At 69.1% G+C, this 57671-nt stretch carries 52 protein-coding genes (1 of these 52 running past the window's edge); 26 read left to right on the top strand and 26 right to left on the bottom strand.

The window, feature by feature from the left end:
* Positions 1-233, bottom strand: partial view of a mycofactocin-coupled SDR family oxidoreductase gene (locus AC2A1K_RS04630; RefSeq protein ID WP_483895154.1) — the 5' portion only. 580 nt of this gene lie to the left of the window's left edge; 233 of the gene's 813 nt are visible here — the first part of the coding sequence; its start codon is at positions 231-233; the stop codon falls past the left edge of the window.
* A 227-nt stretch (positions 234-460) separates the two neighbouring features.
* A complete protein-coding gene (locus AC2A1K_RS04625; protein ID WP_483895153.1) occupies positions 461-1240 on the bottom strand; it encodes an enoyl-CoA hydratase/isomerase family protein in 780 nt (259 codons plus the stop codon).
* Positions 1241-1412: 172 nt separating this feature from the next.
* On the opposite strand from AC2A1K_RS04625, the gene AC2A1K_RS04620 reads away from it, so the two are divergent.
* The 8 genes from AC2A1K_RS04620 (at position 1413) to AC2A1K_RS04585 (ending at position 9659) form a co-directional block, all read left to right on the top strand.
* Positions 1413-2258, top strand: a complete 846-nt coding sequence (locus AC2A1K_RS04620) for an alpha/beta fold hydrolase (protein ID WP_483895152.1) — start codon at positions 1413-1415, stop codon at positions 2256-2258.
* 2 nt (positions 2259-2260) lie between these two features.
* On the top strand, positions 2261-3187 hold the full coding sequence (locus AC2A1K_RS04615; RefSeq protein ID WP_483895151.1) for an HpcH/HpaI aldolase/citrate lyase family protein: 927 nt from the start codon (positions 2261-2263) through the stop codon (positions 3185-3187).
* Between the two features lie 32 nt (positions 3188-3219).
* Complete coding sequence (locus tag AC2A1K_RS04610) at positions 3220-4554, top strand: MmgE/PrpD family protein (protein WP_483895150.1); 1335 nt, start codon at positions 3220-3222, stop codon at positions 4552-4554.
* Between the two features lie 69 nt (positions 4555-4623).
* On the top strand, positions 4624-5856 hold the full coding sequence (locus AC2A1K_RS04605; RefSeq protein WP_483895149.1) for an NAD(P)/FAD-dependent oxidoreductase: 1233 nt from the start codon (positions 4624-4626) through the stop codon (positions 5854-5856).
* Positions 5856-6611, top strand: coding sequence for an SDR family NAD(P)-dependent oxidoreductase (locus AC2A1K_RS04600; RefSeq protein ID WP_483895148.1), 756 nt, complete (start codon positions 5856-5858; stop codon positions 6609-6611). The genes AC2A1K_RS04605 and AC2A1K_RS04600 overlap by 1 nt, the downstream gene beginning before the upstream one ends.
* 83 nt (positions 6612-6694) lie before the next feature.
* Positions 6695-7900, top strand: a complete 1206-nt coding sequence (locus AC2A1K_RS04595) for a cytochrome P450 (protein ID WP_483895147.1) — start codon at positions 6695-6697, stop codon at positions 7898-7900.
* Between the two features lie 206 nt (positions 7901-8106).
* Positions 8107-9390 carry an MFS transporter gene (locus AC2A1K_RS04590; protein WP_483895146.1) on the top strand — a complete coding sequence of 428 codons (1284 nt, stop codon included), beginning with the start codon at positions 8107-8109 and terminating at the stop codon, positions 9388-9390.
* 59 nt (positions 9391-9449) lie between these two features.
* On the top strand, positions 9450-9659 hold the full coding sequence (locus AC2A1K_RS04585; RefSeq protein ID WP_483895145.1) for a ferredoxin: 210 nt from the start codon (positions 9450-9452) through the stop codon (positions 9657-9659).
* 92 nt (positions 9660-9751) lie between these two features.
* Here the strand turns inward: AC2A1K_RS04585 and AC2A1K_RS04580 are convergent, their stop codons facing one another.
* The 4 genes from AC2A1K_RS04580 to AC2A1K_RS04565 all read right to left on the bottom strand — a co-directional run bounded on the left by AC2A1K_RS04580 (position 9752) and on the right by AC2A1K_RS04565 (position 14550).
* Entirely contained in the window at positions 9752-10942 is a 1191-nt protein-coding gene (locus tag AC2A1K_RS04580) for a CaiB/BaiF CoA transferase family protein (protein ID WP_483895144.1), read from the bottom strand.
* On the bottom strand, positions 10939-11919 hold the full coding sequence (locus AC2A1K_RS04575; protein WP_483895143.1) for an MBL fold metallo-hydrolase: 981 nt from the start codon (positions 11917-11919) through the stop codon (positions 10939-10941). The genes AC2A1K_RS04580 and AC2A1K_RS04575 overlap by 4 nt, the downstream gene beginning before the upstream one ends.
* A 58-nt stretch (positions 11920-11977) precedes the next feature.
* Positions 11978-13264: a M24 family metallopeptidase gene (locus AC2A1K_RS04570; RefSeq protein WP_483895142.1), complete on the bottom strand. Its 1287-nt coding sequence runs from the start codon at positions 13262-13264 to the stop codon at positions 11978-11980.
* An 80-nt stretch (positions 13265-13344) separates the two neighbouring features.
* Positions 13345-14550 carry an aromatic ring-hydroxylating oxygenase subunit alpha gene (locus AC2A1K_RS04565; protein ID WP_483895141.1) on the bottom strand — a complete coding sequence of 402 codons (1206 nt, stop codon included), beginning with the start codon at positions 14548-14550 and terminating at the stop codon, positions 13345-13347.
* A 254-nt stretch (positions 14551-14804) separates the two neighbouring features.
* On the opposite strand from AC2A1K_RS04565, the gene AC2A1K_RS04560 reads away from it, so the two are divergent.
* Together AC2A1K_RS04560 and AC2A1K_RS04555 are read left to right on the top strand one after the other, a co-directional pair.
* On the top strand, positions 14805-15005 hold the full coding sequence (locus AC2A1K_RS04560) for a ferredoxin (RefSeq protein ID WP_483895140.1): 201 nt from the start codon (positions 14805-14807) through the stop codon (positions 15003-15005).
* Between the two features lie 167 nt (positions 15006-15172).
* A complete protein-coding gene (locus tag AC2A1K_RS04555) occupies positions 15173-15766 on the top strand; it encodes a helix-turn-helix domain-containing protein (protein WP_483895139.1) in 594 nt (197 codons plus the stop codon).
* On the opposite strand, the gene AC2A1K_RS04550 is transcribed toward AC2A1K_RS04555, so the two are convergent.
* The 14 genes from AC2A1K_RS04550 to AC2A1K_RS04485 form a co-directional block, all read right to left on the bottom strand.
* Positions 15747-16922, bottom strand: coding sequence for an AlbA family DNA-binding domain-containing protein (locus AC2A1K_RS04550; protein WP_483895138.1), 1176 nt, complete (start codon positions 16920-16922; stop codon positions 15747-15749). The two genes, AC2A1K_RS04555 and AC2A1K_RS04550, sit on opposite strands and share 20 nt — an antisense overlap.
* Positions 16923-16935: 13 nt before the next feature.
* Entirely contained in the window at positions 16936-17973 is a 1038-nt protein-coding gene (locus tag AC2A1K_RS04545; protein ID WP_483895137.1) for an alcohol dehydrogenase catalytic domain-containing protein, read from the bottom strand.
* Positions 17970-19115 carry an FAS1-like dehydratase domain-containing protein gene (locus tag AC2A1K_RS04540; protein ID WP_483895136.1) on the bottom strand — a complete coding sequence of 382 codons (1146 nt, stop codon included), beginning with the start codon at positions 19113-19115 and terminating at the stop codon, positions 17970-17972. Before AC2A1K_RS04540 ends, AC2A1K_RS04545 begins: the two co-directional genes overlap by 4 nt.
* Complete coding sequence (locus AC2A1K_RS04535; RefSeq protein ID WP_483895135.1) at positions 19112-21175, bottom strand: acetate--CoA ligase family protein; 2064 nt, start codon at positions 21173-21175, stop codon at positions 19112-19114. Before AC2A1K_RS04535 ends, AC2A1K_RS04540 begins: the two co-directional genes overlap by 4 nt.
* 116 nt (positions 21176-21291) lie before the next feature.
* Entirely contained in the window at positions 21292-23268 is a 1977-nt protein-coding gene (locus tag AC2A1K_RS04530; protein ID WP_483895134.1) for an acetoacetate--CoA ligase, read from the bottom strand.
* A gap of 44 nt (positions 23269-23312) precedes the next feature.
* On the bottom strand, positions 23313-23945 hold the full coding sequence (locus AC2A1K_RS04525) for a PaaI family thioesterase (protein WP_483895133.1): 633 nt from the start codon (positions 23943-23945) through the stop codon (positions 23313-23315).
* Positions 23942-25147, bottom strand: a complete 1206-nt coding sequence (locus AC2A1K_RS04520; RefSeq protein ID WP_483895132.1) for a cytochrome P450 — start codon at positions 25145-25147, stop codon at positions 23942-23944. Before AC2A1K_RS04520 ends, AC2A1K_RS04525 begins: the two co-directional genes overlap by 4 nt.
* Complete coding sequence (locus tag AC2A1K_RS04515) at positions 25144-26295, bottom strand: CaiB/BaiF CoA transferase family protein (RefSeq protein ID WP_483895472.1); 1152 nt, start codon at positions 26293-26295, stop codon at positions 25144-25146. The genes AC2A1K_RS04520 and AC2A1K_RS04515 overlap by 4 nt, the downstream gene beginning before the upstream one ends.
* Before the next feature lie 23 nt (positions 26296-26318).
* Complete coding sequence (locus AC2A1K_RS04510; protein WP_483895131.1) at positions 26319-27953, bottom strand: AMP-binding protein; 1635 nt, start codon at positions 27951-27953, stop codon at positions 26319-26321.
* Between the two features lie 49 nt (positions 27954-28002).
* A complete protein-coding gene (locus AC2A1K_RS04505; RefSeq protein WP_483895130.1) occupies positions 28003-29127 on the bottom strand; it encodes an NDMA-dependent alcohol dehydrogenase in 1125 nt (374 codons plus the stop codon).
* A 431-nt stretch (positions 29128-29558) separates the two neighbouring features.
* A protein-coding gene (locus AC2A1K_RS04500) for an IS5 family transposase (RefSeq protein WP_483895129.1) occupies positions 29559-30366 on the bottom strand; the annotation gives its coding sequence in 2 pieces (ribosomal slippage) (positions 29559-30027 and positions 30026-30366; 810 coding nt in all).
* A gap of 76 nt (positions 30367-30442) precedes the next feature.
* Entirely contained in the window at positions 30443-31771 is a 1329-nt protein-coding gene (locus AC2A1K_RS04495) for an MFS transporter (RefSeq protein WP_483895128.1), read from the bottom strand.
* A gap of 919 nt (positions 31772-32690) precedes the next feature.
* Positions 32691-33386, bottom strand: coding sequence for a carboxymuconolactone decarboxylase family protein (locus AC2A1K_RS04490; RefSeq protein ID WP_483895127.1), 696 nt, complete (start codon positions 33384-33386; stop codon positions 32691-32693).
* On the bottom strand, positions 33383-35056 hold the full coding sequence (locus tag AC2A1K_RS04485; protein WP_483895126.1) for a class I adenylate-forming enzyme family protein: 1674 nt from the start codon (positions 35054-35056) through the stop codon (positions 33383-33385). The genes AC2A1K_RS04490 and AC2A1K_RS04485 overlap by 4 nt, the downstream gene beginning before the upstream one ends.
* A gap of 123 nt (positions 35057-35179) precedes the next feature.
* Here AC2A1K_RS04485 and AC2A1K_RS04480 point away from each other — a divergent pair, with 123 nt between their 5' ends.
* Positions 35180-35872, top strand: a complete 693-nt coding sequence (locus tag AC2A1K_RS04480; RefSeq protein ID WP_483895125.1) for a TetR/AcrR family transcriptional regulator — start codon at positions 35180-35182, stop codon at positions 35870-35872.
* Positions 35873-35994: 122 nt separating this feature from the next.
* On the opposite strand, the gene AC2A1K_RS04475 is transcribed toward AC2A1K_RS04480, so the two are convergent.
* Genes AC2A1K_RS04475 through AC2A1K_RS04465 form a run of 3 tightly spaced genes read right to left on the bottom strand, consistent with a single transcriptional unit; the run spans position 35995 to position 38101 of the window.
* Positions 35995-36768, bottom strand: coding sequence for an enoyl-CoA hydratase-related protein (locus tag AC2A1K_RS04475; RefSeq protein ID WP_483895124.1), 774 nt, complete (start codon positions 36766-36768; stop codon positions 35995-35997).
* Positions 36765-37625, bottom strand: a complete 861-nt coding sequence (locus AC2A1K_RS04470; protein WP_483895123.1) for an enoyl-CoA hydratase-related protein — start codon at positions 37623-37625, stop codon at positions 36765-36767. The genes AC2A1K_RS04475 and AC2A1K_RS04470 overlap by 4 nt, the downstream gene beginning before the upstream one ends.
* Complete coding sequence (locus AC2A1K_RS04465) at positions 37622-38101, bottom strand: nuclear transport factor 2 family protein (RefSeq protein WP_483895122.1); 480 nt, start codon at positions 38099-38101, stop codon at positions 37622-37624. Before AC2A1K_RS04465 ends, AC2A1K_RS04470 begins: the two co-directional genes overlap by 4 nt.
* 269 nt (positions 38102-38370) lie before the next feature.
* On the opposite strand from AC2A1K_RS04465, the gene AC2A1K_RS04460 reads away from it, so the two are divergent.
* The 11 genes from AC2A1K_RS04460 to AC2A1K_RS04410 all read left to right on the top strand — a co-directional run bounded on the left by AC2A1K_RS04460 (position 38371) and on the right by AC2A1K_RS04410 (position 47725).
* On the top strand, positions 38371-38868 hold the full coding sequence (locus tag AC2A1K_RS04460; RefSeq protein WP_483895121.1) for a flavin reductase family protein: 498 nt from the start codon (positions 38371-38373) through the stop codon (positions 38866-38868).
* Between the two features lie 2 nt (positions 38869-38870).
* Positions 38871-40007 carry a 3,4-dihydroxy-2-butanone-4-phosphate synthase gene (ribB, locus tag AC2A1K_RS04455; protein ID WP_483895120.1) on the top strand — a complete coding sequence of 379 codons (1137 nt, stop codon included), beginning with the start codon at positions 38871-38873 and terminating at the stop codon, positions 40005-40007.
* Between the two features lie 48 nt (positions 40008-40055).
* A complete protein-coding gene (locus AC2A1K_RS04450; RefSeq protein WP_483895119.1) occupies positions 40056-41210 on the top strand; it encodes an LLM class flavin-dependent oxidoreductase in 1155 nt (384 codons plus the stop codon).
* Between the two features lie 24 nt (positions 41211-41234).
* A complete protein-coding gene (locus AC2A1K_RS04445) occupies positions 41235-41639 on the top strand; it encodes a nuclear transport factor 2 family protein (protein ID WP_483895118.1) in 405 nt (134 codons plus the stop codon).
* A 44-nt stretch (positions 41640-41683) separates the two neighbouring features.
* Entirely contained in the window at positions 41684-42796 is a 1113-nt protein-coding gene (locus AC2A1K_RS04440; RefSeq protein WP_483895117.1) for an LLM class flavin-dependent oxidoreductase, read from the top strand.
* 67 nt (positions 42797-42863) lie between these two features.
* A complete protein-coding gene (locus AC2A1K_RS04435) occupies positions 42864-44108 on the top strand; it encodes a cytochrome P450 (RefSeq protein ID WP_483895116.1) in 1245 nt (414 codons plus the stop codon).
* A gap of 32 nt (positions 44109-44140) precedes the next feature.
* A complete protein-coding gene (locus AC2A1K_RS04430; protein WP_483895115.1) occupies positions 44141-44350 on the top strand; it encodes a ferredoxin in 210 nt (69 codons plus the stop codon).
* The gene (locus AC2A1K_RS04425) at positions 44347-45087 is read left to right on the top strand and encodes an SDR family oxidoreductase (protein ID WP_483895471.1); all 741 of its coding nucleotides are present in this window, start codon (positions 44347-44349) and stop codon (positions 45085-45087) included. Before AC2A1K_RS04430 ends, AC2A1K_RS04425 begins: the two co-directional genes overlap by 4 nt.
* Positions 45088-45167: 80 nt before the next feature.
* Positions 45168-45998: a mycofactocin-coupled SDR family oxidoreductase gene (locus tag AC2A1K_RS04420; protein ID WP_483895114.1), complete on the top strand. Its 831-nt coding sequence runs from the start codon at positions 45168-45170 to the stop codon at positions 45996-45998.
* Between the two features lie 22 nt (positions 45999-46020).
* A complete protein-coding gene (locus AC2A1K_RS04415) occupies positions 46021-46269 on the top strand; it encodes a hypothetical protein (protein WP_483895113.1) in 249 nt (82 codons plus the stop codon).
* 157 nt (positions 46270-46426) lie between these two features.
* Positions 46427-47725: an MFS transporter gene (locus tag AC2A1K_RS04410; RefSeq protein ID WP_483895112.1), complete on the top strand. Its 1299-nt coding sequence runs from the start codon at positions 46427-46429 to the stop codon at positions 47723-47725.
* 115 nt (positions 47726-47840) lie between these two features.
* Here AC2A1K_RS04410 and AC2A1K_RS04405 read toward each other — a convergent pair whose 3' ends face one another.
* Positions 47841-48275: an SIS domain-containing protein gene (locus AC2A1K_RS04405; protein WP_483895111.1), complete on the bottom strand. Its 435-nt coding sequence runs from the start codon at positions 48273-48275 to the stop codon at positions 47841-47843.
* Between AC2A1K_RS04405 and AC2A1K_RS04400 the strand changes: the two genes are divergently transcribed.
* Both AC2A1K_RS04400 and AC2A1K_RS04395 read left to right on the top strand, forming a co-directional pair.
* Positions 48268-48792: a uroporphyrinogen decarboxylase/cobalamine-independent methonine synthase family protein gene (locus AC2A1K_RS04400; protein ID WP_483895110.1), complete on the top strand. Its 525-nt coding sequence runs from the start codon at positions 48268-48270 to the stop codon at positions 48790-48792. The genes AC2A1K_RS04405 and AC2A1K_RS04400 overlap by 8 nt on opposite strands.
* A 637-nt stretch (positions 48793-49429) precedes the next feature.
* Positions 49430-49816, top strand: a complete 387-nt coding sequence (locus AC2A1K_RS04395) for a MerR family transcriptional regulator (protein WP_483895109.1) — start codon at positions 49430-49432, stop codon at positions 49814-49816.
* Positions 49817-49982: 166 nt separating this feature from the next.
* On the opposite strand, the gene AC2A1K_RS04390 is transcribed toward AC2A1K_RS04395, so the two are convergent.
* Both AC2A1K_RS04390 and AC2A1K_RS04385 read right to left on the bottom strand, forming a co-directional pair.
* A complete protein-coding gene (locus tag AC2A1K_RS04390; RefSeq protein WP_483895108.1) occupies positions 49983-51716 on the bottom strand; it encodes an ABC transporter ATP-binding protein in 1734 nt (577 codons plus the stop codon).
* Positions 51713-53572 (bottom strand): ABC transporter ATP-binding protein, encoded by a 1860-nt coding sequence (locus AC2A1K_RS04385; RefSeq protein WP_483895107.1) that lies wholly within the window; start codon positions 53570-53572, stop codon positions 51713-51715. The genes AC2A1K_RS04390 and AC2A1K_RS04385 overlap by 4 nt, the downstream gene beginning before the upstream one ends.
* 187 nt (positions 53573-53759) lie before the next feature.
* Here AC2A1K_RS04385 and AC2A1K_RS04380 point away from each other — a divergent pair, with 187 nt between their 5' ends.
* Complete coding sequence (locus AC2A1K_RS04380) at positions 53760-55112, top strand: salicylate synthase (RefSeq protein WP_483895106.1); 1353 nt, start codon at positions 53760-53762, stop codon at positions 55110-55112.
* 51 nt (positions 55113-55163) lie between these two features.
* On the top strand, positions 55164-57671 hold a 2508-nt coding region (locus AC2A1K_RS04375), incomplete at its 3' end, for an AMP-binding protein (protein WP_483895105.1).

Below are 57671 nucleotides of genomic sequence, written 5' to 3'. Positions count from 1 at the left end.
CGAACGTCGATCTTGGCCGTGACGATCCGACGGTCGAGGGACTCGACCTCCTTGACCGTCTGCTCAAGATCGTCGTCGGTCGCCATCTCGTACTTGATGGCCGAGAAGTCACGACACGCGTCGATCGCGATGATGTCGGCACCCTCTTCGGCCAAGCGGATCGCGTGACTGCGCCCCTGCCCTCGAGCCGCCCCGGTGACCACCGCAACCTTGCCCTCGACACGTCCGCTCATCGGCGCTCCACTCCTCGTGGTGTTCGGGGATCACGAAGACGGCGCCCGCCAGCTGCCGCCCCAGCCTGTGGACCGAGGAGCAGTCAGGATCTCGTGATCCATCTCATTTATGCGTATCGTTCGAGGGGATGCTGGCACCGCGGCTTCGGATGTGTCAACGGCCACGCGTTCGACACGAGACGGCGGTGGGGCAGGGAGTCGCTCCCCGGGGAAGTGCCCCCGCATCCTCAATCCCGGCCGGATGGGGTGTCGGCTGCTGAGTACCGGGACGGCCTCAGGCCGCCGAGCGACCAGTGACCCGAGCCCTGGATGCCGAGGCCGTAACCGACCTGCTCCCGCACTCCTCGGCGGAACCCCATCGAGATCGCGGCCTTGGTGTACCGGAGGATCGGCAAGGTCCGCTCCGCGAGGCCGTGAGCGAGCTCCGCCGCGCGCGCCTGGAGCTCCTGCGGTGCGAGGACCTCGTTGACCACCCCGAGGCTCAGCGCCTCCCGGGCGCCGATGACCTGCCCGGTCAGGAGGAAGTACTTGGCACGGGTGGGGCCGAGGAGCTCGCCCCAGATGATGTTGACGCCGTCGCCGGGCACCGTGTCGCGGACGGCGAAGTGGGCACGGTCGGCGAACTCGGCGTGCTCAGCCGCCAGCACGATGTCGCCCATCACCGGAATCTCGGAGTGGATCAGAGCTGGACCGTTCACCGCGCTGATCACCGGCACGTCGATGGCGTCGAGGTTCGCCAGCATGCGACGGCCCTCCCACCAGATCTCGTCCCAGGCCATCTCGGCGAAGCCCGAGACGTCGATCTCGCTGCAGAAGCTGTCGCCCGTGCCTGTCAGGACGACCACCCGGGTCGCCCTGTCGGTGGCCACCCAGTGGAAGACCTCCGTCAGGTCACGGTGCGGCCGAGCACCCCAGACGAGGGGACCCCCGTCGGTGTGGAGCTTGAGCCACGTGACTCCGTGATCGTGCGCCACGTCCACCGTGCTCCAGCTCGGGTGTGACTCCATCAAGACCTCCTCGTCCTCGCGCGACCGCCACGACGACGGGGCCGCCCGAGGGGGTCCCGCCGGGCGACGGCGGACGCTGATCCCGAGCCCGCGTCCGCCGGCCCGAGGGTGGCGTCGGTGACGAGCTCATGTCTATGGTGCGCATGAATCGTATAGATAGCGGAGGACGACCATGTCGCGGCAGTGGTTCGAGGACGGCTGGCTGGAGCTCGCAGGGCTTCGCATCCACTACACGGAGTGGGGCTCTCCCGCGGCGCCGCCGGTGATCCTCCTGCACGGACTCAACGTCCAGTGCCACACCTGGGATCCGATCGCGGCCGAACTCGCGGACAGCTACCACGTGATCGCCATGGACTTGCGCGGTCACGGGGACAGCGACTGGTCCGCGTCAGGGTATCGAGTCCGCTCGATGGCCGGCGACGTGCACGGACTGATCGCTGCCCTCGGTCTGGGGCCGGTCCATCTCGTCGGGCACTCAGCGGGCGTGCGCGTGGCCATCGCCGTGGCCGGCGAGCGCCCGGAGACCGTCGCCAGCCTCTCCCTCTCCGACGCCGGGCCGGCCAACAGCGCCTCGGGTGCCGTGGCGATGCGCGATTTCATCCGTGCGACCACCAACCTCCGTGGCTTCCGCGACGAGGACGAGGCACGCGAGTTCTACCTCGGGTTCCACCCCGAGTGGCGCGCGGACTTCATCGATCTCCACGTGCGCTACCAGCTCCGACGGAACTGGGCCGGCAAACTCGTCCCGAAGGCCGATCCGGACGTCCAATGGATCACCGGCTCCGTGAGTCTCCCCGACGTCGAGTACCTCTGGCAGATGTCCGAGCGGCTCACGATGCCCACGCAGCTCCTGGTCGGGCGGCGCAGCAACGTGCTCGACGAGGAGGTGGTCGACAAGATGCTCGCGGTCATGCCGAACGCGGCCGTGCGCTGGTTCGAGACCGGCCACTACGTCCCCCGGGAACAGCCCGAGGAGTTCATCGCAGTCCTCTCCGAATTCCTCAAGCTGCAGGCGTGACGATGACCCGGACAGTTCCGGCGTCGACGACGGACGCCCGCCGCCGCTTCGCCCGCATGAGGAGCCTCCTCGAGGTTCCGATCCTCAATCCGAAATTCTGGGCCAAGATACCCGACAGCTCCGCCGACGCGATCATGCTCGACCTCGAGGACTCCGCAACGCCGAGCACGAAGCCCGAAGCGCGGACCCGCATCGTCGAGGCTCTCCGCGAGCCGAGCTATTTCGGTGACCGGCACGTGATCGTGCGCGTCAACAACCTGGCCACAGAGTGGGGACGTCCGGACCTCGAGGCCCTCGGCGCCGCCGACGGGGACTTCCTCGTCTGTTACCCGAAGGTGCAGGACGCCGAGGAACTCGCCGAGGTCAGGGGCATCCTGGCGTCGGCCGGGCGCTCGCGGGAGCTGCACGTCATGATCGAGACTGCGGGTGCGGTCCTGGACCTCCGGCGGATCGCAGCCGTCCCGGACGTCGTGGGGCTGCACTTCGGTTACGTCGACTTCGCCGCCGACGTCGGCGCCCGCCCGTTCACCGATGAGGGCGACGGACTCTACCCACCGACCACGGACTACGTCCGTACCAAGATCGCGCTGGCGGCCGCCGCCAACGGACTCTTCGCCACCGGGGGGACCCTGATCCCCGACTACAAGGACCACGAGAAGATCGCTCGGTTCGTGCGCTCCTGGGCCGACTCCGGCTTCACGGCCTGCATTGCGGTCTCCCCGGCTCATCTCCCGCTCATCAACGACGCGTTCACCCCGACCGACGAGGAGGTGGCGCGCGCCGAGGTCGTGTGCCGTGCTTATGACGACGCCATCGCGCGAGGTGAACCAGCGGCCGTGGTCGAGGGAAAGGTCGTGACGCTGCCCGATTACCGGGTCTCCCGCCTGGTGCTCGCTCGGGCCGGCACGGCACCGGAGGAGCTGTGGTGACCGCGACCTCCGATCGCCCGCGGTCGTGTCGCATGACAGGCGAGCTCGCGGCGCGTCTGCACGAGATCGCGGCCGGCGCCGTTCCCGATCAGGTGCTCGAGTACGCCAAGCTGCGGCTGCTGCACGCGATCCGGAACTCGATCAGCGCTCGGCGCGCGCCGAGTGTCGAGGTCGCCAGCCGCGTCTTCTCGCCGACGAACGACGGGTGCCTGGTCCTCGGGCGTGCTGAGCGACTCACCGGTCCCGACGCCGCGTTCGTCAACGGTGTGGCCGGGCACAGCAGCCTGCAGGAGGACTGCGGGCCGGGAGGACTGCATGGCGGCAGCCATCCCGGGACGTACGTCATCCCCGCGGCCCTGGCTGCGGCGGAGATGACCGCCGCGAGCGGGCTGTCTCTCCTGCTCGGAATCATCGCCGGTTATGAGGCGGTCGGCCGTATCGGCGCGGCCGCACCTACCGAGATCGTCCGCCGCCGTTTCCGGCCGATCGGCGTCATGGGTCCGATCGGGGCTGCGGTCGCGTCGACAGCCGTCTGGCGAGGAGATCTCCAGGCCGTCGAGGCCGCCGTCGCGCTCGGCTCCAACATGGCCGCGGGATCCACCCAGGGCATCCTCGAGGGCACCATGGAGCCCTATATCCACGCCGGTGTGTCGGCCCGCAACGGACTGCTCGCGGCGCGACTCGCCCTCGCGGGCGCCACCACCGCCACCGGTGCACTCGATGGCGAGTTCGGCTTCTTCGCCACCTACGCGGGGTCCGACGGGGACCCTGGCGCGATCGCCCAGGCCCACCAGCTCACCGTCGTGGGCGTAGGCACCAAGCGCTTCGCCGCGTGCCTGCAGAACCAGGAGACCTTGGCGCTCATCGTCGACTCCGCGCCGAAGAACGTCGACCCCGCTGCGGTCCGTCGACTCATCGTCCGCCGCCCCAGCTCCGGGACGAACGGACTCAACAGCCCCGGAGTCTCCGCGGGCCCGCCTTACCCCAACATGCTCACCGCTCAGATGTCGGCTCGTTTCACCGCTGCGGCGGCGTTGTTGGGCCGAGCCGTCGACGACCCCGACTACTTCCGCAGCTCGTTCGCCGACGACGAAGTCGTCGACCTCGCCGAACGGGTCGAGCTGGCGCCCACCGACGGCTCCGTATCCGTGGTCGTCGAGTGGCAGGACGGGACACAGTCGATCCTCGACGAGGACGTCTCCGGCGTCCTGCACGCCGAGACCGACCTGGTCCGGGAGCGCTTCCTCGAGCACGTCGGCCTGTACCTCGGGCCGGCGCGGGCCGCCCAGGTCATCGCGCTGGTCGATCGACTCGAGGATGTGGAGCACGTCGGCGAGCTGATCGCCCTGCTGCGCCCCGATGCCTAGGCCGAACGGCGCTGCCCAGGGCGGCGACAGATCGTCATGCCGCGTCGCAGAGAGCACCGAGGAGAGACCGTGCAGGCAACGGAGCAGGCCGCAACGATCCGGGAGATCCTCGTGGTCGGCGCTTCGCAAGCCGGACTGGCGTCGGCTCGGGAGCTCCGACGCCTGGGCCATGACGGCCCCATCCGTGTCCTCGATGCTGAGCACGACGGGCCGTACCGTCGCCCGGAGGTCTCCAAGGGTCTGCTCAACGGCACGTACGACGGTGAGACGGTCGCGGTCCGATGGCCCGATGATCTCGAGCTCGATCGCGCCTCCGGCATCGCCGCGGAGCGGTTGGACGCCGCGCGCCGCGTCGTCCACGCGCGCGACGGCCGTGGCGGTCGAGAGCTCCACTTCGACGGGCTGGTGATCGCCAGCGGGGCCAGAGCGCGGCCCGTGCCGTTGCTCGAGCGTCCGCGAGGTGTGCACACGCTCCGGACCATGAGCGACGCCTCCGCCCTGCGTCACGAGCTCGACGACTCCGACGCCATCGTCATCATCGGGGCAGGTTTCATCGGCTTGGAGGTCGCTGCAGTAGCACTCGCACTCGGCAAGAACGTCGTCGTGGTCGAGGTCGAGAAGCGACCCTTGGAGCGGGTGTTCGGACCGCTGTTCGCCGACCACGTCGCCGGCCTGCATCGAGGGCGGGGCGTCGACCTGCGATGCGGGGTGGGGATGGAGCATCTCGACCTCGGCGCCGACGGCGCAGTCGAGGCCGTCGTCCTCTCCGACGGGACACGACTGCCGACCTCGCTCGTCCTCTTCGCCACGGGATCCTCACCGGCCACGGAGTGGCTGGAGGGCTCGGGAGTCGTCCTGGACCCCGGAGTGCGGTGCGACGCCACCTGTGCGGTCGACGGCGTCTCCTTCGCCGTCGCAGCCGGCGACGTCGCCTCGTGGTGGAACCCGCTCTACGGGCGACGGATGCGGATCGAGCACTGGACCAACGCCATCGAACAGGGCACGTACGCCGCTCGTCGCCTTCTGGGTGTGCACGACCCGGGCGGGTTCTCCAGCGCTCCCTACTTCTGGTCAGACCAGTTCGGCATGCGCATCCAGAGCATCGGATCCACGAGCGGCTACGACGATCTCGTCGTCCTGGAGTCGGACGGAGACACACTCATGGTCGGGTACGGCGTGCGAGGACGACTCGTGGCCGTGGCCGGGATCAACGCCGGGACGCGGGTGAACCGCTTCAGGAAGCAGGTGCTCGACGGCGTCGAGCTCGACGCAGTACGGCCCGTGCCGGCGGAGCAGACCTGATGGCGGACGAACTGCACGGTCGGGTGGCCCTCCTGACGGGCGCAGCGGGTGGGTTGGGGGCATCGATCGCCCGACAACTCTGCAGCGCCGGCGCCCAGGTGGCACTGGTCGACCTGCCGGGTAACGCGCTCACATCGCTGGCCTCCGAGCTCGACGCGTCAGCCGCGGCGTTCCCGGCCGATCTGGAGGATCAGACTGTCGTGCAGGGCCTTCCAGCGAGGGTCGCTGCCCACTTCGGCGGTCTCGACATCCTCGTGAACAACGCCGGCGTCCGATCGGTTCACCCTCTCGTCGAGCATCCGTTGGAGGACTGGCAGCGCACCCTCGCGATCAACCTCACGGCGCCGTACCTGCTCATCCAGGCCTCCGCCGAGCTTCTCCGCCGCAGCGCACACGGCACGATCGTCAACACCACGTCGACGGCCAGCGACCTCGCCTTCGGCGACCGCGTGGCCTACAACGTCTCGAAGGCCGGCCTGGCGATGCTCACCAAATCAGCAGCCCTCGAGCTCGGCCCGACAGGGGTGCGCTGCAACGCCGTGGCTCCCGGAATCATCGAGACCCCGCTGAACAGCCACTACTTCTCCGCCCCGGAGTTCAGCGACCTGATCGTGGCGAACACCCCCGTGCGCGGTTGGGGCGTTCCCGACGACATCGCCGGACCGGTGGTCTTCCTCTGCAGCGACGCGGCCCGCTTCATCAACGGCGCGACCCTTCTCGTCGATGGCGGGTGGACGACGGGCAAGGGCTACTGAAGATGACCCTGTTCTTGATCTATGCGATCAGTTAGCATCAATCGAAGCGATTCGGCCCACGCCGACGACGGACGGAGGCTTCAATGACGAGCGACGCGACGGAGCAGCCATCGTGGCCTTTCCCTCGCACCTGCCCTTTGTCGCCTCCGCCGGCGTTCGCCGAGCTGCGTGCGAACAAACCGATCACCGAGGTGACGCTCTGGAATGGTGCCAGCGCCTGGCTGGCCACTCGGTACGGCGACATCCGCCAGCTGCTCGGCGACGCGCGACTTTCCTCCGACACGTCCAGGGAGGGCTTTCCCCAGTCGAGCGCCACGGTGGTCGCGCAGCGCAGTGGCCAGAAATCCCTCCCGAGGCTGGATCCTCCTCGTCACGACGAGCACCGCTCCATGCTCGCGGCCGACTTCATGATCAAACAGGTCCGGAAGCTCCGTCCCTACCTCGATGATCTCCTCGACCGGGTGTTCAACGAGATCGAGGCGGTCGATGGGCCCGTCGACCTGGTGACCGCGCTGGCCCAACCCATCCCGGCCAACGTGATCACGGAACTCCTCGACCTACCCCGTGACCACAGTGAGTTCTTCCTGGATCGCGTCAACACATGGATGAGCCTCGACAGCACCCCGGAAGTCGCGGCCAAAGCGGGTGCGGATGCGCTCGACTACTTCGACCGTCTCATCGAGGAGCGCCAGCACAACCTCGGCACCGACCTGGTCAGTCGCCTGATTCGTGAGCAGATGCAGACCGGTGGACTCTCTCGGCCCGAGCTGCAGCACATGCTCCACCTGCTCCTCGTCGGCGGCTTCGACACCACCGCGAACATGATCTCCCTCGGCACGCTGCTGCTCCTGGACAACCCGGAGCAGCTCGCCGAGCTCAAGGCCGATCCCGACCTGGCGCCGAAGGTCGTCGAGGAGCTGCTGCGATACCTCAGCGTCGCCCACCACGTCGCCTTTCGACTGTCGACCGATGACATCGAGATCGGTGGAAAGTGCATCCATGCCGGCGACGGTGTGATCGCACCCATCCAGGCGGCCAATCACGACCCAGAGATCTTCCCCGAGCCGGAGCAGTTCGACATCCACCGCGACGCGCGGGGACACCTTGCCTTCGGCTACGGGGTCCATCAGTGCCTCGGCCAGCCGCTGGCACGGGTCGAGCTCCAAGCGGTGTTCGCTCGCTTGTTCACCCGATTCCCCGACCTGCGCCTCGCGGTGGACCGCGAGGAACTCAGGTTCAAGAATGCACTGATCTATGGGGTCGAGGAGATGCCGGTCCTTCTGTCCTGACTCGTTGCGCAATCCCCTTCCGTGACCGACGCCGGGAGGATCGGTGGCCACCAATCGCATCGGGACACTCGACAACAGGTGCGCCGGCGCTGCCACCACGCTCTGACTCGAGACACCACAACGTCATCCCTGGAGGCAGCACGATGACGAGTACGGTCCCTGGCACGACCTCTCGGACACCGCTCCGGAAGCTCATGGTTGCCTGCGTGTTCGGACCTACGCTGGAGTGGTACGACTTCTTCATCTACAGCACGGCTGCAGCTCTGGTCTTCAACACGCTCTTCTTCCCGAGCCAGACTCCGTTGATCGGGACACTCCTGGCGTTCAGCACCTTCGCAGTGGGTATTCTCGCTCGGCCCCTTGGTGCCGTTGTCTTCGGCCACCTCGGCGACAGGTACGGCAGGAAGCGGGCGTTGGTGCCTGCGATGCTGCTGATGGGCGTAGGAACGACAGTGATCGGCCTGCTGCCCACGGCCGGCAGTATCGGTGCCGTGGCACCGGTCCTGCTCGTCACGCTGCGCATCCTGCAGGGGGTGGCGATCGGAGGTATGTGGGCTGGTGCCAACCTCGTCGCCACCGAGAACGCTCCGAAGGGACGGATGGGTCTCTACGGGAGCCTCGGCGCTCTGGGCACCCCACTCGGCCTCCTCCTGGCCAATGGGGTCTTCCTCGTCGTCACAGTGGGTACGACAGAGCAGGAGTTCCTGTCGTGGGGCTGGAGAGTTCCCTTCTTGCTGAGCATCGTCCTGGCGGGAGTGGCCTTCTACGTCAAGTTCCGGATGAGCGAACCGGTCGCCGTTCAGCAGGTGCAGGAAAAGGGCGGTGCGCCGACGTCGCCCGTCTCGACCGTGTTCCGTCGCAACACGGCGACGGTGGCACTGCTCGCGGGGACGGCAACCGTCCTCGGCTCCGGGTTCTACTTCTACTCCGCGTACATGCTTTCCTACGGCTCGACGGTCCTGGGCGTCTCGAAGGCCACGATCACTGGCGCTACAGCGCTCGCCGCCGCTGTGATGATCCCAGCGCTTGTTCTCTTCGCTGCGCTGTCGGATCGGTACGGACATCGGCAGACGTTCATCGCCGGCGTCGTTCTCACCGGAGCGTGGGTCTTTCCCGCCTTCCTTCTCGTCAACACCGCGGAGCCGGCACTGATCGCCTTCGCGCTGTGCGTCGGCCTGATTCTCTTCTCCGCCAGCTTCGGGCCGCAGGCCGCGTTCTTCACCGACCTGTTCAGCGCTGAGCTTCGCTACAGCGGTGCAGGTATCGGCGTGCAGGTGGGTGTGGTGCTGGGCGGAGCTCTGACCCCGATGATCGCGACGTGGCTGTACGCCCAATTCGAGTCGTTCAGCGTCGTCGCGCTCTACCTCATCCTCACGGCCGCGGTCTCGACGGTGTGCGCGGTGGCGCTGAAGCGCTACTCGCTCAGCAACGGGAACGCCCCCGACGAGATCGCCACGGTCGCGGCCGACGGCCGCACGACATCGGCTTGACGATCTACGGTCCTCAGTAGAGACGAGCAAACGTCCGCGGAACAGTCGGAGGAGAACTGATGAGCACCAGCCGCATCGGGGCGCACCACGAGCGGTGCATCGGCGCGGGCAATTGCGTCGAGGTCGCCGAGAAATACTTCGACCAGGACAGCGCCAGCGGAACCGTCGTCGTCCTCCGTGACCAGCCCGAGCCGGGCGACGAGGCGATCGTCGAGCAGGCCATCGACATCTGCCCGGTCGCGGCCCTCTACGGCGCACAGGCGTGGTGACCGAGGTCGAGCCGGGCGGGCACACTCCCGTCCCTCGATCCAAGGAGCGGGGGTGGCAGGGGACACCGCCGCGTCGGGTCCCACGGCCGTCGTCATCCTGACGGGGGCGGTCCATCACCGAAGACGGCGCCGGACGCATACAGCGACTCCTGCATCGCCGACTCGAGGTCGAGCTCGGCGAGCAGCTCCCGGGTGTGGCTGCCAGGCACGGCGAACGACTCCGCGACGGTCGGGCTGCCGTCGACGTGCACCGGTGTACCGACCTGCGGCACAGCACCCAGGGAGGGATGTGCGACGTCGTCGACGAGTCCGCGATGGCGCACGTGCTCGTCCGCGAGCAGCTCGGGAAGGCTCAGCGCCGGGGTGAGGGCGAGATCGTGGGCGGCGCTCGCCGCCATCCACTCCTCCCGTGTCCGCTCGCCGAACAGTGTCACGAGTGCATGCCGTACCGACTCGCGGCTCTCGCGGTCCGCCCTGAAATCGATCAGGTCGGGCCGCTCGACGTACTTGCAGAAGCGGCGCCACACCCACGGCTCCACCGCTCCGAGAACGACCACCTTTCCGTCCGACGTCGAGTACGGAGAGCTCGTCGGGGAGCCACCGAATTCGTCGATCTCCGTGGGATCCTCGATGCCCTGACGCCACAGGTACTGCGCCGGGTAGCCGAGGAGTGAGATCACGGCGTCCTGGATGGCGATGTCGAGGTAGGCGCCGCGCCCGGTCGCGTCCCGCCGTTGAAGCGCGGCGAGGACACCCACGACGGCGTAGAGGCTCGCCACCGAGTCGCTCACGGGAAGCGGGAGGATGGCGGGCACACCCGCCGCGGCCATCGAAGCCGTGATTCCCCCCATCGCCTGGTAGCTCATCTCGTGTCCCGGCATCGCCGCGTTCGGACCGGACTGACCGAAACCGGTGACCGAGGCGTACACGAGGTCCGGCTTGGCCCTCGAGAGGGTTGTGTAGTCGACGCCGAGGCGGGCCGCGACGCCGACGGCGAAGCCTTCGATGACCACATCGGTCCGCGGCAGGAGACGCAGGAGCAGCTCACGGGCGCCGTCGCGGCGGAGATCGAGCCCCAGACTGCGCTTGTTCCGGCTGTGCCACATCCATCGGGGATGCTCGGTCGACGTGAGCAGGGGGACGTCTTCACGGAACGCAGCGGCGGGCCGGTCCACCTGGATGACGTCGGCCCCGAGGTCGGCGAGCACGGTTGTGCCGAACCGCACCGGCGAGAACGTCGACAGGTCGAGCACCCGGACCCCTGCCAGGAGAGCTCGGCTCACCAGCTCACCTCCGCCGTCGGGACGAAGCGCACGATCCCGTCCACGATCTGCTCCTCCACCCGTCGTTGCTCCACCAGCACCTGCAGATGCGCGACGGTCTCGATGACGGCGAGCATCCGGTGGAAGGCGGGTAGCGTCGCGAACTCGATGTGACGCGAGGTCCATCGCAGCCGCCGGGCGACCGCGAACGCATGGTCGTCACCCCCGCACACCGCGGCGAGTGTCCGAGCAAGTCGATCATCGTGATGGTCGAGCAGCTCGTCGACGCGCACATGGCTGGAGGGCGCGACCGGTCCGTGCGCGGGAAGGAGCTTGGCATCCGGCATCCGGCGTACCCGGCGCAACGACCCGAGGAAGTCGGCCAGGGGCGACCGCCCGGGGACCGGCTCGAGACCGATCGACGGGGTGATGTGGGGCAGGACGTGATCACCTGCGAACAGGAGGCCAGCGTCCTCGTCATGGTAGACGAGATGACCTTGGGTGTGCCCCGGCGTGGACACCGCGCGAAGCCGTCGGTCGCCCGCGTCGATCACCTCGTCGTCGATCACCCAGCTGTCCGGCGGCCGCCACAGCGATGAGTCCATCCCGCCGTTGCGGGCCTCCGTCGCGATCTCCTCCGCCAACGCCTCCGCCCCTGAGCGTCGCAGGATCGCGAGCTGGGAAGTGAAGGCGTGCCAGCCGGGATCCCCGGCCGCGGTCAACGACGCCGCCTCTCGTATGCCGAGCCGGACGGACGTACCGAACTCCTCCCGGAGCTGCACCGCCAGGGTGTAATGGTCGCGGTGCGCGTGGGTGACGAGAAAGCTCCGAACGTCGGCCAGGCCCGCGCCGAGCTCCTGCAGGGAGGTGGTCAGCCGCGTCCGGCACCGCCGTAGCGCCTGGCCCGCGTCGATGAGCGTCAGCCCCTCGCGGCCGTCCAGGACGTAGACGTTGACCGCAGCGAGCTCATCCGGCAGCGGGAGAGGGAGCCTGTACACACCCGGAGCGACGGTCTCGGGCGCGGCATCCGACCAGTGCGGCGCCCGGGCCGTCGCGTCAGAAGACACCAGCACCGATGATCTCGTGTCGCGGGTAGAAGTCCAGAGCCTCCGGGCCGTCGTCGGTGATCACGACCATCGTCTCGAGGCGGACACCGGCCTTGCGGTGCTCGCCCTCGATGCCTTCGACAGCGATGACCATGCCGGGTTCGATCTCCTCGGGGTGGTCGAATGACCATTGCCGGTTGATGATCGGCGGGTTGTAGTGCACGAATCGCGACCCGGCGTTGACGAGTCCGATGCCATGACCGAACTCGATGGTGAGCAGTTCGGCCTCGTCGGCGTATCCCCACTTGCTCGCCGGCGCGAAATGCTTCGCGGCATCGGCAGTGGACCGTCCCGGCCGCAGCTCGCCGATGACCGAATCCAGTCGGTCGCGCAGCGTGTCGTACCAACCCGCCTCGGCGCTGGTCGGCTTGCGGCCGACGATGAACTGACGATAGAGGCAGGCAGTGTAGCCCAGATAGGAGCTTCCGCAGGTGAGGACATAAGCGAGGTCGCCCCACTCGACCCGTCGGTCGCTGCTGCTGATGCCCCGTTCGAACGCGAGCGGGCCCGACATGACCTTCGACGCTCCGAACTCCGAGCCTGCGTCCTCGACGGCTCGCTTGACCTCCTTGGCCACTGCAGACTGGAGCACCCCGGGACGCAGGACCTCGAGCGCACGTTGGAAGCCCGACGAGCTGATCGATGCGACCATCTTCAAACAGTTGATCTCGTCGCGGGTCTTGATGCGAGCGCTTTCCATGAGCAGCGGGAGCCCGTCGACCGTGGTGATCCCGTAGGCGTGCAGCGCCGCCAGCGCGCGGGGGCCGAACTCACTGACGGCCAGAACTTCCTGCCCGAGGCCGCGTTCGGCCAGCTCCGCGGCGATCCCCTCGGCGAACAGCTTCGACTCCGCCTCCGCGGCCGAGTTCGGGACCGGGCCTTCGAGCCAGGAGCGGGCGATGCGCCACTCCGTCACCCAGGGCGACTGGTCGGGCATCTGATGGTAGGACCCGGCGGGCGCCCACACGACCGGTGCGTGATCGACGAAGAACAGGGCGTATCCCGCCTGGAGCTGAAACTCCGACCAGTGGAAGCCGCACAGGTAGCGGACGTTCTCGGCACCGGTGACCAAGATCGCCGGGACATTCGCCGCGCGCATGATCCCGCGCATGCGCGCGGCCCGATCCTCGCGCATCCTATTCGTGTCAATGCCTTCGTGCAGGTCGTTCGTCGTGGGCCCGAAGTACAGTTTGTCGCTGTAGTTCAGTGGAGGAACGACGTGGTCGTGATCAGGCATGGTCGACACCGTGACTTCTCCCCTGTCGCTGAATATGGAGCGCACCGGACGCTGAATGACAGCGGCGCGCGGGTATGACCTCAGGCGTTCGACGTGGCCGTGGCGAGCTCGATTTCTACCATCTTATGGAAATGCTGCAACGCAGGCTCGTTGCGACCGAAATAGAAGTGCGACAGAGCCCCCTCCGCGATATTCTCGTGGGCCTCCTCCGCCATGGGGATGTCCTCGGCAGTGAGAATCCATTGCGTGTTGTTGAACCGCTTCTCGTGGATGTCCTCCGCGACCCAGTCGCTGTAGGCGAAGTAGTTGTGGTGCATGATGTTCTCCGCGACGCCGCGGCCCGGCAGAAGGAGCGAGTACTCGACGTGGTCCTGCATCACCGAGAGGATGACGTTCGGAAATATAGTGTAGATTAGCTGCACGTGGCGCATCACCGGCCAATCCTGCTCAGGCCGACCGGCGAGCTCGCTGACCCTGCGCCCCAGGAACCCACTCAGCACATGGGGCCCATAGGTGTCGAACGTCGCCTGATTGGAGTTGTTGTAGCGCGCCACCGTGGTCTTGTGCAGCGACGCGAAGTGGTACGGCTCGAGATAGCCGTCGACCGCCAGCTTCCAGTTGGACCCGGTGACCACCGGCGGATGGATCGCCGGGGCCTCGAGCCCGGAGTCGAATCCCCACTCGGCGAACTGCGGCGCCAGCCCGCAGAGGAATTCGTCGACATCGATCGGCTCGCCGCCGTCAGCCACCTTCGTGCCGCGCACGAAGACCATGCCGTACTTCTCAGCCACCGGCACCGCCGGCAGCCCACTGCACGTGGGGTCGAGTCGGCCGAAGTTGTCGCCGCCGCGAACCTTGGTGAGCGTCCCGTCGAGAGCGTAGGCCCAGCCATGGAACTTGCAGACGAAGGTGCGTGCCGAACCCGCGTCGTGGGCCACGTTGGCCCCGCGATGGAGGCAGACGTTGACGAACGCACGGAGGCTCCCGTCGGCCTGGCGGGCGATCACCACGGGGCAGCCCGGAAGGTTGAGCGTCTTGTAGGAGCCCGGGGTCGGCCATTCGACACTGAGCCCGGCGAACACCGGCCGTCGACGGAACAGCAGCTCCTTCTCCCGCGCGAACCGCTCCTCATCGAGGTACCGATCGGTCGGCTGCTCGTACACGTCCGAGGCCTGGTCGTTCGTGTGATCGCGCACCATCCGCAGCCCACGCCGAGCCACGTCGAGCGCCTTGGAGTGCCGCTGACGGGGCGAGTGCCGGTCCGGTGACACAATCGGCACAGTCACAGAGTGCTCCCTCGACGACGTATTTGCACTGTCAGTGCATGACACCATCCGAACCTCTGGGTGTCAAGTGTCACAGCGAGGGCCGGTGTCGCCCGCCTGGGCGGACCGAGTCGTGGGGCCGGAACGATTGTCCCCTGCTCGGAGCGCCCGCGCCGCATCGCTGGTGCCCGACGAGGCGGATCTCTTCTCTGTACTGAGGATGCACGTGTTGGTACTGCTAGTGTAGGTCTCTCTCTGAGGGGACGTGATCGCCGATGCGCCATCTCCGAGTGGACCTCGAGCTGTGCGAGGGCTACGGGAACTGCGTCTTCGAGGCCGAGGACTACTTCGACCTCGACGAGGACGACGAACGGGTCGTGTTGCTCCGAAAGGAGGTCCCGGACGAGGACCTGGAGCGCGTCCGGCTGGCGATCGGGAGCTGCCCGGTCGCCGCGCTGGGACTGGACGGCCCCTGAGATGCACTGCATCCCTGAGAGCGCGTCCCGCGATCGACGTGCAGGATGATCCAGACAGGGCGTGATCCGGACTGGGGACAGCGCTTCATGACGGCCGCACCGAACCCGCGCCGCCCCCTCGGCCGGCCGGTTTGGACGGCGTGACGCCAGCGGCTAGTCTTCGCGCTATGGCGCACGGCGAAAGCGGGCTGGACGCCGCCGAACTCGGTGCCATCATCCGCGAACGCCGGCAGGCCAAGGGAATGAGTCTGGCCAAACTCGCGGAGCTGGCCGGTGTGTCGACGAGCTTCGTCAGCCAGGTCGAGCGAGGCGTCGCCAATCCCACTCTGTCCAGTCTGAAATCGCTCGTGGCCGCGCTGGACTTCTCCGTGGGCGCGCTGCTGGAGAGTTCGACCGACCACAGCCTCACCAACGGGGACAGCGAGATCTCGGTGATGCGCGCCGGGGCGCGACGCCGAATCGTCTACCCGGGCACCCAGATCGCCAACGAGTTACTCTCCCCGAACCTCCAGAAGCGCATGGAGATCATCTGGGTCGAGGCGGCGCCGGGTGAGCACAGCGGGGGCCACCCTCACGTGCACGAAGGCGAGGAAGCAGGGGTCGTCATCTCCGGTGCGATGAAGTTCGATTTCCGCGGCCGCGAGTACGTGTTGAACGCGCGTGATTCCATCTATTTCCCCAGCACGATCCCGCATTCCTGGGAAAGCGTGGGCGAGGAGGACCTCGTCGCGATCTGGGTGATCACTCCGCCCACGTTCTAGCGTCGCCACGCAGCAGTGCGGTTCCGGCCGCGATCGCGGCGTGCAGCGCGGCCACGCTCCGCGTCACGGTCTCGGCGCCTTCCCGTTCCACCATCGCGACCCACAAACCGGTGTTCCCGTGACCCTCCGGGCCGGTCGGGGTGCACGGTGTGAGCAGGAACGGCCGCAGGAGATGATCCTGTGGGGGAATCCGTACGACAATGATTCCACGGTCCTCATCCTCGACGGAGTGTCCCGAGAGGAATCGAACATCGACGCGCTCGGGCAGCGGATACACCTGATCCTGCACCACGGCGGTCAGCGCGGAGACGTGGTGGCCGGCCGGGAACGGTGTGAGGTACGGCAGACCCGACGCCCGTGTGGCCACCCCGATCACGATGGCCCCGCCCCGCGTCGAGTTCGCCAGAGCGCATATGTCCGCGGCGAACAGATCCGACTCCCGCGGTGTCGGTGGGCCACTCCAGAACTCCAGCACCGCTGAGGGCTTCCAGCCGAGCACGGCGTGGGGGTCGCCGTCCGCGAGCAACCGCTGAACGTCCTGCTCGCCGCCCCATCCGGTCATGGACAACTCGGCCGTGCGTACCGCCCGCTCCCCCATCACCACGACGTCGGCGATCGATGAGCCCCCCACATCCAGGGCAAAGGTCGCGTTCCATACATCAGCGAGCGAACGCGCTCGATCGTTGATCACATCGAGCACGCGGAGGCCGAACGAGTCCGCCCAGGCGCCGAGCACGCGTCGTGCGGTGTCGGCCCACGCGCTCGTCACAGTCGTCACGTCCACGCCCTGGAACTCGATCTCGACGACCACGCGACCGTCGGCCCAGACCTGAATCTCCACCGGTTCGCGGTTGGACAGCTCCGGGTGGAACGCGGCCGTGCCGTCGCGCGAGACCACGAGGGAGGCCAAGGGGAACGGTGCGTCGGCTCCGGAACCACCGGAAGTCGTCAAGCGCTCTTCGCGCCGCCATGAGTCCAGCACCGCCTCCACCAGCAGCGAGACAGGCACGTCCCCGACAGCCTCCAACGAGGCGAAGCACACGTCGGGGTACAGCACTGCGACGTCGGGACGTCCGCCGAGCCGGAACTGCTCGATCCTCGCCTTGATGTCGTCGGCGGGCTTCGTGGTCGTGGCGCGAGTGCTGATCCCGCTCACCGCGACCACCTCCTCACGAACATACGACCACACGTCGCACGCCGTCCGCACCGTCTCGCAGTAGAGCCAGAGCCGCGTCGACCTGATCGAGGGAGAACATGTGGGAGATCGAGGCCTCCAGCCTCAGTCTTCCCCCGGCCGCGAGCTGCACCAACCGTTCGAGCTCGTCCATTCGGAAGCCTCCCGAACCGATCACGGACACCTCACGTCGCGCGAGCGCACCCGAGGGTGGCAGCACGACGTCGTCGTCGGTCAGCCCGACGACGATCAGACGTCCGCCCTTCGCCACCGAACGGAACGCCACGTTCACGGCCGCTGAGGAGCCTACGAACACCGCCGCAAGATCCACACCACGACTGCCGTTGAGCTCGCGGATCATGTCGGGCACGCGCGGCTCCCCGGCGTCGAGTGCGTGGTCGGCACCCAGTTCCTCGGCGTGGGCACGCTGCTCGCGGCGCGTGTCGACCGCGACGACGAGACCTGCCGCGGCCCCGCGGGCGAGCTGTACGGCGTGCTGCCCGAGTCCGCCGGCCCCGAAGATCGCCACGCTCTCGCCAGGCTGCAGCCCACCCCGGGCGAAGAGCGCGTGATACGGCGTCGCGACAGCGTCCGTGAGGATGGCCCCGACCTGATCGGACACCTGGTCGGGAAGTGCGACCAGGTTGGCGGCCGGAGCGACCATGAGCTCGGCCAGCGCCCCGTCGTGGTGCAGGCCGATGATCGTCGCCTTGGCGCAGATCTCGCTCATCCCCCGGCTGCACTGCGAGCATCGACCGCAGGTTCGGATCGACGAGACCGCGACGCGGTCGCCCACCCGCCAGCCGACGGCCGCGTCGCCCACCGCGACCACGGTGCCTGCCGGCTCGTGACCGAGTGTCGTCCCCCCGCGCCGGGTCAGTCCGGCCTCGGGCCGGAAGGCCGCCGCCACGTCGGTGCCGCACAGCCCGGCCGCCGTGACGCGCAGCAGTACCTCGTCGGGCTTCGGCTCGGGCTCCGGCACGTCGACGATCTCGACGCCAACCTCGCCCGCGACGACCTGTACCGCCTTCATCGGGCGCTCGCGTCACGTCCGTAGTCGTCACGGAGAACGGTGGCGGTGGCCGTGGCCGTCTGTTCGCCGAGCTGGTTGCTCGCGTCGAGCGAGAGCAGGACACGAGGCCCATCGACCGCCGTCACCGCCCCGTGGATCCGGACGACGTCGCCGAACACCTCGGGCAGCCGCAGCCGCACGTCGAGCTTCTCCAGGAAGGCACCGTCACCCATCCAGTTCGTCACGCAGTGCGCGAACCAGCCGACGCGCTGCGGTCCGTTGTTGTAGGCGCCGGGCATTCCGAGCTCACGCGCGGCAGCGGCGTCCTGATGCCCGATGCTGGGGAGCACGCGTTCCTGGAAGTAGGACGGGTCATAGTTCGACGGAAGCTTGCTGGGATCGGTCCACGCCCAGTCGCGGTACTTCCAGGCGAGCTCGACGGACTTGTATCCAGGGCTGCCGGGGCAACCCGCGTAGTACGCGGTCATGTCGATACGGCCGATGGGACCCTTGACGACCGTGGGCACCGCGTCGCCGACCGAGACGTCGACGAGCGGCGCCGCACCTCGGCGGTACTCGGCGACCGCCTCGGCCCGAATCGCGTCCAGCGCGTCGTCCGACCACGGCGTCTCGTCCCTGCCCTCGAAGGCCAGTCCAGTGGCCGCCGCGCGACGCGGCACCCGGAACGTGCGCGCGACCGACTCGGCGACCAGCTCGCCGTTTCCGGTCCGGTACTCGCACAGCGCCGACTGGATCAGCAAGTCGGCCGCGTTGCGTCCCGACTTGCGCACGACGGGGCCGAACCTCGCCGACGCGACCAGCCGCTCACCCCTCCGGAGCCGACGGTGGAAGGTCCAGCCCGTTCCCGCGTAGATCGGCTGGACACCAGGCAGACCCGCCCCGATCGCACCGTCGAACGCAGTGAACGGAAAGGTCGGCGGCGCGATCAAGGTGCCGTAGGGCGTGGCTTCGGCGTACTCGGGATCGGAGAAGAGCGGGTTGTCGTCACCCAACCCCCAGGCGTAGTGCCGCACCGCGTCCCACGAGGCCTCGTGGTTCCACTGCTCGACACGAATCGCTGTTCCCTCGAGGGCGCGGACACGCTCGATCTCCGCATCGGAGATGTCGGCGACCAGGTCGAATGCGGGGGCATCGGCAGTCAACGTACGTCCTTTCCGTCGGCGTGTCCGTCGGCGCATCGGGCACGTCCGACGGCGTCTACCAGGGTGAGCCCCTTCTCGTGAACCAGGACGGGATTCATCTCGACGAAGGCCAGATCCCCGCGCTGCACGAGAGCCAAGGAGTCGTCGACGAGACGGGCGAGCGCGCCGACGTCGTAGGCAGCACCGCCCCGGTACGACGAGAGCAGCATGCCGACCACGGAGCGCGTCAGGACCTCGAGGCGGCGGGTGGTGTCCCAGCTGTGCCACAGCACAGCCTGGCCACTCAGCAACTCGGCCAGCGTGCCGCCGGGACGGACGAACGCGACCGCACCGTACTCGGGATCGTCGACGACCGAGAGCAGCACCTCGAATCCCGGGGCGGCGAACCGCTGCACGATCACCGTGTCCTCGTGAGCGGCCGCGACCGCCTGCACACCGGTGAACGCGGCGGCGAGGTCACCGCGACGACGCACCAGCTTCACCGCACCGAGCTCGCTACGGTGCTCGATCGAGCGGCCCGCGGCCTTGACGACCACCGGGACCCCGCCCAGCTCGTCGGTGGCCGACTCGGCCGCGGCGAGATCGCCGACCCCCAGCCACCGAGCCCAGGGCGTCGTGGCGGGCAGCAGACCCGCGACGGACTCCAGGCCTCGGAGCCCGCCGTCGGGACCGCTGCCGTCTCGGCTGACGATCGTGGCCGGGCGGCGGTCCGCGTGTCGGAGTCGCACGCCGCACCAGCCGACCGCCGTGATGGCGCGGTCGACGGAGGGGATGTAGGCGATGCCCGACTCGGCGAGCGCCTCGGTGAGCTCGGTTGGCACTGGGTCCTCCTCCGAGAGCGAGGTGAGGACCACCGGGAGGGGCAGTGCCGCGGAGGTCAGGCGTCGCACGAGCTCAGGTCGATCATGAGCGAGCGAGGACTCCACCGCAACGACGGTGTCGACGCTGGGCAGCGAGCTGATCGTGCGCACGGTGTCGGCGAACACGGTCGTCTCGTCGACGAAGGGCACGTCGAGCGGATTGGCGGCCTCCAGGCGGGGGTCGAGCTCGACGGCGGCGGGGTCGAGCTCGGCGAGCGCGACGTGGTCGTCCGCCGCCGCCCTGTCCGCCCCGATCACACCCGCAGCACCGGACACCGAGACGAGGGCGACCGAAGGCCGGCTCTTGCGCAGCAGCGAGGGCGTCGTACTCGCGACAACGATCGCGTCGCCCAGCTCGCTGAGGGTGCGCACGACGCGCGCGCCCATCTCGGAGAGGATGGCATCGGAGGCCGCCGACGAACCGACCACTCGGCCGGTATGCCCGGCCGCAGCCTTGCGCCCGCTCGCGCTCTGGGCCGCCTTGAGGACGAACAGCGGCTTGCCGGTGTCGCGCAGAGCGACGTCGAGGCGTGGCAACCATGCCGGATCGGTCACACCCTCGAGGAAGAGCCCGACCACATCCACCTCGTCGTGCCGGAGCAGGCCTTCGGCGAGCTCGATGGCACCTACATCCACCTCATCACCCGTACTGAACCACTGGTGCAGTCCGACGTGACGACGGATGAGGGTCTGGAGCAGGCTGTTGCCCAGTGCGCCGCTCTGGGTGACCAGACCAACCCGACCCGGGCGCGGAGTCTGCTGCCGCAGCACGCTCGAAAAGGTCAGGTAGGCGGCGTTCTGGACGTTGAGGGTGCCGACGCAGTTCGGCCCGATCAGTCGCAGTCGCGTCGAAGCGACGAACTCGTCCAACTCATGACGCGCTGCACTGTGCCGATCCTCGAAGCCGCTGCCGATGACCACCGCCAGCTTGATCCCGATGTCCTCCGCCTCCCGGAGCGCGTCGACCACGCCGTGCGCGGGTACTGCGACGACGGCGACGTCGGCCTGACCGGCAGGCAGGTCGCGAACGGTTCGCACGGTCTTGATCCCGGGAACATCCGTGCGAGCGTTGACTGCGTACAGCGCGCCGCGGTACCCGAACTTGGCCAAGTAGTCGGCCGGCCGGCCGGCCAGCTTGCGCTGGTCAGCCGAGGCACCAATGACCACTACACCGGTCGGCGCGGCGAGAAGCTCGACCACGTCCCCACCCGAGAGCCGCACGCCAACCACCGATCGCCGTTGCGGAGCTACAGCACGTCCTGCTCTGACAGTACAAAGCTTGTTCCCTCAGTGCAATAGGAGGGCCCGTCGGCGGCTCAGGCACCCGCGCTCGCGGCGGCCCGGCGAGCATCGGCGAGCGCGACGAACTCCCGCAGCGCCGCGGGATTGGCCAACGTTCCGCGGCTGGTCACAGTGTCCGGATCGGCACCTTCCAGAATGCGGCGCACCGGCACCTCGAGGCGCTTGCCGGTGAGCGTCTTGGGCAGGTCCGACACGGCGTGTACGACATCCGGCACGTGGCGCGGCGACAGGCGGGTGCCCAGGCTCTGCCGCACGACCGCAAGGAGACGATCGTCCAGTGCAACACCTTCGTCCAGCACGAGGAAGAGCCAGAGCTCGCCGTCCTTGCTGGTCGCGCCCTGCACGTGCACAACCAGTGACTCGCGAATCTCGGGCAGAGCTTCGAGGATGGCGTAGTACTCCGAGGGACCCAGCCGCACGCCCGCTCGGTTGAGCGTGGCGTCCGAACGCCCGATCACCGAGCACGAGCCGTTGTCGTAGAAGATGACCCAGTCCTGCTGGTCCCAGACGTCGGCGAAGGCCTTGTAGTACGTTTCGCGCAGCCGCGCGCCGTCCGGGTCGCCCCACAACGCCTTGGGCATGGAAGGCAACGGAGTGGTGACCACCAGCTCGCCAGGCTCGCCGACCACGGCCCGGCCGCTCTCGTCCCAGGACTCGACGCGGACGCCCAGGTACACACACGCCTGCCGGCCGGAGTAGACCGGGACCAGGGGCGAGCCGCCGATGAATGTGCCCGCGACGTCGGTGCCGCCGCTGGAGCAACCGACCAGCATGTCCTCCCGGACCTCCCGGTACCACCATTCCCAACCGTCGGGAGGGAACGGCGACCCGCCCACCATGCCGACCCGCAGTGACGAGAGGTCGAACTGTGTGCCGGGTCGGAGACCCGCGTCCCGGCAGGCGAGCACGAAGGCGGTGGAGGCACCGAGATGCGTGATGCGTAGATCTTGGACGAGCTGCCACTGCCGGTCGAGTCCGAAGGCGGTGGGGCTGCCGTCCATCACGACGATCGAGGCACCCGTCGTGAGCGCGGAGACGGCGATGTTCCACACCACCCAGCCCGTGGTCGTGAACCAGAAGAACCGATCGCCAGGTCCAAGGTCGGCCTGCAGCGTGAGCCACTTGTGGTGCTCGAGCAGCGGCCCGCCGTGCGAGTGCGGCACTGCCTTGGGTAGCCCCGTCGTGCCGGAGGTGAACAGCACGTAGAGCGGGTGGTCGAACGGGACCGACTCGAAGTCAACCGGGCCGTCGACGCTGAAGACGTCGTGCCAGCGCAGCATGCCCGGCGGTGTCGCCGCGGCCGCATCCAGGTGTGGCAGGAAGACGGCCTTCTCGACGCTGGGCAGAGCGGCCAGCACCTCTCCGACCTGTTCTCGGCGGTCGAAGTCCGTGCCACCGAACCGGTAACCGTCGATCGCGAGCAGGACCTTCGGCTCGACCTGGCTGAGCCGGTCCACGACGCTGCTGACGCCGAACTCGGGCGGACAGACCGACCAGATGGCGCCGAGACTCGCCGTCGCCAGGAACGCGGCCACCGTCTCGGGAATGTGCGGCAAGTAGCCCGCGACCCGATCGCCCCGACCCACGCCCAGCTCGATCAGCCCTCGGCGGATGCGCCCCACCGAAGCGCGCAGCTGCCCCGCCGTGACCGCGCTGTCCCCGCGTGCCTCGGAGACGGCCTGGATCACCACGTCCTCCGGCATGCACCGCAGGACGTGCTCGGCGTAGTTCAGCGTCGCTCCGGGGAACCACACCGCGTCGGGAACCCGACGGGTCGTCACCACCTCGGTGGGTGGGCTGTCGAAACGGACACCGCAGAACTCGACCAGCTCTGCGTAGAAGGCCTCGAGGTTGTCCACCGACCACCGCCAGAGAGCGTCGTAGTCGGCGAGCTCGACCCCGTACCTCTTCTCGATGAGCGACAGCAGCCGTCCCATCCTGGTCGTCTCCCGCGCGTCGGGCGGGGGCGTCCACAGTACGTCTCCATCCACGACCGGTTCCTCGCTCTCTTCTCCTGGTATCAGTGGCGGTCGGGTCAGCGGTGATGCGGCTCGAGCCGGATGAACAGGCCGCTCGCCTCGGCCAGCACCTCGTCCTTGTCGAGGAGCGCGCCGTCGATGTAGGACTTGCGGCCCTCCACTCGCACGCACCTGGCGCGCACCCGAAGCACGCGTCCGATCGGCGCGACGCGCCGGAAGTCCAGTCGTAAGGACGCCGTTCGGGCACGCCCATGGCCGGCGCAATTGGCGACCTGGCCGAGTACGTCGTCGAACAGCAAGCCGATCGCGCCGCCGTGAGCGGCGCCGTTGCTGCCGAGGTAGAAGCGCCCGAAGGTCACCCGCCCGTCCACGCCGACCTCGTCATGACGATCCACCGTGATGGCCGGAGCGAAGACCTGCCCGCGCGTGGGATGACCGAACTGGCGGCCCACCGCCTGCGCCGTTTCGTCGACCTGCCAGTTCTCGAGCTCGTCGCTCACGCGGGCCAAGGTGTCCGCCAGGGATTCCGCGAGTTCTGCGGGCGGCCGTGCACCGGTGAACGCGTTCTGGAACCGCGCGAGTTGCACTGCAACACGCGTGAGGCTCGGGTCGGTGAACTCCGGTGTGTCCTCGCGCCCGAGCCAGAGGTTGAGGTCGACCTCCCTCCGCGCCTGCCCGCTCGCGCTCACCCGCCATCACCGGTCGCGGTGATCCGCAGCGGTAGCGCCTCGGGGCCACGCGTGTTGCCCGATGACCACTGGGTCGAGCCCGAGCACAGCTCGAACTCGGGAATCCGGGCGAGCCACTCCTCCAGCGCGACGCACAGCTCCATGCGGGCGAGACCCGCTCCGAGGCATCGATGGATGCCAGCACCGAACGCCAGATGGCGGACACGGCCGGAGCCCACCCGGACCTCGTCAGGATGATCGTGGTGGGCAGGGTCGCGGTTCGCGGCAGCCCAGGGGATCACCACACGTTCCCCCGGCCCCAGCCGACGGCCACCCAGCTCGACGGGGTGGGTGACCACGCGACCGATCGTGACGGGCGCGTAGACCCGGAGTAGCTCCTCCACGGCGTTGGGGATGAGATCGGGTGACCTGACGAGGCGCGCCCGGTCGTCGGGGTTGACGGCGAGATGCCAGAGGCTCGTCCCGAGCGCGCTCCATGTGGTGTCGATCCCCGCAATGATCATGAGAAAGACCATCCCGAGCACCGTCTCGTCGGCCAGGCACGGATCGGCGGTCTGGTGCGTGCGCAGGTAGGGCACGATGCCCTGGGCGTGCGGCTCGTGCGGACGGGCGAGCAGATCGCTGAGGTAGTCGCGGATGGAACGCACCGCGTCGGCCCTGACCGCGTCGTCCTGCGCCCCGTCGGCGAGCATGCGCAGGGTCCACGCCCGGAACTGGTCCTGGTCCTCCTCGGGGAGGCCCAGCATGTCGCTCGTGACCACGACCGGGATCGTCCGGGCAAAGGCGTCGACGGCGTCGACGAACTCCCCGCCGGCAATGATCGCGTCGACGAGACGACGGGCGGTCGCGCGCGTGAGCGGCCGCAGCTCCTCGACCGCCTGCTTGGAGAAGAACGGCATGAGCCGCTTGCGGTGCGTCGCGTGGGCCGGCGGATCGGCGTTGACCGGCGGCAGCTCGAGCTCGCGCCCCGGCTCGGGCACGGGCCCGGTGACCTCGCCGACGCGGGAGGAGAACGTGGCGGGATCGAGCGCCACCGAGATGATGTCGTCGTAGGTCGACAACATCCAGCCCCCGCCGTGGCGCTCTGTCCGCGCCACGGGGCACTCCACCCTCATCTCACGCCAGACCGCGCCGGGATCACGACGGTACGATTCGGCGCGCAGGTCGAAATCATCGTGTGCGGGGCATCCGGCGGCCGTCACGTCCAGCTCCTCTCGGCGATCACCTCGGCGTCCAGCCAGGCATCGATCCGCACGGTGGGGCATCCCCATGCGGTCAAGGCCTCGCGGGTGTCCTCCCCCGGCCGGGCCGGCCCCCGACGTACGCTTGCGGGGGTGCGGCTGAACCTCGGCGCGGGCGCAGGTTGCACGACGTCGTCGAACCGGACGAACGTCTCGCGCGCGGCTAGGTGGGCGTCTTTCTCGATCTCGTCGGGGGTGAGCACCGCCGCCATGCACGCGTCCCGCCCCTCACATCTGGCCACCCATTCGTCGAGGTCCCGGGAGCGCACCGCCGCGGCGAACCTTTCCTTGACCTCGGGCCACCGGTCGCGGTCGTTCTGTAGGGGCAGGGATTCGGGGGCGATGTCGAGAACGGCGAGCAGCTCGGCGTAGAACCTCGGTTCGACCGCCGCCACGCTGAGCCATCGCCCGTCCGCCGTCTCATAGACGTCGTAGTACGGCGCACCGCTATCGATCATGTTCGTGCCACGCTCGGGGGACCACTCCCCCGATTGCCACCAGCCGAAGAACGGGGTGGCGAGCACGGCAGCACCGTCGATCATCGCTGCGTCGATGACCTGGCCACGACCCGACCCGGCCCGTTCGACCAGGGCCGCAAGGATCCCGAGGGCGAGGATGAGCCCACCCCCGCCATTGTCACCGACGAGATTGAGCGGCGGCGTCGGCGGTTGGTCGCGCCGTCCGATCATCGACAGGACGCCGTTGGCGGCGAGGTAGTTCAGGTCGTGCCCGACTCGCATCGCGTCAGGGCCGTCCTGGCCGTACCCGGTCATCCTCCCGTAGACGACACGGGGGTTGCGTGCCGCGCAGGGTCCGGGCCCGATTCCCAACCTCTCGGCCACGCCGGGGCGGAACCCTTCGATGAGGACGTCGGCCCGTTCCACGAGGTCGAGAACGACCTCAGGACCGCGCACATGCTTGAGGTCGAGCGCCACCGACGGTCTGCCACGATTGGTGAGCTCATGTGCGTAATCGTCACTCGGGCCGACGGGGCCCGCGTCCGCGATGCGGTCAAGGCGCAGGACGTCGGCACCCAGGTCTGCCAGCAACATGGCGCAGAAAGGACCCGGTCCGATCGACCCGACCTCCACCACACGGATTCCCGCCAGCGGCCCTGCTCCTGTTTCCGTGCTCACGAGAGGCTGCCTGCCGTCCGGGTCGCCTGTTGCTTACCGCTGAGCCGGAACCCCGCCGCCTCCCGATCCCAGCACCCGGCCACCCCTGTCGCACGTAGCTTGTCCCTCTGCATCTTCCCGCTCGGGGTAAATGGCAACTCGCTCACGAACTCGATGTACCGAGGAACCGCGAAATAGGGCAGACGCCGAATGCAGTGCTCGACCAGCTCGAGCTCGCCGAGCTCGGCGCCTGGACGAAGCACCATACTGGCCTTGACCTCCTGCTCGCCCAGTTCGCTCTGCACGCCGACGACGCCCACCTGCAAGACGGCCGGGTGCTTGACGATGGCGGTCTCCACCTCATACGAAGAGATGTTCTCACCGCGCCTGCGCAGATAGTCGTCCTTGCGGTCTTCGAAGTAGAAGTAGTCGTCGTCGTCGATCCTGCCGAGATCGCCGGTGTGGAACCAGAGGTTGCGGAACTTGGACGCGGTCGCCTCGGGTTCCCGCCAGTAGCCCTCGAAAATCGAATGCGGCTGCACGGGGCGCACGACGACCTCGCCCACCTCGCCGCGCGGGAGTTCGAAGTCGTCGTCGTCGAAGATGCGGACGTCGAAATACTTACGCACCACCTTGCCCGACGAGCCGGGACGGAGCGGCACCTCTGGTCCGGTCACCGACAGCGGCGCCGCCTCCGTCATGCCGTAGACGCTCTCGAACCGGCACTTCCAGCGCTGCTCCATCGCGGGCTGCAGCGACGGCGGCGGCGCGGGTACACCAACGACGGTGTCAATGCCCTCCTGCTCCGAGGGTTCCCGCGTCCATAGGAGCATCGCCACCGAGCCGAGCATCAACGTCGCGTTGCAGCCCTCCTCGCGGATCCGCCCCCAGAAGCGCGAGACGCTCAGGCGTTCGTCCTGCACGCACCGCACGCCACGACGCATGGCTCCGAGAACGCCGATTCCCTTCGCGGCGAGATGGAACAGTGGCCCGCATGAGTAGAAGACGTCCCGTGGACTGCGGTACCAGATCGAGGCCTCAATCTCGGCGAAATTGCACATGTAGTTCTGGGTCATGGTCGCGCCCTTCGACGGACCAGTCGTCCCCGAGGTGAAGGTGATCGTCGACGGATCAGACCACAAGGGATCCTCCAGCGTGAGAGCCGACTCCGCGTGCGAGCGCAGCGCTCCCGCTTCCGTCAGGGCGACTCCCCGCGGAGGTTCCGTTGTCGGCGTTCCGCGCACGATCACGTGACGGAGTTCGGGCAGCTCATGGATCACCTCGACGAGGTTGGCCAACAACGCGGCGTCAACCAGGATCGCCGTTGCGCCGCTCACCCGAAGCTGATGAGAGAGGAATGCCCCGTGATAGGCCGTGTTGATCATTACCTCGATCGCTCGCAACCGAGCGGTGGCGAACTGCACGAGAATCTGATCAGCGCAGTTCTCCGTCAGCATCGCAACGACGTCACCGTGGCCTACACCGAGCTCAGCGAGACCACGCGTGACGGCGTTCGATTTCGCGACCAGGTCGGCGTAGGTGAGGTCCTCCCCGACGATCGTCAGTGCGACAGCGTCGGCCGTGCGCTCCGCTTGCCGTAGCAGCATCCCGGTCAGCGTTCGGCTCTCGAAAAGAGCCGCTCGGTCCACCATCTGTCCTCCCTCCCGAAGGTCAACCACGTCGCACTGCACAGCGATGGACTCATGGGAAAGTGATCACTCCACGCAGATTTCGCCCGGCGTGCATGTCCGCGTAGCCGTCGTTGACCTGATCGAGCGTGTACCGACGAGTGATCAACTCGTCGAGACGGAGCTGACCAGAGCGATAGAGGTCGAACAGCCGCGTGACGCTGTACCGCGGGGACGCGTTGCCGTAGAGCGAGCCCACGAGCCTCTTCTGGTAGAAGGTCATCTCGGCCAGCGAGATTCCGAGCGGCGTCCGGTCGAGCAACTTGCCCAGTCCGACGACGGCCACTACCCCGCCTTTGCGGATCGACGCCACCGCGCCCGTCACGACATCCGGACTCACCACTCCGACCGTCACGATCGCGGCATCCGCACCTTGGCCGTTGGTGACCTGCTTGGCGAGTTCGGCGGCCTTTTCGAGAGACGCCATCGCGTCCGTGGCACCGAACTCGAGAGCGCTCTCCCGCTTGAACGGCACCGGGTCGACCGCAATGATCCGGGAGGCGCCGGCGTGCATTGCCCCTTGCACAGCGTTCACCCCCACACCACCGATACCGACAACGATGGCGGTGTGGCCCGGTCGAACCTCCGCCGAGTTCACCGCTGCACCCCAGCCCGTGGTAACCCCGCAACTCACGAGCGCGGCAACGTCGAGCGGGATGTCCGAGGGGACGCGCATGGCCGACGCCGTCGAGACGGTCGTGTACTCGGAGAAGGACGAGACCGCGACGAACTGACCGACGGGCTCGTCACCGATGCGCATGCGATACCGGTTCGGGTCCTCGGGAGCGCCACCATCGAGCAGCGCGGCGTTGAGGTCGCAGAGATTCTGTGCACCCATGGCACACCATCGGCAGCGCCCACAGCCGGCGACACAGAGTATCGCCACCGGGTCGCCGACGGCGAAGTCGACGACCCCCGGACCAACCGCGGTGACCACTCCGGCGCCCTCGTGTCCGCCGACGACTGGATAGGTTCCGAGGGGTAGATCACCGGTGGTGACGTGGTCGTCGGAGTGACAGAGACCCGCCGCCGCCATCTTGATCTGGATCTCGCCCGGCCCCGGGTCGGATACCTCGACCTCTTCGATCTTCCACTCGCCCGGAGCTGAGTGAAGTACGGCGGCACGGCTTCGGATCATGTCGTCACTGCCTCCTTGACGTTCGCCACCTGGTACATTTCTTCCGGCCGCACGCCCGCGACCGGATTCTTGACTCCGCCCGCGAGCTGCTCGGCGAGTCGATCGCCATGACGACCTCGAACTCTCAGGCGGGGTCGAAAGTGTCCTCGCAGCTCTCGACCTCGAGAAAGCGCCAGACACAGATGGCGCGCTGGTGAGCTGAGAGCGTGGCTTCTCATGAAAAGGCGAGCCGAGTGATTCCCCTGTATCGTCAGTCAACTTCTACACTGTGAGTGCACAGTGGCAGTCCCCGGCACGGAGTGTCAAGGCTCACTTTCGACCGCCGCCGCTCCGCTGGCGCCGCGGACCGGAGGTGTCGCACGGCCCTCGGCACCAAGCGAGGGCACGGGCGTGCGGTCCCACGACCGGCCGGCGGAACCTGAGAACACGTTTCAGAATGATCTGATCAGTTGGCGGTGGCAGATCACGGCGTAGGCGAGTTGGAGCAGGCCGAGGTGGATGTCGCCGCGGCGTTCGTAGCGGGTGCGCAGGCGTTTGAAGCCGTGTAGCCAGGCGAAGGCGCGCTCGACGACCCAGCGGACCTGCCCGAGCCCGGAGCCGTGCGCGACGCCGCGGCGGGCGATGCGGGGGCGGATGCCGCGCTGGCGCAGCAGCCGTCGGTACTTGTCGAAGTCGTAGCCGCGGTCGGCGTAGAGCTCGCGGGACTTGCGCCGGGGCCGCCCGCGCGTTCCCCGGATCGGGGGGACGGCGTCGAGCAGCGCCATGAGGTGGGTGACGTCGTGACGGTGCCCGCCGGTCAAGGTGACCGCGAGCGGCAGGCCGTGGCCGTCGACGATCAGGTGGTGCTTGGAGACGGAGTGGCCGCGGTTGACCGGCGAGGGCCCGACGTGGTCCCCCTTCGAGGGCGTGCACATGGGAGGCGTCGACCGCGGCGTGCTCGAGGTCGAGGGCCCCGGCGGCACGGAGTTCGGCGAGCAGCAGTTCGTGCAGTGCGGGCCACACGCCGGCCTCGGTCCAGTCACGCCTCCGCCGCCAGCAGGTCACCCCTGAGCAGCCGATCACCGCGGCGGGCGGCTTGTTCCCGGTGATGCCGGTCTTGAGCACGAACACGATCCCAGCCAGCGCGACCCGGTCCTCGACGGGGCGTCTGCCGGGGAAGCGGTAGCGCCGCGGCGGTCGGGCTGGCAGCAGCGGCGCGACCCGCTCCCACAGCGAGTCCGGGACAAGATCTTCAAACACGCCGGAGGCTTGGCCGAGCCCTCGTCACCTGCTCGACAGACACGCCGGCCTCATGAGGTCTTTCTGAAACGAGTTCTTAGTCCGGAAGGCGTTCACCGACCGTCTCGCGGACGAAGAAGGAAACAACCAAGGACGGCAGGATGGTCACGATCAAGTACAACGCCGGCGCATACGAGTACCCGGATGCTTCCGATATCCACGTCGAGACGTATGGAGCTGTCCCACCGAAGATCGCTACGGCGACCCCGAGCACGGCGGCGCTCGCCGTGTAGCGAATGTTGGTGGGAAATCTCTCGAGCGCCGGGGCCAGGTTGTTGGCAAGCGCGGCCGCAGTCGGGATCGCGAGCAACACGAGGCCGAGAATTGCCATCCCGAAGCCACCGCTGTCAAGCAAGAGAAAGCTCGGCAACGCGAGAACCAAGAAGCCAAGACTCGTGATTCTCAGCAGGATCCGTCGTCCCCAACGATCCGAGACTCGCCCGAAAACTGGGATCAAAACGATTTGTATCACTGCAGCTGCGGTGATTGCGACGAGCGAGGTCGCGGCGCCAAAACCGGCCTGCCTGACCAAGAACGTCGGCATGAAGGTCAAGAGAAGATAGAAGCTGACGAGGGTCGGCATATAATACGCGGCCGCCACACCCATCTGCTTATAGTTGTCGGTGTGACGTAGCGCCGCCAGCAGCGGAATGTGAGCGCTGTCGTTCCTGGCCCGCACGCTCTGAAAACTGGGCGTCTCGTCGACCCTCAGGCGTATGTAGAGACCGACCAGCCCGACCGGGCCAGCCAAGAGGAATGGGACTCGCCAACCCCACGAAGCCACCTGCTCCTCACCCAAGATGGCCTGCAGACCAGCTGCCACAAGAATGCCGGCCAGGAGCGCCGCCGTCGTGGCGACATTGATCCAGCTGACGAGATAACCACGACGAGCCGGGGGCGCGTGCTCGCCCACGAAGATCGCAGCGCCGGCGACCTCCCCTCCCGCAGACAGGCCCTGTGCGAGGCGAGCTACGACGAGGAGTGTCGGCGCGAGGACGCCGATGGTCGCGTAACTCGGTATCAGACCGATTCCAACGGTCGCGACGGACATCACGAGGATGATCGTCGAGAGGGTACGTCTGCGACCGATTCGATCCCCAAGTGGCCCCCAGATGATCCCACCGAGCGGTCGGGCAACGAATGCTATGGCGAACACCGCGAAGGTGCTGAGGAGCCCGACGACCGGATCCTCGGAGGGAAAGAAGACATTCGCCAAGACCGAAGCGAGAGCTCCGTAGACAGCAAAGTCGTAGTATTCGACGAAGGTTCCGGCTGTCGCCGACCACACCACGCGCCGAACAGTTCCCTTCGATGATCCGTCCGCATCGTCACGGGCGATACCACCTCTCACCGCATGATCGCTCACGACCCCTCCTTTTGTTGGTTCTGACCGGGAAGTGACCCTTTTCGCCTGCGAATCGGGGAGCTTTCGTCGTGTGGACGAGGCCGCTGGAGTCCTGGGCAGCTCGAGCACGCCGTCCGTGGGCTGCAGAGGCGAACGATGGGCGCCGAGATCGCGGATCCCACCCCGTCCGAGTCCACTCTCCTCAGCGCGCGGCTGCAGCCGCGCGGCGCTCATCGTCGATCATCCACGTCCGGTCGAGATCGTGAGCCGGCGAAACACTCGAACCCGATCGCAGGCGCGGTGTCGACCAGTCGGTACGCGAGCCCTCGTCAGGCCAGGCCTGCGACGCCGGAATCGCTCCCGATGTCGCGGTCGGCCAACTCGCGACGGCCGGCCGCGATCACGGGCGCCCTGGAGCGAACTCGCCGCCTCAGGCTCCCGGGCACGTCCGCCTCCTCGACCGCGCGCAGCACACAGCGAGACGGCACGGAGGGCGGGCGGCGTCGACCTTCGCCGACGCGCACTCGTTCGTGGCTCGGACGCCGTGGAACGAGGCTTCGACGAAGGCCGTCGAGCGAGCGCCGTCCCCGGACGCCCTCCGAGCGCCGAGGAGCGGCTCCGCCTCCCGCGCTGAGTATCGCGTCATGGACATCCGTCACGACGTGGCTCCTCGCACTCCGGCGCGGACGGTCACGAAGGGTTCGAGCCGTGCGAAATCCGCGCGGCTCAATGACACCCCGACGGGCCCGGCACCCCAGGTCTTGTACTGTCAGTGCACAGTCGCAGTCCCGACGTGAAGTGTCAAGGGTCACTTTGTGCCGGTCGGGGGCGCTACGTCACCTGGTGGAGCAATTCACCTCGAACGTGCCGTATAGCTGTAGTGCAAGCTGTGCCAAGGTCCGGGTCGGCGTGGTCTGTCCGTCGGCCGCTGGGAGCGGGCTCAGCCCCGGCGCGACGAGATGCCGGGATGGGTCGGTGCGTGCGCCGCGATGTCGAGCGCATGCATGACCGCCCGCCGCCCGGCGCCGAGCCGGACGGCGTTGGCCAGGTGGAGGCGCATCCCGGGCAGGTACCGGTGCGTCGGCGTCGCGTCGGTCGCCATCGACACGAGTTCCTTGACTCGTCCCCGGACCGCGCCGGACCGCCACGGCAGCACGCAGTAGGCGAAGAACGCTTCGTAGGCTTCGGGCGAGAGGCGGAGCAGCGAGTCGAGGAAGTCGGGGACCTCTCCCTCGAAGTCGTCCCAGAAGCCATCGCCGCCGCGGAGGCGTGCGCGCAGTGCCTCCTGTTCCTCGCTGAGCGGCCCGTCGACGGCCTCGCCTCGTTCGCGCAGGGCCTGCACGACGCGGTGGGAGCCCTCCATGAGGGTGTGGACCCCGAGCCCGGAGACCAGGACGAGCGTCTCGTGGACCTGGGCCGCACTCGCCCCGGCGTCGAGCGCCCCTCGGATGCCGGTGTCGATGCCGGAGGGGTCGAGCGCGGTCACCGAGGCGTGGACGGCCACACGGATCAGCGCGGCGGCGACGTCGTCGAGGTCGTCCCCTTCCGGTACTCCCACGAGGAGCCGACGCGCTTCCTCGTGGGCGTCGGCCACGGCGACGGAGGCGAGGTCGGCGTCGTCCTGCGTATGGGTCATCGTGCTGGCATCTCCGGAGGGAGCGCGGCCAGCCGAGCGCGCAGCTCGCGCTTGTTGATCTTCGTTGCCGACATCGGCCAGTCGTTGCGTGCCACGAAGTGCACCGCGCGGGGGATCTTGTAGCGGGCGATCTGACCGGTGCAGAACTCGATCAGTTCGGCCTCGGTCACCGTGTGCCCGTCCCGGAGCTCGACGAAGGCGACCGGCACCTCGTCGAGGCGGGGGTCCGGACGTCCGACGACCTCGACAGTCACGACCGCGGGGTGGCGGGCCAGGAACGACTCGATCTCCACGGCCGCGACGTTCTCACCACCGACCTTGAGCATGTCCTTGAGCCGCCCGTGGAAGGCGACCTGCCTCTCCGGGGTGAGGCTGTAGAGATCGCCGGTGTGCAGCCAGCCGTCGGCGTCGATCGCCTGTCGGGTCAGCTCGGGTGCCTTGTGGTAGCCCTCCATGACGTTGTAGCCGCGCACGAGTATCTCCCCGGTGCGGCCCGGACCGAGGTCCTCGCCGGTGTCGACGTCGATGATGCGGAGCTCGATGCCGGGGCAGGGCCGTCCCTGGGCTGTGGCGCGGAGGTCCGTGGAGTCGGCCCGGTCGCTGATCGCGTAGATGCCGGCGGTCTCGGTCATCCCGCAGGCCGCGACGAGCTCACACGCGGGCAGTTCCTGCTGCACCCGCTCGAGGAGCACGCTCGGCCCGATGAGGAACATCGAGCGCAGCGAGGACAGGGCGTCCGGGTTCCACTCGGGGTGGTCGAGCAACGGCTGCATCATCGCCGGGAACCAGGGAAAGGCCACCGTGGCCCGTTCGGCCGCCAGCAGCGTCAGAGCCCGCCCCGGGTCGTAGTGGTGGTCGGTGATGACCGTGCTTCCGGCGCCGACGGCGCCGAGGAACGGGGCGAGGGCGCCGATGTGGAACAGCGGACCCGGCGTCCAGGTGACGTCGTGGCCTCCGCGACCGAGCCGGTATCGGGCTCGTTCCACGGCGCCCCGGGTCATGGCCTCGTGGGAGAGCATGCAGCCCTTCGGATGTGCGGTGGTACCCGAGGTGTAGAGCATCGCCCCGACGTCACGGACCCGGACCCGGCTGCGCAGCTGCTCGACGAGGTCGGGCTCGACGGTGTCGGCGAGATCGTCGAAGCGTTCGCGATCCAGACAGCCGGCCCGCCCGGTGCCGGCGAGCAGGACGACGGATCGCAGGCGGGGCGCCTCCCTCGGGTGGAGGCGCGCAGGGTCGGGCGCCTCGGCGAGGGAGGGCACGCCTCGCCGCAGGATGTCGGTGAAGTCGACGTACTCGTCGCGGTGGGCCGTGGTGATCACAGCTGTGAGATCACCGTTCTCGATGATGTAGCCCAACTCCGCCGCCTTGTGGCGGGCGTGCAGAGGCACGACGACCGCACCGAGGTAGGCGACACCGAAGAACGCCTCGACGTACTCGACGGAGTTCGCGACGAGCAGCCCCACGCGATCGCCGGGACGTACACCCAGGGCGAAGAGCCCTCGGGCGACGTGACGTGCGCGTCGGTCGAGCTCGTCGTAGCGGTACCGGGCCGTGGGGAACACCAGGGCGTCGCGGTGCGGGTGCTCTCGCGCCGACCGCACGAGCAGGTCGGCGATGGTGGTGACCTCGGTGGTGAAGCGGCCCTCGGGTCGGGGATCGATGCTCATCGGGTGCTCCTGCCTCTCATCTCGCAGCCGGAACGGGGCCAGTGCGCATTCGACCCTTTTGTCGGGCCCGCACCGCTCGGCCGACATCTATTCCCGGCAAATCGGGTGGTAGTGTCTTCTGACATGGCATCGCCCGACCGTCAACCGCCGGCGAACTCGGGCAGCGGCCTGTCCAGGCGCCGACGTAACGCGCAGGTCGAAGGCAGCGCTCATTACCAGGCAAAACGCAGTGAGCTCCTCCAGATTGCGGGTGACGTCTTCAAGGAGAAAGGCTTCGAGGCCGCGACGCTGAACGACATCGCTGCCCGTTTCGGCACGGACCGAGCGGCGATCTACTACTATTTCGCGGGCAAGGACGAGCTGTTTCAGGAGGTGTTCCAGGCCACCGCAAGCAAGGTCCTCGACGAGAATCTTGCCGCGGCCACCCGCATCGCCGCACTCGACCTCTCCGCGCACGAGAAGTTGCGGAAGTTGATCGAACTGCAGATCACGTCGTACGAGGAGAACTATCCCTACGTCTATGTCTACATCCAGGAAGACATGGGCAAGGTCGCCTTCCAGGCCACGCCATGGGCCAAAGAGATGGTCCGGAAGACCAGGCGTTTCGAGTCGGTGGTCACCGGGGTCATCACCGAGGGAATTCGACATGGGGAGTTCCGTAGCGATCTGGTCGTACCGCTCGTCGTGAAGACGTTGTTCGGAATGATCAACTGGACGCATCGCTGGTTCAAACCCGGAGACCGGAGGTACTCGTCGGCCCAGACCATCGACACCTTCGCGGCGATCTTCTTCGACGGCTTCCGTCACCCGACCTGAGCCGCCGACAGCCCTTCCCCGCGCGGGGACACCTCCTGCGGGTCGGGTACCGAGACGTCGGGTCGCCGCCCTTCGCCGTGAGCGACACGTGGAGCATGCCGCCTGGAGACCACGCGGTCGAGCTATCGACCGGTCCAGATCGGTCGACGCTTCTCGGCGAACGCGGCCAGACCTTCGAGCTGGTCCTTGGTTCCGGCGTAGGCCTCGATGAGCTCGTAGCGGGTGGTCAGGGCCTGCTCGAGCGACATGCCGAGGCCTCGCCGGGCGGCGTCCTTGGCCGCCTGAACGGCCAGCGGGGCACCGGCGGTGATCTTCGCGGCCCACCGCTCGGCGGCCTCGGCCAGCCCACCGAGGTCGACGACCTCGTTGACCAGACCGTACTGTTCGGCCTTCGTGGCGGGCAGTCGCTCCCCGGTCAGGATCATCGCCATGGCGATGTGATGGGGCAGGTGGCGCACCGCACGATGGATGATGCCCGACTCCCCGACGATGCCGGCCTTGACCTCGGGGATGAAGAACTGGGTGTCGGCGGCGGCGACGATGATGTCAGCGCACATCGCCAGCTCGAAACCGCCTCCGACGACGTAGCCGTGGACCGCGGCGATGAGCGGGGTGCGCAGGTGATACTGCGGACCACCGACACCGGTCAGGCCGCCCCCGAGTGCCATGCGACCGTCGCGGGCGGTGCCTCCTGAGACGTCCGCGCCGGCGCAGAAGGCCTTGCCGGCCGTTGCCGAGAGGATCGCGACCCAGATGTCGGGGTCGGTGTCGATGTCGACCCAGGCGGCGGCGAGCGCCTCGTCCATGGCGGGATCGATGGCGTTGAGCGCCGTGGGATTGTCCAGGGTCACGCGGGCGACATGACCGTCCTTGACGAACTCGATGCCGGCGCTCATTCATCTCCTCCTGTCGGTTTCCGGAACTCGGCGATGGCGTCCTTGAGACCGACCTCGCCGATCCACTCGCGCAGTTGCAGGACCGATGGCGACAGGTGCAGCAGGGCGTCCATCTCGGGGACCTGTGCCGCCGCGGTACGCACACCCATGGCGTCCATCGTCCGGTTGATCGAGAGCTTCTTGATCCGCAGGACGTCGCCGGGGATGCGGGCCATCCGCGCTGCGAGGTCCTCGACGGTGCTGATCACCTGCTCGGCAGGGACGGCACGGTTGGCCCAACCCCATTCGACGGCCGTCGTTCCGTCGATGGCGTTGGCCGGGAGGAAGGCCAGTTCCTTGGCGCGCTTCGGCCCGACGAGGGGGGCCCAGAGCGGGGCGATGTATCCACCGCCGAGAGGAAGGGCTGGTTCGCCGATGTGGGCGTCATGGGCGACGACGGTCAGGTCGCAGAACACGCACAGCTGTGTGGCACCGGCGAGGCAGTACCCGTGCACCGCGGCGATGACCGGCTTGGGGTGGTCCCAGATCGCCAGGTAGCGGTCGACGTTGCGCGCCAGCCGATCGCGGTCGGCGACCGGGTCAGCGGCCTTCGGAGTACCGACCTGGTCGATGTCGTAACCGGCGCAGAAGCCACGACCCTCGCCGCGGATGCCGATCACGGCCCCGCCGATGCGCGCGAGCCGGTCGAGGGCATCCGAGAACTCGTCGAGCATCGCGCCCGACAACGCGTTCGCCTTGTCCGGGCGGGCCAGCACGATCCAGGAGATCGGTCCGGCGTGCTCGATGCGGATGTCGTGGTAGTCCGCCGACGCGGGGTCGGGTTCATGGGTCGCGGTGACCGACCCGACGGTCGTCACGCGCGGCCGATCGGAAGCTGCTGCTTGACATGGAAGTCCACGACACCCGCTGCACGCAGCTCACGACGGGCGAAGCGCCAGCCGTCGGCGGTCTTGACCAGCTCGTCGTGGTACTGGCCGAAGAAGTGCCCGTCAGGGCGGTCCCGGGTGTATCGGTGCCATGCGTACAGCGCCGAGCGGACCGTCGCGGTGTCCAGGTCGGGGCCGAGGTCCACGACGATGTTGGACACATGATGGCTCGTAGCGGCGAAGAAGCTGCCGATGCCCGAGAGCGTCTCGCGGTAGGCCGCCCGTCCTTCGGCGCCGAAATCCGGGCCGTACGCGACGTAGCAGTCCTCGGTGAACAGTTTCGCGATCTCGTCGGGGTGGTTCATGTCGAGGTGGAACGCGTAGTCGAACAGCAGCCGGTGCACCTGCTCGATCTCGACCAGCTCGGCCACGAGCCGCTCGGTGGACTTCTGGGTGGTCGTCGTCATGTGGCGGTCCCTCCTGTTCGTGCGGGAGGAGTGGCCCGCGCCACCTCCCTGGGAGCTATCACCGGAAGCTATCTACATGTGTGTAAACGGTCAATGATCCACTCCCTGGGGACTGACCCGGGTCGACGAGCGCGGACAGTCGTTTACAAGGGCGTTGACAGTTTACACTGGTGTAGATAGCTTCGTGGCTCCGCTCACACCGACGCCGCCTGCGGTCGACGACCCGGGCTCGCGCCGACGGCGGGCAGTTCTCGAAGGAGAGGGGCCGCATGCTCGAGCTGGAGTCAGTCACCGGCGATCCGGTGCAGCTGCGCCGTGCCTACGGCTGCTTCCCGAGCGGAGTGACCTCGCTCTGCGCGGACGAGCACGGCAACCCGATCGGCATCGCGGCGAGCTCGTTCACCTCGGTCTCGGTGGACCCGCCGCTCGTGTCGGTGTGCGTCCAGAACAGCTCGACAACCTGGCCACACCTGCGCTCCTTGCCGCGACTAGGGGTCAGCGTGCTCGGCGAGACGCAGCACGAAGCGGCGGCGCGGCTGGCCGCCAAGGGCGGCGATCGCTTCGCGGAGCTGGAGCTCAGCGGGACCCCAGGAGGAGCGCTCCTGGTGCACGGCGCGGTGGCGTGGCTGGACTGCTCGATCCACGACGAGGTGCCCGCCGGGGACCACGCGATCGTGCTGCTGCGCATCCACGCCCTGGCTGCGAGCCCGGACGGCGCTCCGCTGGTCTTCCATGCCAGTCGGTTCCGTCAGCTGGCGGTGGTCTAGGGATGGAGACCATCGAACAGGCCCTCGTCGAGCTCACGGCCGGTCGACCGGTCGTGGTCGTCGACGGGGAGGGTGGGGAGGCCGGGGGCGACCTGATCGTGGCCGCGGAGTGGATCACGGCGGCGACGATGGCCTTCGTCGTGCGACACACCAGCGGCTACGTGAGCGTGGCGTTGCCCGTCGGCGACTGCGCTCGTCTGGCCTTGCCCCACGCCCACCACGGCGCCGGGGACTCCCGCGCCGCCTACCGAGTCAGCGTCGATGCCGCCCACGGGATCGGGACCGGCATCTCGGCCCGTGACCGGGCGCGCACCGCCCGGCTGCTCGCCGAGCCCTCCACGGGGCCGGGGGACCTCACTCGGCCGGGCCACGTGGTGCCGCTCGGGGCCCGGGCCGGCGGCGTTCTGGAACGTCGCGGTCGCACCGAGGCCGCGGTGGACCTGACCCGCTTGGCCGGGCTGCGCCCGGCGGGTGTGCTCTGCGAGATCGTGAGCACCCGCGAGCCGGGCCGGATGGCACGGCGCGCGGAGCTGGTCGACTTCGCCGCCGAGCACGGCCTGGCCATGATCGGCGTCAACGATCTCGTGGGGTACCGGCGTGCCACCGAGACCACCGTCGAGCGGCTCGCGAGCGTGCAGCTGCCCACGGACTCGGGGAGCGGGCGCCTGATCGGCTTCCGCGGGCACCTCGACGACGCCGAGCACGTCGCGTTCGTGGTGGGCGACCCCCGGGGACCCCACGCGCCGGTCCACGTTCACGCCGAATGCGTGCTCGGCGACATCTTCCGCGCCCGCAGCTGTGACTGCGCAGGTCGCCTCGACCGGTCGCTCGCCGCCGTCGCCGCCGCCGGGCGCGGTGTCGTGGTGTACGTGCGCTCCGTCGCCCGCCCTCCGGTCGCACAGGCCCTCGCCGCGACACGGCACCACGAGGGGCCCGTCCCCGACTGCTTCTCGATCGGCCCCGCCCCGGCCTCAGCCTGCTCGACGGCCGATCCGGCGGTCGTCGCCGCGGTGCTCAGGGACCTCGGGGTCACCTCCGTCGACCACCTGCACAACCCCGTCGACACCGCCTACTCCCTCGACGCGGCGATGGAGCCGACGCGCCGGACACGACCGGCTGCCGACAGCGCCGTCGCCTGATCCCCGGCTCCCCTTCCGGACCGTCAGAGACACGAGGAGTGCCCTCCGTTGAAGTTCAGCTTGATGCAGACCGGCGTGATCGGGCGCCGTGCCGAGATCGAGGCCGGCATGGCCGGCCAGCGCTCCGACCTCTACCAGCGCTTCCTCGAGGAGATGAAGGGCTACATCCAGCTCGCCGACGAACTCGGTTACGACGCCTACTGCTCCCCCGAGCACCACCTGCAGATCGAGGGTTTCGAGATCACCAACCACCCCGGGATGCTCGGGGCGTACGTCGGACTGCACGCCAAGCGTCTCAAGGCCGGGCTGCTCGGCTACGTGCTGCCCACCCACAACCCGGTGCGAGTGGCGGAGGAGATCGCCACCCTCGACCACATGCTGCGGGGCCGGCTCATCGTCGGCTTCACCCGCGGCTACCACGCCCGCTGGGTGGACGCCTACGCCTCGATCCGCGGGGTCGGCGCCACCAACGTGCAGCACGCGAAGGCCAAGAACGAGCAGGATGCGATCAACCGCGAGATCTTCGAAGAGTCCGTCTCGATCGTGAAGAAGGCGTGGGAGAACTCCATGTTCTCCTTCAAGGGCAAGTACTGGGAATATCCCCCCGAGGGAGGATCGGCCGGCCATCCGGGCTACGCCGAGTTCGGCGCCGGCCAGGACGAGAACGGCATCGTCCGCGAGATCGGGATCGCTCCGCGCCCCTACACCTCCCCACACCCCAAGCTGTACGGCGCCTTCGCCTACTCCATGCGCACCGTGGACATGTGGGCCCGTGAAGGCGGCAAGCAGGTCGTCTTCGCCAACGACCTCGACTTCTGCGAAGCGCTGTGGAACCGCTACACCGAGACCGCCAGGAAGGCCGGCCGCGACGTGGCGCGCGAGGACGTCGGGGCATGGGGCGGCTTCCTCATCCTCACCAACTCGAAAGAGGAGGCTCAAGAGCTCGAGGCCGAACACCGCTGGTTCTGGGACAAGTGGTTCATCCCCCATGGTCAGCAGTTCCCGAACGTCCTCATCGGCACTCCGGACGACATCTCGCGCCAGATCGAGCAGGCATACGACCGGCTCGGGTTCAACGAATGTTTCCTCATGTTCGGCCAAGGCCACCTCGAACCCGGCCGCCAGAACGAAGAACTGATCCGATTCGCCGAAGAGGTCGCCCCACGGTTCTCGACCAAGGACGAGACCGGCACATTGTCATGACACACCCATCGAAGAGAGTCGCTCATGCCCAGCACCGATGAGAACAAGGCCGTCGTCGCCCGCTTCCTGGACATCTTCTCGCAGGGCGACCCCGAGAAGACGGTCGCCGCCCTGACCGACGACATGCGGTGGTGGGTGTCGGGACGACTGGACGGGATGTCGGGGGCGTACGGGAAGGAGGCATTCCTCAAGCTGATCGGCGGGGTCGCCGACGTCTATGTCTCACCGCTGCGGATCACCCCGACCTCCATGGTCGCCGAGGACGACCTGGTCGCGGTCGAGGCCGACTCCTATGCCGAGCTCAAGGACGGCAGGATCTACCAGCCGCAATGCCATTTTCGGTTCCGCGTGGCTGCTGATGGCCGCATCTGCGAGGTCCACGAGTACCTCGACACCGAGCACGCCAAAGAAACGTTCTTCAGTTCCTGACCTCTGTCCCAGCACGACGACGTCCGTCACGAGGAGAGAAACCGATGGAGTCCGGACTCATCCACATCCCCTACATGCGCCCGGAGCGGAGCTCACGCGAGACCTTTGACTGGGCCTTGGCGAACGCACGCGAGGCCGACAAGGCCGGCTTCACCGAGTTCATGGTCGCCGAGCACGCCACCCAGAAGTGGGAGTGCATTCCGACCCCCGAGCTTGTCATCGCCGCGGCGGCCCCGCAGACCGAGCGCATCAAGTTCGCTCCCATGGCCCACCTGCTTCCCCACCATCACCCGGCCGACCTGGCGATCCAGGTGGGGTGGCTCTCACAGATCCTCGAAGGCCGCTACTTCATGGGCATCGGCGCGGGAGCCTATCCCCAGGCGTCCTATCTGCACGGCATCACCGAAGCCAAGCTCAAGGACAACCCGCGGCGGGTCCGCGAGTCCCTCGAGATCATGGAGAGAATCTGGAAGCGGGAGCCCTTCTTCTACGAGGGCGAGTTCTGGAACGCCGGCTACCCCGAGGAGATCGACGACGGCCTGGGCCACGACGACCACAAGCTGGCCGACTACAGCCCCTGGGGCGGCAAGCTCGACATCGCGGTGACTGGTCTGTCAGTCAACTCCCCCTCGATCCGGTTCGCCGGTGAGCGCGGTTTCATGCCGGTCTCCATCTACTCCGGCTCCTCGATCCTCAAGACGCACTGGAACACGTACGAGAAGGCCGCCCTGGAGAACGGCCACGCCCCCGATCGCTCGAAGTACCACGTCTCCCAGTCGGTCTTCGTCGCCGACACCGACAAGGAGGCGAAGAAGCTGGCGATGGAGGGTGGGCTCGGGTACGCGTTCGAGCGCTACCTCTGGCCGATCTGGGAGCGCTTCGGCCTGCTCGAGGGCTTCATCAACGACGTGGGAGGCAAGGCCTCCGACGTCGACCTCGAATGGATCTGCGACAACGTCTGGGTCGTCGGGTCCCCCGAGACGGTGATCGAGAAGCTGAACAAGCTCTACGAGTTCACCGGAGGGTGGGGCGTGCTCCAGGTCGAGACCCACGACTACATGGACGACCCGTCGCCGTGGTTCCAGTCTCTCCGCCTCATTGCCCAGGAGGTCGCCCCGAAGATCCAGCTGCCGTTCAGCGTGTCCGCGTCGGCATGAGCGCCTCGGCCTGAACTCGTCGACCGGGCACGGGTCGACCACGGCCCGTGCCCCGTGTCGGTGACCCATGACCCCCAAGAAGGTGCGCATCATGCCGACCCTGCCCTGCCACATCCCCGGTATCCTCACCCCCGAGTTCGAGCAGGATCCGTACCACTCGTACAGCCTCATGCGCCAAGATGCGCCGCTGTATCACGACGAACAGCTCCAGGCCTATGTGCTGAGCCGCTACGTGGACGTGGCCCGGGCGTTCAAGGATCCGGTGTTCACCAACCGGAACTACGAATGGCAACTCGAACCGGTGCACGGACGGACCATCGTGCAAATGGACGGCCGTGAGCACGCCACCAAGCGAGCGATCGTTGCACCCTCGTTCCGACCGAAGGCGATCACGGGTCGCCTGACCTCGATCATCGAGAGTAATGCGGTCCGTCTGGTCGAGGACTTCGTGGCTCGCGGGAGCTGCGAGTACTCCGCCGAGTTCGCCCGACTGTATCCGATCAATGTCACTGCCGACATGATGGGCCTTCCGGTCGAGGACCTCGAGACCTTTCGCGGCTGGTACACCGCGATCATCGATTTCCTCGGCAACCTGACCGGCGACGAGGCGGTGGCGAAGGCGGGCCTCCGAGCGCGCGACGCCATGGCCGACTACATGATGCCGGTCATCGCCGCGCGGCGACGAGAGCCCGGCGACGACCTGCTCTCGACGCTGTGCACCGCCGAGGTCGACGGCGTGCAGATGTCCGACGAGGAGATCAAGTCGTTCGCGAGCCTCCTCCTCACCGCCGGTGGGGAGACCACGGACAAGGTCCTGACGAGCCTCGTGACGAAACTGGTCGAGCACCCCGACCAGCTCGCCGATGTCCGGCGCGACCGATCGCTGATACCCGCGGCGCTGGCCGAGACCCTGCGGACGGCGCCGCCGCTGCACATGGTGATGCGGCAGGTCGCCGCGGACGTCGAGATCGCCGGCGGCACCATTCCCGAAGGCAGCACCGTGATCTGCCTGATCGCGTCGGCCAACCGCGATCCCGAAGTCTTCGCCCGGCCCGACGAGTTCGACATCCACCGCCCCGAGGTCGACGCCTCCCGGGAGTTCTCCGGGGCCTCCAAGCAACTGGCCTTCGTGCACGGTCGCCACTTCTGCGTCGGGTCTCTGCTGGCGAAGCAGGAGGTCGATGTCGGGATCAACGTGCTGCTCGACCGTACCTCGGACATCCGCCTTCAGGATGGGTTCGTGCCGGTCGAGGAAGGCGTGTTCACCCGCGCTCCGCGCAAGCTCCTCCTGGACCTGACACCCGGAGCGTGACCATGGAACACGAGTCCGTCGCGAAGGTGGCCGTGGACCGGGACCGCTGCGTCTTCACGCTGCAGTGCACCTACTACGCACCCGCGGTCTTCGACGTCGACGACAACGGCGAGATGACGCATCTCGAAGACATCGTTAGCGACGCCGATGCGGCCGCAGTCCGCCGTGCTGCCGAGCTGTGCCCGTCCGCCGCGATCACGCTCGTCCGACCGGCCGACGAGCACCAGGGAGACCGTCCATGACACGACTCGAGGGCAAGGTCGCGCTGATCAGCGGGGGCGCGCGAGGGATGGGCGCATCCCACGCGCGAGCCGTCGTTCGCGAGGGTGGCTGTGTCGTCGCCGGGGATGTGCTCGGAGACGAAGGCCGCGCGCTCACCGACGAGCTCGGGGACGCGGCCCGGTTCGCCGAGCTGGACGTGACCCGTGAGGCGGACTGGGCGCGCGCCGTCGAACTGGCCGTCACCACGTTCGGCAAGCTCGACGTTCTGGTCAACAACGCCGGGATCTGCACCGTCGGCAGCCTGTTCGACTACACCGCCGACGACTGGAACCGCATTCTCTCGATCAACCTGACCGGACAGTTCCTCGGCATCAAGAGTGCGGTCGGTGCGCTCGTCGAGGCCGCCCCGTCGTCGATCGTCAATGTCTCCTCGACCCAGGGCATCGAGGGCATCTCCGAGCTGCACGGCTACACGGCCTCGAAGTTCGGCGTTCGCGGTCTGACCAAGTCCGTGGCCCTCGAGCTCGCCGACCGAGGGGTCAGGGCCAACGCCATCTGCCCCGGGACCATCGCGACCCCGATGAACGAGGGCCTCGACGTCAGCGGCTTCAACCCGATGAAGCGTAAGGCTGATCCCGACGAGGTTTCGTCCCTGGTGGTCTATCTCGCCAGCGACGAGTCCTCCTTCATCAGCGGAACCGAAATCGTGATCGACGGCGGGGAGCTCGCCGGTCACGGGCCGCTGGTCGCCACCTGACAGTCGTTGTCCCCTTCTCGCCCGCCAGGACGCGCCGGGGTCCGAGCGGCGCAGAGCTCGCCCACGATCAAGGAGGAACCATGGGAGCAATGGACGGGAAGGTCGCGTTCGTCACGGGTGCCGCGCGGGGCCAGGGCCGCAGCCACGCGGTACGACTCGCCCAGGAAGGCGCCGACATCATCGCCGTCGACATCTGCGAGCAGATCCCGACGGTTGAAATCCCGATGGCGACCAGGGACGACCTGGACGACACCGTCCGGCTCGTGGAGAAGCTTGACCGACGAATCGTGGCGAGCGTCGCCGACGTCCGCGACGGGGTCGCCCTGCGCGGGACCGTCGAGAGCGCCGTGGAGGAACTGGGACGGCTCGATATCGTCTGCGCGAACGCGGGCGTGTACGCGTTGACGCTCGACGAGCCGACGGACCCCGCCGCGAGGCGCCGGTTCTGGCAGGACACGGTCGACGTCAACCTCACCGGCGTCTGGAACACCGTCGAGGCAGCTGCTCCCACGATGGTCGAGGCCGGGCGGGGCGGCGCCATCGTGCTCACCGCGTCCACCGCCGCGTCGAAATCCGCCGCGAACGACAGCCTGGCGATGAACGCCTACACGGCGGCCAAGCACGGCGTGGTCGGGCTGATGCGCAACCTGGCCGTCGACCTCGCGCCGCACAGCATCCGCGTGAACACGGTGCACCCCACCGGAGTGCACACACCGATGGTCGAGAACGCGGTGGTCGAGAAGTACATGGCCGAGAACGCGGGGTTCGCCAAGCTCGTGCTCAACTCGCTTCCGGTCGACGCCGTCGACCCCGTCGACATCAGCAACGCCGTCGTCTGGTTGGCATCCGACGCGGCTCGGTATGTGACCGGGGTGCAGCTCCCCGTCGACGCGGGCTTCCTCGTCAAGTAGCCGGCGGACGTGAGGGAGTTCCGTGGTCACCGACGTCACCGACGTCACCGACGTCACCGGCGAGCGCACCCTGACCACGCTGCTCGCCCACCGGGCGGCCGCACGTTCCTCCGCCTCGGCACTCGTCACCCATCGAGAGAGCGTGACGTTCGAGCAGCCGGCCACCACCGGTGCGCTGGCGGTCGAGCGCGCCCTGGCGACCACCGATCCGGTCCTGGTCATCACCCCTGCGGGACCTGCCGAGACCTACCGCCTGCGCGAGCTCGACTGAGCCCGCCCTCGGCCCCCTTCGTGCGCTTCCGCGAACGAGAGAGGAATTCCTCCCCATGAGCGTCGACGAAGGGGGCGACGTGGCTGAGACGTCCGCCGCGAGCTCGTCCGGTGCAGCAGGTGCTCCTCCACGGCATGCGCCGAACGAGGGTGGACGCGTGATCGACGTCCGGGCGTCTCGCCGCGCACTGGTCGCGGGGTCGCTCGGCAACCTCGTCGAGTGGTACGAGTATGCCCTCTACGGCTACATGGCCCCGATCATCGCGGTGCTGTTCTTCCCCACCCAGGACGACGTGGCAGGCCTCCTGGCCACGTTCTCCTTGTTCGCCCTGGCCTTCTTCCTCCGGCCCGTCGGCGCCGGGCTCTTCGGGCGCTTGGCCGACCGCCGCGGTCGGCGGCCGGTGCTCGTGCTGATCATCGTGACGATGTCGGCCGCAACGGCGCTGATCGGCCTCCTGCCCACGCACGCGCAGATCGGGGTCTGGGCTCCCCTGCTGCTCACCGCGCTGCGAGTGGTTCAGGGGCTCGCAGCGGGCGGCGAGTTCGGCGGCGCGGTCTCGCTGATGGCCGAGTACGCCCCACCACGGAAGCGCGGAATCTACGGATCGTGGTCGTTCTTCACGACGGTCGCCGGGTTCGTGGCGGGAGCCGGCATGGCGACGCTCCTGATCGCGGTGTTCGACCAGGGCGCGTTGGTGTCGTGGGGATGGCGGATCGGGTTCCTGGTGGCGGCCCCGCTCGGTCTGGTGGCGCTCTACATGCGGCTTCGCGTGGACGAGACTCCGTCATTCGTCGCCACCGCGAGCGGGCACGACGACCTGGGCCTGACCGCTGAGAGCTCGTCGCCGACGGCCGGTGTCCTGGTCCGCCAGGTGCTCCCGACCGTCGGCGTCGTGGTCGTCTACTCCTGCACGGGCTACACGTTCATGGTGCTGATGCCGACCTACCTGTCGAAGACGCTGCAGATGCCACTGGCTCAGTCGTACGTACTGACATTGATCAACGGCTCGGTCGCGGCGCTCGTCGTGCCGTTCGCGGGCGCGTGGTCCGATCGCGTGGGACGGGCACCCGTCATGCTCGTCGGCACGATCGCCACCGTGTTGTTGTCCTACCCGCTGTTTCTGATGCTGGGAAGCGGCTTCACGCTCGCGCTGGCGGCGCTGGTGATCGCGGGGGTGCTGATCGGCCTCGTCGGCGGCCCTCTACCGGCCCTGCTCTCCGAGCGATTCCCCACGCGGAGTCGAGTGACCGGAGTCTCGCTGGCTTACGCGCTGTCCGTAGCGATCTTCGGTGGCACCGCGCCCTTCATCATCACAGGACTGGTCTCCGCCACCGGTGATCCTCTGGCCGCCGCGTACTACACGATCCTCTGTTCCCTGATCACCCTCGCGACCCTGCTCGCGATGCGCGGTCGATCGATAGCGACCTCGCACCTCGAGCCTCTTCGGAACCAATGACATCTCGTGCCGGGTCACGACAGACGACGCCGGAACGTCACAGCCCTTCACGCGGGCCACCGCGGCGCGCCGGTCGTGCCGCCCCTGTCCCGACTCCTACCGCACCTCGTGGCAGTCACAGACGGTGATCGGGTACGACGTGGGCGGCGTGGTCCCCGGCGGTGCGGGTGCGGTCGGGGTGGGACGCGGCGACGGCGGCGGCCAGGGCGTCGAGCACTGCGCTGTGGACCAGGCGGCTGGCCCGGGCCTCGATCTGATGGCGGGTCTCGGGGGAGCCGGCGACGAGAGCTTGGTCGCAGAGCTCGGTCAGCGGCGACCGGAAGAAGCCGGTGACGGCCACGGTGGCGACCCCGGCCTCCCGCGCCGCGGCAGTGGCGGCGAGGGTCTCGCGGGTCTGTCCGGTGTGACTGATCGCGAGACACACCGCACCGGGGCGCAGCAGCCGGGCGCTCACGTGCTGCACGTGGGCGTCGGCGGGAGCCTCGGCGAGCAGCCCGATCCCACGCAGCCGGTAGGCCGCGTCCAGCGCGAGGGGCGCCGAAGTGCCCACGCCGACGACGAGGACGTGCTCGGCACGTCCAAGGAGCTCGGCCGCAGTCCGGAACGCGGACGGCGAGCAGGGCAAGATCGGCTACGCGACCTACGTCAAGGAACGGCTGTCCAGCTTCGACGGCGAGGCCGGCACGCTCACCCTGGCCGATCTCGAGGACTACCCCGAGCTCACCGCGGAACTCGCCGACCTGCGCGCCGCGGTCGACATCGCCGGGTCCGCCGCGCCGGAGGAGATCGTCGTCAACGCCGCCTCGCCCGGCGTCATCGCGATCTACCTCGCGGATCGGCACTACGGCTCCCATGAGGTCTACCTCGACGCGCTCGCCGATGCCATGCGCACCGAGTACGAGGCGATCGTGGACGCCGGGTTCCTCCTGCAGATCGACTGCCCGGACCTCGCGACGGGCCGCCACGCCCAGTACGCCGACGCCTCGATCGAGGACTTCCGCCGCGCGATCGCCGGGCACGTGGAGGCCATCAACACCGCGACGACCGGCAGTCGGTGCCGGCGATGACCCGCTCCACCCCGACGATCTCGGCGTAACGCACGTCTGCTGGGGCACCTACATCTCCCCGCACCACCGCGACGTCGAAAGGGTCGGGGTGGCCCCGGAGGTCAGCTCGCGCGCCCGGGCCCGCTCGCTGCTGCTGAGCTCTTCACCGTCGAGGAGCAGACGAGTGGCGACGAACGGGATGATCCCCGGCCGACACGCCTGGTCCGACCCGGACAACCGTCGAGGACGACGACGGGGACGCGCGCGGTGCGCTCGACGAGGGCTCAGAAAATCTCCTCCCGGCGCGCTAGACATTGCCACGTTGCCGGGTGTACCTTCCGGGTCGTTCCAGCGAAGAGAAGATCGAAGAGGCACGGGAGATCGCGCACCTGCCCGTGAAGCACGACCAGCACGTCACGACAGGACCGAGGGAAGGAGGGAGCGCTCACAGTCAGGCGTTCGAGCCCACCGCTCGGACATCCCGGCTCGTCGGAACGGATGGTGATCTTCAGTTATCGATCTTTGCCGACACCCGCGGCAGCCGCTCGTCGGTTCCTGCGGGGCCAGGCCGGCCCTCGTGCCGGCTGACAGTGTGTGAACCCAACCCCCAGGGCCCCGGTGCCACGTGCACCGGGGCCCTTCGTTCGTGAGAGGTGATATGGCTCGGGAGTCCGAGGAGGTGACCCAGCGGTTCGACGACGAGCACTACCCCGCCTACTCGATGGGTCGGGCCGCCGAGATGATCGGAGCGACACCCGGCTTCCTGCGCAGCCTGGACGAGGCGAAACTCCTCGATCCCCAACGCTCCCGGGGTGGCCATCGCCGCTACACCCGCCACGAGCTCCGGCTCGCCGCCCGAGTCCGTGATCTCCTCGACGACGGCACCGCCCTCGAGGCGGCGTGCCGCATCGTGGTCCTCGAGAACCAGCTCGACGAAGCGCGACGCGCCCTCGCCACCCAGCGCGGCAACCGCTCCGAGCGCTTCCCCACCGCGGCCACCGACGCCCCGGGGGATCGCAGCACGCAGCGCGAGGCACCCGGCTGAGGTACGCCGTGGTGCGGTGCCACACGGAGCCACTCGCCGGCTCGTGAGGTTCGACCACGCCCCGACCAGCCGGCACAGTCCGGACCGCCGCCGAGCCGCCGCCGAACCTCCCGACCGACGCGCAGCGCCTCGGATGCCCAGGTGGTCGGGGTGCCGTAGGCACGATTCACGCGCCGATCCGCCATCCGCGTGCGCGACGACGCTCCTTCCAGAACGCGGTGTAGCGACCACCCTGCGCGAGAAGGTCCTCGTGGCGCCCCTGCTCGGCGATCGTGCCGTCGTCGCCGAGCACGAGGATCCAGTCGGCGGCGACGACCGTCGGCAGCTGGTGGGCGATGACGACGAGGGTGCGCCGGGCCATGAGGGCGCGCATCGAGCGGGTCACCACCGCCGCGTTCTCGGGGTCGAGCGCGGCCGTGGCCTCGTCGAGCATGACGATCGGTGCCTCCTTGAGGATCGCCCGCGCGATCGACACTCGCTGGCGCTCACCGCCCGAGAGTGCGACGCCGCCCTCCCCCACGGCGCTCGCCCAGCCGTCGGGCAGCCGCGCGACGACCTCGTCGAGACCGGCGAGGCGGGCCGCCTCGGCGACGTCGGCGTCGGCGGCGTCGGGGCGACCCATGCGCACGTTGGCCTCGAGGGTGTCGTCGAAGAGGTAGACGTCCTGGAAGACCATCGAGAGCTGACCGCGCAGGTCGGCGTCGTCGAGCTCTCGGACGTCGACCCCGCCGACCAGCACCGCCCCGTCCGCGACGTCGGCGAACCGGGCGATCAGCGTGGTGATCGTCGTCTTGCCGGAGCCCGACGGCCCGACCAGCGCCACCATGGTCCGCGGCGCGACGCGGAACGAGACGCCGTCGAGCACGGTCCGTTCGGGGGTGTAGCCGAAGCGGACGTCGCGGAACTCGATCGCCCCCGGCTCCTCCACCGCCACCGGCCGGGCGGGCGCGGGCAGCGGGCGCTCGTCGAGGATGCTCACCACGCGCGCGAGGTCGTTGCGGGCCATCCGCAACGCCCCGGCGAGCAGGCCGACGTCGGCCAGCGGCCCGACGAACCGGGCCCCGAGCGCGATGATCGCGACGAGCACCGCGGCCTGCACCGACCCGGCCACAGCCAGCCCCGCGCCGACGACGATGATCGCCGACAGGGTCATCTGCACGGCCATACCGCTCATGATCGAGCCCGGGACGCTGGCCCACACCGACCGTCTCCCGGCGGCCCGCTGCTCGGCGATCGCGTCCGAGAAGGGCCGGTATCCCTCCGCGCCGCGGCCGAACGCGCGCAGCACCGGCTGGCGGCGGGCGAACTCGACGGCCCGGCTGCCGGCGACGACACCGGCCTGGTCAACCGCCTGGTCGGTGCGGGCGATCAGGCGGGCACTGGCGGTGAACGCGAGCGCGATCACCGGCGTCGCGACCACCGCGACCAGCCCGAGGCGCCAGTCGAGGAACAGCATGACCACCGCGATCGTCGCCGGGGTGACGACGCCGGTGACCAGCGGCGCGAGCAGGTGCGCGCAGACCCCGCCGACGGTCGTGGTGCCGGTGGTGGCGCTGCGGGTGAGACGACCGATGCGCTCCGAGCTGAACCAGCCCAGCGGCAGCGTGACGATGTGGTCGCCGAGGCGGTGGTGCAGCGTGCGCAGGATCGTCAGCGCGACCGCGAAGCCCGACATGGACTGCAGGTAGTGGACGACGCAGGTCGCGACGACGGCGGCCAGCATGATCGGGAGCCATCCCGCCGCCGTGGCGGTGTCGCCGACCAGCAACGCCGAGAGGGTCGGGACGAGCAGGGCCAGAGAGAGCCCTTGCAGCACCCCGTAGAGCACCAGCCACGCCAGAAAGCGTCGCAGCGCCGGCGTGTGCGACGGACCGAGGATGGTCGAGAGCAGGGAGATCACGAGCGCTCCTCCGTCGTGGTGCCGGCGGCCTCGGCCGCGGCGTGCGCGCTCCACATCCGCGAGTAGAGCCCGCCCGCCGCCACGAGGTCGTGGTGTCGGCCGCGCTCGACGACCCGGCCGCCGTCGAGGACGACGATCTGGTCGGCGTCGGCGATGCTCGGCAAGCGGTGCGCGATCACGAGCAGGGTCCGGCCGTGCGCCAGCTCGCTCAACGCGTCCTGGATGGCGGCCTCGGCCTCCGGGTCGGCGAACGCCGTGGCCTCGTCGAGGACGAGCACCGGTGTATCGGCGAGCAGGGCCCGGGCGATCGACACGCGCTGGGCCTCGCCACCGGAGAGCACCGCGTCCTCGCCGATCACCGAGTCGTAGCCGCGGGGCAGCTCGAGGACGCGATCGTGGATGCGCGCGGCCCGGGCGGCCGCCTCGACCTGCTCGTCGGTGGCGTCCGGCGCGCCGAGCCGCAGGTTGTGGGCGACGGTGCCGCGCAGCAGCCCGACGTCCTGGAGCACGAAGCCGACGTGGCGGTAGAGCTCGTCGGCGGCGACGTCGCGTACGTCGACGCCGCCGACGCGCACCGCACCCGCCGCGACGTCGTGGAACCGCGGCACGAGGGTGGCGAGCGTCGACTTCCCGGCCCCGGACGGCCCGACGAGCGCGGTCACGGTGCCCGCGGGCAGCGTCAGGTCGACGTCCCGCAGCGTGGTCACGCTGTCGTCGGAACCGTAGGAGAACGACACCTTCTCGAACTCCACGTCGGCGCCCCCGGGGACCTGCGGCGTACTCGGCGCCGGCAGCGGCGGCGTCGCCAGCAGCGTCGCGATACGCCGGGCGGCCGCCGTCGCCTGCATGCGGCTCTGCATGCCGTACCCGAGCGTCAGCACGACGGTCGGCACGACCATGGCGACGAGGACGGTGACCAGCGCCTCGGCCGGCGTCACCCAGCCCGCGGCGACGAACCACGTCCCGCCGGCCACCGTCGTCAGCGCGATCACCGGCGCGCTGATCGCCATCGAGCTCAGCGACTCGACCCGCAGCATCGGCCGGACCCAGCCCGCGTAGCTGTCGCCGAACTCGTCGGCGACCCGGGCGAACCGCTCGTGGGCGCGGCGGGCCTGACCGAACGTCTTGACCACCGCGATACCGCCGACGAACTCGACCATCGCCGCGCCCAGACGGCCGTACAGCTCGTTCATGGCCGCCATGCGCTCGGTCATCCCGCGCATCATCCAGCCGTAGGTGGCCATGTAGATCGGGAGCGTGGCCATCGCCAGCAGTCCGAGCCGCCAGTCGAGCCAGAACAGGTAGGCGAGGCCCGCGACCGGCAGCACCGCCGCGTCGACCTCCTCGATCGCGCCGTGCGCCACCCGGTGGTGCAGGTCGTGCACGTCGTTCTGCACGGCCTTGTGCACCTGCCCGGACCCGGCGGCGGTGAACCAGCCGAGCGGGAGACGGCCGAGGTGGTCGACGATCCGCAGCCGCAGCTCGGCCTGGACTCGGACGTCGGCGAAGTGCGTGATCGTGATCGCGAGACCCGAGCCCAGCCCGCGGATCCCGAGGGTGACGAGCACGACGAGGACCGCGGCCCAGACCCCGCCGACGTCGAGCGGGCCCGGCGCGGTGAGCACCGTGGCCAGCTGCCCGAGCGCGACGTAGGGCCCGAGGGCGGCGAGTGCGGAGATCGCCTGGATGACCATCGCGATCCGCGTGGGCGTCCGGGCGGAGGCCGTCAGCTCGGCCAGCGCCGCGCGACCGGCCCGCTGCTCGGCCTTCGTGTCCGGTGCGGCGTCCGGAGCGGGCGGCTCCGGGTCCTGCTGCGCCTGCGCGGGGGTCTCCACGCTCCCGGCGACACCGGTCATGCATTCCACCTCGACTTCGACAAACAGGACATCACGGGTTAGGCGAGCCTAAGCACCGTACCGGGTCGCTCACCCTGGGTTCATCCCTCCTCGCTGTCCGGAATATCGCGGACATGAAGACCTCGACCGGGCGATGTCAGCCTTCGCCGCATCGGGACCGTCGGTCCCCCGGCGGACGGGAGCGTGGATGGCGGTCGCGACGAAGCCCTCGGTCACGCTGGCGCTGCCCGGGGCGTACGACGGTCTCGGCGTCGCCGGTCACCTCGCCCGTCTCGCCGCCCCGGGCGCCTGCGCCGTCTACGAGCGGCCCGGCGAGTGGGCGATCGGCTCCGGCACTGTCGCCGAGATCGTCCTGCGGCCCGGGTCGGTGACGGTCACGGACGCCGGCGGGGAGCGGACCACGCCGCTGCGCGACCGACCGCTGGACCTCCTCGCCGCGCTCGTCGCCGAGCACGCGCCCAGGGCAGGGGGTCGGGCCTACGGGTGGGCGGCCTTCGAGCTGGCGTACCTGCTCGCCGGCCGCGAGGACCTCCTGCCCGACGCCGACACCCCCCTGCTGCGTCTCTTCCTGCCCGCGCTCGACGTGCGGGTCACGCCCGCCGGGGTCACGGTGACCGCGACCGAGCGCGACCGCCTGCTCGCCGCCTGGGACGCGGTGCTCGCCGCGCCGTCGCCGCCGGGCCACACCGCCCGCCCGGTCACGATCGACGGGGACGCCGCCGCCCGCCGGACCTACGAGAAGAACGTCGACACCGCGGTCGGGCGCATCGCCGAGGGCGCGCTCGAGAAGATCATCCTCTCGCGCGGCGTCGAGATCCCCGACGCCGTCGACTACGTCGCCACTCTCGAGCACGCCCGGCGACACAACACCCCGGCGCGCTCGTTCCTGCTCCGCCACGGGGGCCACGACGTCGTCGGCTTCAGCCCCGAGACGGTGCTCGAATGCTCGCCGGGCGGCGCGGTCGTCAGCCGCCCCCTCGCCGGCACCCGCGCCCACGGCACGGCGCACGACGACCGGCTGCGGGCGGAGCTGCTGACCGACCCCAAGGAGATCGCCGAGCACGCGGTGTCGGTGCGGGTGGCGCAGGAAGAGCTGCGGACGGTCTGCGCGCCGGGCTCGGTGGGGGTCGCGGACTTCATGGCCGTGCAGCGGCGCGGCAGCGTCCAGCACCTCGCGTCGGCGGTGCACGGGCAGCTCGCCGAGGGCGCGTCGGCGTGGGACGCGTTCGCGGCCGTCTTCCCCGCCGTCACGGTCTCGGGCATCCCGAAGACCCGGGCCTACACGAGCATCGCCTCGTTGGACCCCGGACCGCGCGGGCTCTACGGCGGCGCCGCGATCACGGCGGATGCCGACGGCGGTCTCGACGCCGCCCTGATCATCCGCAGCGTGCTCGGGCGGGACGGCCGCAGCTGGCTGCGCGCGGGCGCGGGCGTCGTCCCCGGCTCCCGCGCCGAGCGCGAGTACACCGAGACCTGCGAGAAGTTGCGCTCCGTCGCCGACCACGTCGTTCCGGCCGACGTTCCCGCCGACCCGTCCTGACCGCCGGGCGGGCCGGGGATCCGGACCGCCGACGACCGAGGAAGCCCCTGCATGTCCGTGTCCCCTGTGTCCCAGACCGCCCCGACGCCCGCCGAGATCCGCCTCGCGGTCGCGGCCGCGCTCGACGCGGACCTCGACGAGCTGGGCGACGACGACGACCTCGTCCGCTGGGGCCTCGACTCGATCGCGATGATGGAGCTCGCCGCGGGATGGCGGGCGCGGGGGGTGGACGTCTCGTTCGCGGCGATGCTCGAGCGCCCGACCCTCGCGGAGTGGGTGCGGCTCGCGGCGGCCGGAGCACCGGTCGTGGCTCCCGAGGCGACTCCGGGGGCGGCTCCGGTCGAGCACGAGCACCGTGGTCGGGGTGAGCCGTTCGGGCTCACGGTCATGCAACAGGCCTACTGGTTCGGGCGCCGTCCCGGGCAGGCGCTCGGCGGGGTCAGCGCCCACTTCTACAACGAGTTCGACGGGCACGGGGTGGACCCGGACCGGCTGCGCGCGGCCGTCCGCGCGGTGGTGGCGCGCCACGCGGCCCTGCGCACACGCTTCCTCGAGGACGGCACCCAGCAGGTGCTCGCCACGGCTCCGGGCCCCGAGCTCACCGTCCACGACCTGCGCGAGGTGGACGCCGCCGCGCGCGAGGCGCACCTCGATCGCACCCGCGAGGAGGGGTCGCACGCGGTGCTGCCCGTCGAGCAGGGCCGGCTGATCGACGTCGCCCTGTCCCTGCTGCCCGGGGATCGCACGCGGGTGCACGTCGACCTGGACATGCTCGCGGTCGACGCGCGCAGCGTCCGGATCGTGCTCGACGACCTCGCCGCGGCGTACGCGGCACCGGACGAGGTCGTGCCCAGGGGGCACTACGGCGTCGCCGACTACCTCGCCGACCGCGCGCCGGGGGCCGGCGAGCGCGCCGCTCGCGACCGGTCGTGGTGGCACGACCGTCTCGACGACCTGCCGCCGCACCCGACGCTGCCGCTGGCCACGCCGGTCCCGGCGCCGGGTCGCGAGCCCCGCCGGGTCGTGCGCCGGCACCGGTGGCTCGATCCGGAGCAGCGGGACCGGCTCACCACACGCGCCCAGGCGCGCGGGGTCACCCCGGCGATGGCGCTGTTCGCCGCGTACGCCGAGGTGCTGGCGGCGTGGAGCACCGCACCCCGGTTCCTGGTCAACCTGCCGCTCTTCGAGCGCGAACCGGTGCACCCCGACGTCGAGACGCTCGTCGGCGACTTCACCGGCTCGACCCTCGTCACCGTCGACACGACCGACGAGATGACCTTCGCCGCGCGGGCGGGCGCCGTGCAGGACGAGACGCGGTGCGTGCTGGGGCACACCGGCTACTCCGGGGTGGAGGTCGTCCGCGACCTCGCACGGGCGCGCGGCGAGCAGGCGCTCGCCCCGGTCGTGTTCACGAGCGCCCTGAGCCTCGGCGAGTTCTACACCGACCGCGTCCGCCAGAGCTTCGGCGAGCCGGTCTGGACGATCTCGCAGAACCCGCAGGTCTGGTTCGACGCCCAGATCACCGAGCTCGACGGCGGCCTGAACCTCAACTGGGACATCCGCGACGGCATCCTCGCCCCCGGGGTGACGGACGCGATGTTCGGGGCGTATGTGGGGTTGGTCGAGCAGCTCGCGGGCCCGGACGAGACGGTGTGGGACGCCCCGGTGGGGTCGTTGTTGCCCGCGGATCAGGCTGCGGTGCGCGCGCGGGTCAACGACACCGCGGACTCCTCGATCCCCGACCGGCTGCTCCACGAGGGCCTGTTCGACTGGGCCACCCGGACCCCGGACGCGCCGGCGATCATCACCGGCACCGGCACCGACACCCGGATCACCACCTACGAACAACTCGCCCACGCCGCCCTGACCCTGGCCGGCCGGCTACGCACCCACCCCACCCACCCGGTGACACCCGGCGACACCGTCGCGGTGTCCCTGCCACGCAGCCACGAACAACTCATCGCCGTGGCCGGAGTCCTCACCGCCGGCGCCACCTACGTGCCCATCGCCCCCGACGCCCCACCCCACCGCGCCGCCGACATGCACACCACCGCCTCAGTGGTCCACACCCTCGACGAACTCCCCGACCTGACCACCCCCGAAGCCCTCGCCACCGCCCTCGACCAACCAGCACCCACCCCCACCAGCCAGGCCGCCTACGTCATCTACACCTCAGGCACCACCGGCACCCCCAAAGGCGTCGAAGTCACCCACCACGCCGCCCACAACACCTGCCACGACATCAACACCCGCCTCCACCGCGGCCCCCACGACCACGTCCTGGCCCTGTCCGCCCTCGACTTCGACCTCTCGGTCTACGACCTGTTCGCCACCTGGCACACCGGCGCCGCCCTGGTCCTGGTCGAAGAACCCCACCGCCGCGACCCCGACACCTGGCACCACCTCGCCGCGCACTGGCAGCCCACCATCTGGAACACCGTGCCCACCCTGCTCGACATGGCCCTCACCGCACGCCCACCAGACAACCCCAGACAACCCCACCAACCCCACCCACCCCACCCACCCCACCCACACGGACTGGGCTCACTACGCCACGTC

The sequence above is a fragment of the Actinomycetospora sp. 2LY8.5 genome, from assembly GCF_057180585.1.
This window is presented reverse-complemented; position numbering and strand designations above follow the sequence as displayed.

Excerpts from the sequence above, each read along its gene's own strand:
- AC2A1K_RS04560 (WP_483895140.1), top strand. The coding sequence starts at position 14,805 with ATGCGCCATCTCCGAGTGGACCTCGAGCTGTGCGAGGGCTACGGGAAC.
- AC2A1K_RS04490 (WP_483895127.1), bottom strand. The coding sequence starts at position 33,386 with ATGACCCATACGCAGGACGACGCCGACCTCGCCTCCGTCGCCGTGGCC.
- AC2A1K_RS04445 (WP_483895118.1), top strand. The coding sequence starts at position 41,235 with ATGCCCAGCACCGATGAGAACAAGGCCGTCGTCGCCCGCTTCCTGGAC.
- AC2A1K_RS04595 (WP_483895147.1), top strand. The coding sequence starts at position 6,695 with ATGACGAGCGACGCGACGGAGCAGCCATCGTGGCCTTTCCCTCGCACC.
- AC2A1K_RS04480 (WP_483895125.1), top strand. The coding sequence starts at position 35,180 with ATGGCATCGCCCGACCGTCAACCGCCGGCGAACTCGGGCAGCGGCCTG.
- AC2A1K_RS04420 (WP_483895114.1), top strand. The coding sequence starts at position 45,168 with ATGGGAGCAATGGACGGGAAGGTCGCGTTCGTCACGGGTGCCGCGCGG.
- AC2A1K_RS04425 (WP_483895471.1), top strand. The coding sequence starts at position 44,347 with ATGACACGACTCGAGGGCAAGGTCGCGCTGATCAGCGGGGGCGCGCGA.
- AC2A1K_RS04620 (WP_483895152.1), top strand. The coding sequence starts at position 1,413 with ATGTCGCGGCAGTGGTTCGAGGACGGCTGGCTGGAGCTCGCAGGGCTT.
- AC2A1K_RS04510 (WP_483895131.1), bottom strand. The coding sequence starts at position 27,953 with ATGGTGGACCGAGCGGCTCTTTTCGAGAGCCGAACGCTGACCGGGATG.
- ribB (WP_483895120.1), top strand. The coding sequence starts at position 38,871 with ATGGAGACCATCGAACAGGCCCTCGTCGAGCTCACGGCCGGTCGACCG.
- AC2A1K_RS04545 (WP_483895137.1), bottom strand. The coding sequence starts at position 17,973 with ATGAAGGCGGTACAGGTCGTCGCGGGCGAGGTTGGCGTCGAGATCGTC.
- AC2A1K_RS04465 (WP_483895122.1), bottom strand. The coding sequence starts at position 38,101 with ATGACGACGACCACCCAGAAGTCCACCGAGCGGCTCGTGGCCGAGCTG.
- AC2A1K_RS04625 (WP_483895153.1), bottom strand. The coding sequence starts at position 1,240 with ATGGAGTCACACCCGAGCTGGAGCACGGTGGACGTGGCGCACGATCAC.
- AC2A1K_RS04585 (WP_483895145.1), top strand. The coding sequence starts at position 9,450 with ATGAGCACCAGCCGCATCGGGGCGCACCACGAGCGGTGCATCGGCGCG.
- AC2A1K_RS04440 (WP_483895117.1), top strand. The coding sequence starts at position 41,684 with ATGGAGTCCGGACTCATCCACATCCCCTACATGCGCCCGGAGCGGAGC.
- AC2A1K_RS04505 (WP_483895130.1), bottom strand. The coding sequence starts at position 29,127 with ATGATCCGAAGCCGTGCCGCCGTACTTCACTCAGCTCCGGGCGAGTGG.
- AC2A1K_RS04475 (WP_483895124.1), bottom strand. The coding sequence starts at position 36,768 with ATGAGCGCCGGCATCGAGTTCGTCAAGGACGGTCATGTCGCCCGCGTG.
- AC2A1K_RS04395 (WP_483895109.1), top strand. The coding sequence starts at position 49,430 with ATGGCTCGGGAGTCCGAGGAGGTGACCCAGCGGTTCGACGACGAGCAC.
- AC2A1K_RS04380 (WP_483895106.1), top strand. The coding sequence starts at position 53,760 with ATGGCGGTCGCGACGAAGCCCTCGGTCACGCTGGCGCTGCCCGGGGCG.
- AC2A1K_RS04435 (WP_483895116.1), top strand. The coding sequence starts at position 42,864 with ATGACCCCCAAGAAGGTGCGCATCATGCCGACCCTGCCCTGCCACATC.
- AC2A1K_RS04615 (WP_483895151.1), top strand. The coding sequence starts at position 2,261 with ATGACCCGGACAGTTCCGGCGTCGACGACGGACGCCCGCCGCCGCTTC.
- AC2A1K_RS04485 (WP_483895126.1), bottom strand. The coding sequence starts at position 35,056 with ATGAGCATCGATCCCCGACCCGAGGGCCGCTTCACCACCGAGGTCACC.
- AC2A1K_RS04600 (WP_483895148.1), top strand. The coding sequence starts at position 5,856 with ATGGCGGACGAACTGCACGGTCGGGTGGCCCTCCTGACGGGCGCAGCG.
- AC2A1K_RS04570 (WP_483895142.1), bottom strand. The coding sequence starts at position 13,264 with ATGCCTGATCACGACCACGTCGTTCCTCCACTGAACTACAGCGACAAA.
- AC2A1K_RS04385 (WP_483895107.1), bottom strand. The coding sequence starts at position 53,572 with ATGACCGGTGTCGCCGGGAGCGTGGAGACCCCCGCGCAGGCGCAGCAG.
- AC2A1K_RS04460 (WP_483895121.1), top strand. The coding sequence starts at position 38,371 with ATGCTCGAGCTGGAGTCAGTCACCGGCGATCCGGTGCAGCTGCGCCGT.
- AC2A1K_RS04555 (WP_483895139.1), top strand. The coding sequence starts at position 15,173 with ATGGCGCACGGCGAAAGCGGGCTGGACGCCGCCGAACTCGGTGCCATC.
- AC2A1K_RS04610 (WP_483895150.1), top strand. The coding sequence starts at position 3,220 with ATGACAGGCGAGCTCGCGGCGCGTCTGCACGAGATCGCGGCCGGCGCC.